General features: G+C 40.3%; 45 protein-coding genes, 1 tRNA gene and 1 pseudogene. 17 read left to right on the top strand and 30 right to left on the bottom strand.

Translation table 11 applies throughout. From position 1 onward, the window contains the following. Positions 1 to 287 precede the first annotated feature (287 nt). Positions 288 to 358, top strand: a tRNA-Gln gene (locus tag FC093_RS21500). Between the two features lie 204 nt (positions 359 to 562). Here FC093_RS21500 and FC093_RS21495 read toward each other — a convergent pair. Further along, a pseudogene (locus FC093_RS21495) lies at positions 563 to 970 on the bottom strand (chloride channel protein); the annotation flags it as partial. A 115-nt stretch (positions 971 to 1,085) separates the two neighbouring features. Between FC093_RS21495 and purE the strand changes: the two are divergent. Further along, on the top strand, positions 1,086 to 1,595 hold the full coding sequence (gene purE / locus FC093_RS21490; RefSeq protein WP_137263877.1) for a 5-(carboxyamino)imidazole ribonucleotide mutase: 510 nt from the start codon (positions 1,086 to 1,088) through the stop codon (positions 1,593 to 1,595). Here the strand turns inward: purE and bshC are convergent. From bshC to FC093_RS21470, 4 genes are all read right to left on the bottom strand, one after another. Further along, positions 1,590 to 3,182 (bottom strand): bacillithiol biosynthesis cysteine-adding enzyme BshC, encoded by a 1,593-nt coding sequence (gene bshC, locus FC093_RS21485; protein ID WP_137263876.1) that lies wholly within the window; start codon positions 3,180 to 3,182, stop codon positions 1,590 to 1,592. The two genes, purE and bshC, sit on opposite strands and share 6 nt — an antisense overlap. Positions 3,183 to 3,337: 155 nt before the next feature. Next, positions 3,338 to 4,651: a 30S ribosomal protein S12 methylthiotransferase RimO gene (gene rimO, locus FC093_RS21480; RefSeq protein WP_137263875.1), complete on the bottom strand. Its 1,314-nt coding sequence runs from the start codon at positions 4,649 to 4,651 to the stop codon at positions 3,338 to 3,340. Between the two features lie 353 nt (positions 4,652 to 5,004). After that, a complete protein-coding gene (locus FC093_RS21475) occupies positions 5,005 to 7,092 on the bottom strand; it encodes an insulinase family protein (protein WP_137263874.1) in 2,088 nt (695 codons plus the stop codon). 112 nt (positions 7,093 to 7,204) lie between these two features. Beyond that, on the bottom strand, positions 7,205 to 8,524 hold the full coding sequence (locus FC093_RS21470; protein WP_137263873.1) for a M16 family metallopeptidase: 1,320 nt from the start codon (positions 8,522 to 8,524) through the stop codon (positions 7,205 to 7,207). A gap of 168 nt (positions 8,525 to 8,692) precedes the next feature. Between FC093_RS21470 and panD the strand changes: the two genes are divergently transcribed. After that, positions 8,693 to 9,037, top strand: a complete 345-nt coding sequence (panD, locus tag FC093_RS21465) for an aspartate 1-decarboxylase (protein ID WP_137263872.1) — start codon at positions 8,693 to 8,695, stop codon at positions 9,035 to 9,037. Between the two features lie 61 nt (positions 9,038 to 9,098). Here the strand turns inward: panD and FC093_RS21460 are convergent, their stop codons facing one another. After that, positions 9,099 to 9,308 (bottom strand): hypothetical protein, encoded by a 210-nt coding sequence (locus FC093_RS21460; RefSeq protein ID WP_137263871.1) that lies wholly within the window; start codon positions 9,306 to 9,308, stop codon positions 9,099 to 9,101. 169 nt (positions 9,309 to 9,477) lie between these two features. Further along, complete coding sequence (cysM, locus tag FC093_RS21455; protein ID WP_137263870.1) at positions 9,478 to 10,359, bottom strand: cysteine synthase CysM; 882 nt, start codon at positions 10,357 to 10,359, stop codon at positions 9,478 to 9,480. A 524-nt stretch (positions 10,360 to 10,883) separates the two neighbouring features. On the opposite strand from cysM, the gene FC093_RS21450 reads away from it, so the two are divergent. From FC093_RS21450 to FC093_RS21435, 4 genes are all read left to right on the top strand, one after another. Next, positions 10,884 to 12,266, top strand: a complete 1,383-nt coding sequence (locus FC093_RS21450) for an MBOAT family O-acyltransferase (protein ID WP_240743402.1) — start codon at positions 10,884 to 10,886, stop codon at positions 12,264 to 12,266. A 117-nt stretch (positions 12,267 to 12,383) separates the two neighbouring features. After that, positions 12,384 to 13,337 (top strand): hypothetical protein, encoded by a 954-nt coding sequence (locus FC093_RS21445; protein ID WP_137263868.1) that lies wholly within the window; start codon positions 12,384 to 12,386, stop codon positions 13,335 to 13,337. Between the two features lie 502 nt (positions 13,338 to 13,839). After that, positions 13,840 to 15,255 (top strand): MBOAT family O-acyltransferase, encoded by a 1,416-nt coding sequence (locus tag FC093_RS21440; RefSeq protein WP_137263867.1) that lies wholly within the window; start codon positions 13,840 to 13,842, stop codon positions 15,253 to 15,255. Between the two features lie 4 nt (positions 15,256 to 15,259). Further along, positions 15,260 to 16,330: a hypothetical protein gene (locus tag FC093_RS21435; RefSeq protein ID WP_137263866.1), complete on the top strand. Its 1,071-nt coding sequence runs from the start codon at positions 15,260 to 15,262 to the stop codon at positions 16,328 to 16,330. Between the two features lie 275 nt (positions 16,331 to 16,605). Here the strand turns inward: FC093_RS21435 and FC093_RS21430 are convergent, their stop codons facing one another. The 5 genes from FC093_RS21430 to hemA are packed head-to-tail and all read right to left on the bottom strand — an operon-like array spanning position 16,606 to position 21,345. After that, the gene (locus tag FC093_RS21430) at positions 16,606 to 17,385 is read right to left on the bottom strand and encodes an energy transducer TonB (protein WP_137263865.1); all 780 of its coding nucleotides are present in this window, start codon (positions 17,383 to 17,385) and stop codon (positions 16,606 to 16,608) included. Positions 17,386 to 17,442: 57 nt separating this feature from the next. Further along, on the bottom strand, positions 17,443 to 18,468 hold the full coding sequence (gene hemE, locus FC093_RS21425; protein WP_137263864.1) for a uroporphyrinogen decarboxylase: 1,026 nt from the start codon (positions 18,466 to 18,468) through the stop codon (positions 17,443 to 17,445). A 15-nt stretch (positions 18,469 to 18,483) separates the two neighbouring features. Next, positions 18,484 to 19,203, bottom strand: coding sequence for a uroporphyrinogen-III synthase (locus tag FC093_RS21420; protein WP_137263863.1), 720 nt, complete (start codon positions 19,201 to 19,203; stop codon positions 18,484 to 18,486). Continuing rightward, positions 19,190 to 20,116, bottom strand: coding sequence for a hydroxymethylbilane synthase (hemC, locus tag FC093_RS21415; protein ID WP_137263862.1), 927 nt, complete (start codon positions 20,114 to 20,116; stop codon positions 19,190 to 19,192). The genes FC093_RS21420 and hemC overlap by 14 nt, the downstream gene beginning before the upstream one ends. 5 nt (positions 20,117 to 20,121) lie before the next feature. Further along, complete coding sequence (gene hemA / locus FC093_RS21410) at positions 20,122 to 21,345, bottom strand: glutamyl-tRNA reductase (protein WP_137263861.1); 1,224 nt, start codon at positions 21,343 to 21,345, stop codon at positions 20,122 to 20,124. Positions 21,346 to 22,364: 1,019 nt separating this feature from the next. On the opposite strand from hemA, the gene FC093_RS21405 reads away from it, so the two are divergent. The 5 genes from FC093_RS21405 to FC093_RS21390 all read left to right on the top strand — a co-directional run bounded on the left by FC093_RS21405 (position 22,365) and on the right by FC093_RS21390 (position 25,259). Beyond that, positions 22,365 to 23,054 (top strand): hypothetical protein, encoded by a 690-nt coding sequence (locus FC093_RS21405; RefSeq protein WP_137263860.1) that lies wholly within the window; start codon positions 22,365 to 22,367, stop codon positions 23,052 to 23,054. A gap of 464 nt (positions 23,055 to 23,518) precedes the next feature. Continuing rightward, a complete protein-coding gene (locus FC093_RS24725; RefSeq protein ID WP_137263880.1) occupies positions 23,519 to 23,851 on the top strand; it encodes a methyltransferase family protein in 333 nt (110 codons plus the stop codon). After that, on the top strand, positions 23,811 to 23,978 hold the full coding sequence (locus FC093_RS23880; RefSeq protein ID WP_170971179.1) for a hypothetical protein: 168 nt from the start codon (positions 23,811 to 23,813) through the stop codon (positions 23,976 to 23,978). Before FC093_RS24725 ends, FC093_RS23880 begins: the two co-directional genes overlap by 41 nt. A gap of 79 nt (positions 23,979 to 24,057) precedes the next feature. Further along, complete coding sequence (locus FC093_RS21395) at positions 24,058 to 24,615, top strand: GNAT family N-acetyltransferase (RefSeq protein ID WP_137263859.1); 558 nt, start codon at positions 24,058 to 24,060, stop codon at positions 24,613 to 24,615. 218 nt (positions 24,616 to 24,833) lie between these two features. After that, positions 24,834 to 25,259 carry a hypothetical protein gene (locus FC093_RS21390; RefSeq protein WP_137263858.1) on the top strand — a complete coding sequence of 142 codons (426 nt, stop codon included), beginning with the start codon at positions 24,834 to 24,836 and terminating at the stop codon, positions 25,257 to 25,259. Between the two features lie 303 nt (positions 25,260 to 25,562). On the opposite strand, the gene FC093_RS21385 is transcribed toward FC093_RS21390, so the two are convergent. Continuing rightward, entirely contained in the window at positions 25,563 to 26,207 is a 645-nt protein-coding gene (locus tag FC093_RS21385) for a 3-keto-disaccharide hydrolase (RefSeq protein WP_137263857.1), read from the bottom strand. A 229-nt stretch (positions 26,208 to 26,436) separates the two neighbouring features. Further along, entirely contained in the window at positions 26,437 to 26,619 is a 183-nt protein-coding gene (locus tag FC093_RS21380; RefSeq protein WP_137263856.1) for a hypothetical protein, read from the bottom strand. A 159-nt stretch (positions 26,620 to 26,778) separates the two neighbouring features. Between FC093_RS21380 and FC093_RS21375 the strand changes: the two genes are divergently transcribed. Next, complete coding sequence (locus FC093_RS21375; RefSeq protein ID WP_137263855.1) at positions 26,779 to 27,051, top strand: hypothetical protein; 273 nt, start codon at positions 26,779 to 26,781, stop codon at positions 27,049 to 27,051. Between the two features lie 9 nt (positions 27,052 to 27,060). On the opposite strand, the gene aroC is transcribed toward FC093_RS21375, so the two are convergent. The 13 genes from aroC to FC093_RS21310 all read right to left on the bottom strand — a co-directional run bounded on the left by aroC (position 27,061) and on the right by FC093_RS21310 (position 41,772). Beyond that, positions 27,061 to 28,092 carry a chorismate synthase gene (gene aroC / locus FC093_RS21370; RefSeq protein WP_137263854.1) on the bottom strand — a complete coding sequence of 344 codons (1,032 nt, stop codon included), beginning with the start codon at positions 28,090 to 28,092 and terminating at the stop codon, positions 27,061 to 27,063. 55 nt (positions 28,093 to 28,147) lie between these two features. Beyond that, complete coding sequence (gene aroA / locus FC093_RS21365) at positions 28,148 to 29,479, bottom strand: 3-phosphoshikimate 1-carboxyvinyltransferase (RefSeq protein ID WP_137263853.1); 1,332 nt, start codon at positions 29,477 to 29,479, stop codon at positions 28,148 to 28,150. Positions 29,480 to 29,569: 90 nt separating this feature from the next. After that, on the bottom strand, positions 29,570 to 30,589 hold the full coding sequence (gene aroB, locus FC093_RS21360; protein ID WP_137263852.1) for a 3-dehydroquinate synthase: 1,020 nt from the start codon (positions 30,587 to 30,589) through the stop codon (positions 29,570 to 29,572). Between the two features lie 19 nt (positions 30,590 to 30,608). After that, positions 30,609 to 31,952, bottom strand: a complete 1,344-nt coding sequence (locus FC093_RS21355) for a hypothetical protein (RefSeq protein ID WP_137263851.1) — start codon at positions 31,950 to 31,952, stop codon at positions 30,609 to 30,611. Positions 31,953 to 32,074: 122 nt separating this feature from the next. Further along, positions 32,075 to 33,169 carry a chorismate mutase gene (locus FC093_RS21350; RefSeq protein WP_137263850.1) on the bottom strand — a complete coding sequence of 365 codons (1,095 nt, stop codon included), beginning with the start codon at positions 33,167 to 33,169 and terminating at the stop codon, positions 32,075 to 32,077. 124 nt (positions 33,170 to 33,293) lie between these two features. Beyond that, on the bottom strand, positions 33,294 to 33,443 hold the full coding sequence (locus FC093_RS24720) for a HepT-like ribonuclease domain-containing protein (RefSeq protein ID WP_137263879.1): 150 nt from the start codon (positions 33,441 to 33,443) through the stop codon (positions 33,294 to 33,296). 29 nt (positions 33,444 to 33,472) lie between these two features. Further along, entirely contained in the window at positions 33,473 to 35,143 is a 1,671-nt protein-coding gene (locus FC093_RS21340) for a DEAD/DEAH box helicase (protein ID WP_137263849.1), read from the bottom strand. 224 nt (positions 35,144 to 35,367) lie between these two features. Continuing rightward, positions 35,368 to 36,264, bottom strand: a complete 897-nt coding sequence (locus FC093_RS21335; protein WP_137263848.1) for a prephenate dehydrogenase — start codon at positions 36,262 to 36,264, stop codon at positions 35,368 to 35,370. A 12-nt stretch (positions 36,265 to 36,276) separates the two neighbouring features. Then, a complete protein-coding gene (locus FC093_RS21330) occupies positions 36,277 to 37,482 on the bottom strand; it encodes a pyridoxal phosphate-dependent aminotransferase (protein ID WP_137263847.1) in 1,206 nt (401 codons plus the stop codon). Between the two features lie 77 nt (positions 37,483 to 37,559). Beyond that, a complete protein-coding gene (locus tag FC093_RS21325) occupies positions 37,560 to 38,399 on the bottom strand; it encodes a prephenate dehydratase (RefSeq protein ID WP_137263846.1) in 840 nt (279 codons plus the stop codon). Between the two features lie 402 nt (positions 38,400 to 38,801). After that, the gene (locus tag FC093_RS21320; protein WP_137263845.1) at positions 38,802 to 39,557 is read right to left on the bottom strand and encodes a superoxide dismutase; all 756 of its coding nucleotides are present in this window, start codon (positions 39,555 to 39,557) and stop codon (positions 38,802 to 38,804) included. 5 nt (positions 39,558 to 39,562) lie between these two features. Further along, a complete protein-coding gene (locus FC093_RS21315; protein WP_137263844.1) occupies positions 39,563 to 40,999 on the bottom strand; it encodes an LptF/LptG family permease in 1,437 nt (478 codons plus the stop codon). 392 nt (positions 41,000 to 41,391) lie between these two features. Further along, complete coding sequence (locus tag FC093_RS21310) at positions 41,392 to 41,772, bottom strand: START-like domain-containing protein (RefSeq protein ID WP_137263843.1); 381 nt, start codon at positions 41,770 to 41,772, stop codon at positions 41,392 to 41,394. 135 nt (positions 41,773 to 41,907) lie between these two features. Here FC093_RS21310 and FC093_RS21305 point away from each other — a divergent pair, with 135 nt between their 5' ends. Further along, complete coding sequence (locus tag FC093_RS21305) at positions 41,908 to 43,422, top strand: serine hydrolase (protein ID WP_137263842.1); 1,515 nt, start codon at positions 41,908 to 41,910, stop codon at positions 43,420 to 43,422. Between the two features lie 40 nt (positions 43,423 to 43,462). Here FC093_RS21305 and FC093_RS21300 read toward each other — a convergent pair whose 3' ends face one another. The 3 genes from FC093_RS21300 to FC093_RS21290 form a co-directional block, all read right to left on the bottom strand. Continuing rightward, positions 43,463 to 43,765: a hypothetical protein gene (locus tag FC093_RS21300; protein ID WP_137263841.1), complete on the bottom strand. Its 303-nt coding sequence runs from the start codon at positions 43,763 to 43,765 to the stop codon at positions 43,463 to 43,465. After that, entirely contained in the window at positions 43,762 to 44,544 is a 783-nt protein-coding gene (surE, locus tag FC093_RS21295) for a 5'/3'-nucleotidase SurE (protein WP_240743399.1), read from the bottom strand. The genes FC093_RS21300 and surE overlap by 4 nt, the downstream gene beginning before the upstream one ends. Positions 44,545 to 44,665: 121 nt before the next feature. After that, the gene (locus FC093_RS21290) at positions 44,666 to 45,136 is read right to left on the bottom strand and encodes a hypothetical protein (RefSeq protein WP_137263839.1); all 471 of its coding nucleotides are present in this window, start codon (positions 45,134 to 45,136) and stop codon (positions 44,666 to 44,668) included. Positions 45,137 to 45,580: 444 nt separating this feature from the next. On the opposite strand from FC093_RS21290, the gene FC093_RS21285 reads away from it, so the two are divergent. From FC093_RS21285 to FC093_RS21275, 3 genes are all read left to right on the top strand, one after another. After that, on the top strand, positions 45,581 to 46,564 hold the full coding sequence (locus FC093_RS21285) for an ABC transporter ATP-binding protein (RefSeq protein WP_137263838.1): 984 nt from the start codon (positions 45,581 to 45,583) through the stop codon (positions 46,562 to 46,564). Positions 46,565 to 46,757: 193 nt separating this feature from the next. After that, the gene (locus tag FC093_RS21280; protein WP_137263837.1) at positions 46,758 to 48,362 is read left to right on the top strand and encodes an amidase; all 1,605 of its coding nucleotides are present in this window, start codon (positions 46,758 to 46,760) and stop codon (positions 48,360 to 48,362) included. 145 nt (positions 48,363 to 48,507) lie between these two features. Next, entirely contained in the window at positions 48,508 to 48,759 is a 252-nt protein-coding gene (locus tag FC093_RS21275) for an RNA 2'-phosphotransferase (protein WP_137263836.1), read from the top strand. Positions 48,760 to 48,813 lie beyond the last annotated feature (54 nt).

Raw genomic sequence — 48,813 nt, 5'->3', positions numbered from 1 at the left:
CTTTTGATTGTTGTTTGAGTAATTGCTTTAATTGCTGAGGTGTTTCTTTTACCCTAATTCCTTTTGCCTTTGCCATATGGCAAAATATTATAAATTAGACTATTTATGAAATATAACCGGTATTAGTTCAAAGCCGGGGACATACTGCTTGTCGCCGAACATAAACACTTATTTAAAAATAGTATTATGTTCTTCATGCACCTTTGGGGCTCTAAAAGGCATTAGCATAATTTTTTACAATTCACCGTTTGACAATTCGCAATAGACCTTTACATTTGCGCTCCCATTGCCTGATAGTATAATGGTAGTATCTCAGATTCTGGCTCTGATGGTCTTGGTTCGAATCCAGGTCAGGCAACTTTCTCCAACCACTTATTTTACCATATCTTGTATTGTGTTCAATTACCGATTTCTTATCAGTAAAGCACCTATTTATTAAGTATTAGTATTATCTATTGTGGCTTTTGCAACAGCCGGAGACACAACAACATGCTTTTCTTCTTTCACCTCTTCGTCCAATAAATGCGTATAACTGTGTTTCAGGCGATCGTAAAAAGAATGTTTATATAAGGATAGAAACCATAATGGCAACCACGCCTGCAAACATGAAGTAGAAGATAACACTATGTTTATCAGTCATTTCCAGCACCAGTATAGCCGAAGTAAAATGTGTACGCGTAAGTCCGGTAAAAAAGCCCACTATGCCGGCGAGTATCAGCAGGTTGCTGTTGGTAGCCGATAAATGAATCCATTGCACCACTAAACCGCCAATACTAGCACCGGAACTAAGTGCGGGTGAAAATACACCGCCTGCAGCACCAGTCGTAAAATATAAAATTTGATCAAGTACACGAAGAATGGGAACGTACCAGGCCTGGTGCTTATCGGCATAAAACAATAAATTATTCATCAATTGTTTACCCGAACTTAAAATGTGCGTATCGTTTAAGGCAATAAGCACAATAATGAATGCACAGCAGAGTAAATTATTTTACAATAAATAAACAAAATATTGCAGATGCCATTCTGCACGCTACATTTGACACCCAACATTAGCCACTAACAATAATTAATCAGCAATAACTATGGTTGGTATTATCATGGGCAGCGACAGCGATTTGAAAGTAATGCAGGACGCTGCTGCTATGCTGCAATACTTCAATATTGAATTTGAACTGACAGTTGTATCAGCACACCGCACACCCCTGCGCATGGTGGAGTATGCATCTAAAGCCGCATCCCGTGGCTTAAAAGTGATTATTGCAGGTGCTGGTGGTGCAGCACATTTGCCGGGCATGGTGGCTGCTATTACTACATTGCCGGTGATTGGCGTGCCTGTAAAATCGTCCAATTCTATAGATGGCTGGGATTCAGTACTGTCTATTCTGCAAATGCCGAATGGCGTGCCGGTAGCAACTGTAGCTTTAAATGCTGCAAAGAATGCAGGTATCCTGGCTGCACAAATAATAGGCACCAGTAATACAGAAGTAGCTGATGCGCTGATACGTTATAAAGAAGAATTGAACAGCAGTGTAGAAGAAAAAATAAGAAAGCTAAGCGCTGATTTTCCGAATGGTTTCGATAAAGGTTTATAACTGTACAATAGCAAATTCCTGTTCCAGCGCAAGGGAGTATTGATAAGCTATTTTAATAAATTCATTTCCATAGCGCGCGTAAAAGAGTGAGAGATTTTCCACTCTTTCCTGCAGGCTGTTATCAGGAAAGAGTTGTGCCTTCAGCTTATTGATCTGCCGCTGTTGTGCTTCATACTTTTTCTTTTCGGCACGCAGCATTTTCTTTTCCAGTTCTATCAATCCTTTCTGCGCCTGCCTGCCAAGATTGAGCACATGCGCATGTAAAGTAATGTTTATAATATCAATAATATTGGTAAGCTTTTCCGAATATAACTTTTGCAAACAGGCTATTTCATCCGTTAGCGTTAATTGCTTGCCGGCATTACGTTTTACCAGCTCGTTTATGAGTGTTTGTGCGCTTTGAAAAAGATCCGTAACTGCAAAGCCTAACTCTTGTGTTCTGGTAGCTTGTTTTTCATTTATGAACAAAAAAGAATTACGCAAAATAAGCATTGGATAAGGCAGATGAATAGCTTTGAACACCTGCTTTAGCTCCATCCAGTAAGCCAGCTCGCCACCGCCACCAACAAAAGCAATATTGGGCAAAATGGTTTCCTGCAAAGCCCCGCGAAGAATGACGTTCGGACTAAAACGTTCCGCAGCCGTTTGAAGTTCCTGCAATAATTCTTCCTTGGTAAATGTTTTATTAATTGCCTGCACTACAAAAGCATCGCCTTCTTTTTCTATGCGTTCCCGTTTATCATCTATTAAATAAAACATATTGATTTCCCTGCCGCCAGCCTGTGCTTTGTATTGTTGTGACAATGCATCAATCGTTGCTGCTACGGCTGCATGAGAAAATTGTTCCGTTAATTCTTTTTCGATAACCGGTGCGAATAAGTTTTTTAATTGCCTGTTATCCGGTATCAGAACAATTAAACCATATTCACCAAACAACGCATTTACCAATTCCAAAGTTGCCTGCTGAATAGTGGTGTTTAGTTTATAACATTGCCTGAATAAGGCTATTATTTCTTTACCAAATTTTTCTACACTTATCTGATTGCTTAATTCATTGAGCAAAGCAATGAAAGCCTTATCTACCTTCATTCTGCCGACAGCACCAGTTTGTGTAGTATTCCACTTGTACTGTTTTCCATCTACATTAATGGTACCTAATTCGTCTAAATCTGCATCTTCGCTACCCATAAAAAAAACAGGCACAAAATGATACTCCGGTAATTGCTTATGCAGGCTTTCAGCAATTTTAATTACATGCAGAATTTTATAAACAAAATACAGCGGACCTGTAAAGATAACCGGCTGGTGCGCCGTAGTAATAGTAAAAGTGTTGGACTGTAAAAGCGATTGTATGTTTTTTTCAACTGCCGGATCTATTTCAATTCCTGCATATTGTTGTTTTAATACGTCTGCCAATACTTGCCTGTTTTGAGAAAATGCCTGCCGCTGCTGTATAGCAGTCCTTATCCCATCTAAAGAAACTTCGTGTTCGTAAAATGGTTGCAAAGCTTCATTCTGCTGCAAATAATCAGTAATCAGTTTTGAAAAATATCCAGTCTGCTGATAAGGTAAGTAAGTACAGTCCATTTCTATAAGTAAGTATTTGCGAAAATAGCACACATATAACACGGGTGTTATGCACAGATTTTTTATACACCAATAAGGCTAAATACACCAATTGCACGAATTAATTTAATCTTGCTTATCCGTGTTTCATAATTGCATTATTCGTGTGCTATAAATTAGTGTTCCAACACCTCTCCTTCCAAATCGTAGTCATAAGCCTTGGTAATTTTTACGTTCACAAAAGTACCGGGTTGCAGTCTTTTGGTGGAGTGAATTACTACTTCATTATCTACTTCCACAGAGTCAAATTCTGTTCTGCCAATGTACCTGCCGGCTTCTTTTTTATCTACTATTACCTTGTAAGTATTGCCAATTTTTTCCCTGTTTTTTTCACAGCTTATCTCCTGCTGCACTTCCATAATTTCCTGGGCACGCCGCTGCTTTTCTTCTGCAGGAATATTATCTTCCAATTCGTATGCACTGGTGCCTTCCTCGTGGCTGTAAGTAAAAATACCTACGCGGTCAAAGCGCTGCTGCTGTAAAAAATCTTTCACCGATTCCACATCTTCTTCTGTTTCACCGGGAAACCCTGCTATCAGTGTAGTACGTAGGCAAATACCTGGGTTTTTATCACGGATTGCCGCAATAGTTTCTTCAATTTCTGTACGGGTGCTTTGGCGGCGCATGGCTTTCAGCATGGCATCGCTGGCATGTTGCAAAGGCATATCTAAATAGTTACACACATTTTCTCTTTCACGCATTACATCCAGTACATCCAGCGGAAATTTATTGGGATATGCATAATGCAATCGAATCCATTCCACGCCGGGTATATCAGCAATACGATTTACCAGATCTGCAAGTGCTCTTCTTTTGTAAATATCTAACCCATAATACGTTAATTCCTGTGCTATCAGCATGATTTCTTTTACCCCTTGCTTCACCAGATTTTTTGCTTCAAACACAATTTCTTCCATTGTTTTACTCACATGCTTACCGCGCATGAGCGGGATGGCGCAAAAAGCACAGGTGCGGTTGCAGCCTTCACTTATCTTTAAATAAGCATAATGCTTTGGCGTGCTTAACAAACGTTCGCCCAGTAATTCTTTTTTATAATCTGCATTCAGTTGTTTAAGTAACAGGGGCAGTTCAAACGTACCAAACCAGGCATCCACTTCAGGTATTTCAGTTTCCAGGTCTGTTCGGTAACGCTCACTAAGGCAGCCGGTTACATATACTTTTTCCAGCATGCCGCGGCGTTTTAGTTCTACCTGGTTTAAGATGGTTTCAATACTTTCATCTTTGGCTTTATCAATAAAGCCGCAGGTATTCACCACCACAATATTATGATCCAGTTTTTTATTTTCGTGCAGCACATCAATAGCATTTGCTTTTAACTGCCCGCTCAGCACCTCACTATCCACCAGGTTTTTGCTGCAACCCAGCGTAATAATGTTGACCTTATCCTTTTTTAACGTTCTTACCTTCATAAACCGCGCAAAGGTATGCTATTCAAAAGTCTTTCTTTTTTGTTTAACGGGGTTTTAGAAAGTAGCGGCCGGGCTTTGTGGAAAATTGACAATCGTATGGCAAATTTGTATAACAATTGTATCTGATGACTTCCAAACACGTTGTTTCATGGAACAAGGTGTGGTGTTGTTGCCCTCATTCATTTCTGCTAATGGTTGAGGACCCTCAACATTCTTATTATGCTTCACCATTATCACAAATACTAACAGCGTTTAGAACCCTGTTAGTATTTTATATCCGTTTATCTTTATCAAATAAAAAAGACTGCCTAAAACAAGCAGTCTTTTTTACATGTATTCAAAACAAAACCTAATTATTCAAAATCACTTTCGCTCACACCTTCATTTATTTTATAATCTGAAAATACTACCTCGAAAGCCTGGTTCATTTCACCGGCTGCTACGCTGATGGATACTTTGTAAGGTAGCATAATATTGCCTGCTTTTTTATAATCGCTGAATTCGGTAGTGGTATTTACGGTTTGCTCCCCAGCAGTTTTTGCCGCTTCACGCTTTACCAACAGTTTACTGGCTACATCATAATACTCAGTGATATTTTTGCCTGAAGGCAGTGTTACCTGCACTTTATATGCATCGGAACCGTTTACTTTTTCGGTTCCGGCAACCTGCAGTTTAATGTCGGGATTTTTTAAGTAATCTTCCTGTTCAAAAATGGACGTCTGCAACTTACTTTCGGCAATATCTTCGGCGCTCATATTGGTTTTATTGCCCATTTGCTGCTGATAGCCTGTGGTGCCGTTAAATACATTTTTCGACACTACATTACCATTCATACTAATGGTAATCAATTGCTTGTTAGGTGCCATTTGCTTCTGGTTGTACACCAGTTGCATACCTTGTACGCTCATGTTGCCGGTGCCGTTTACGCTTTTCACCTGTGCCAGTGCATCGGCACCGCCTATTGCTTTTATATAATGCTGAATAATTGTTTTAGCATCTACATTTACAGCAGCATTATTGGCTGCACTTGCCGTTACAGGCTTTGCAAATGCATCGTATTCTTTTACCGGAAAGCCCAATTTTTCAAGTCCGCTTTTTACATCGGCAGCTTTGCTTACTACCACTATGCGGGTATCGTTATAATTAAAATATTTTTGAGCTGCGCGTTGCACGTCGGCAGGTGTTACAGCATTTATTTTTTGCAGATAGGTGCGGTAAAAATCTTTAGGCAAATTATTAATAATGATGTTTCGGGCAAAGCCTGCAATACGCGAAGGGTCTTCGAGTCCACGCGCAAAGGCACCGTTATATACAGCCTTTACAGCTTGCAACTGGACGTCTGTAACCGGCTCGGTACGAATACGGTTTAGTTCGTGCAGAAATTCGGTAACAGCACTGTCTGTCTTGGCATTGCGCACCGATGCAGAAGCCGTAAATGCCGACTGAAAACGTCCGCTGCCGATGCCGGAATAAGCACCATACGTAAAGCCATGTTTTTCGCGCAAATTCATAAATAAATAGCCGGTAGAGCCGCCGCCCAAAATTTCGTTTGCCAGCAAGGCAGCAAAATAATCGGGACTTGTTAAAGGCAATGTTACAACATTGGTAACGTGTATTTCGCTTTGCACTGCATTGGGCACATCTATCAAATCAATTTCGGTTTTGGCCGGATTTTTTGCATCCGGTGTTTTTTCCAGTGTCAAAGTATTTCCTTTCCAACGGACAAATGCTTTTTCTGCCAAAGCTTTTGCCTGCTCCGGTTTAATATCACCTACAAACGTGAGATAGCCGCGTGATGGGGTGATGTATTTTTTATAAGCCGCTTCCACATCGGCCAAAGTAAGTCCGCTTACCGTTTGCGGTGTTTCAAATTCACCTTTAGGATTATTGGTGCCATATAATAAAGCATTGGTAACGCGGGCTGCAATGGCCTTAGCACTTTTTTCCGCTGCCTTCATATCGGTTAGCTTCATTTGCTGTAGCTTATTAAAAGATTCCTGGGTAAACTTGGGCTGCTGCAATGCTTCTGCCATCAGCATAAAAGCACTATCAAAGTAGCGCGTCAATGCCGAAGCACTGCCGCCGTTGGAAGATAAGTTTACATTAGCGCCCATCCTATCTACCGCCTGATCAAAAGCAGCTTTGCTGTGTTTGGTGGTACCTTCACTCAGCATAGCGCCTGTCAATTCCAGCACACCGGCTTTATTACCTTCGGTAATAGGACCGGCGTCTATAAAATAATCAGCCGTTACTTTGGGCACTTTATGGTTTTCTACTACCAATACAGTAATACCATTTGACAGTTTATAAATTACCGGATCATCTATTTTTATAATAGGTGCAGGACCAGGTTTCGGCGGTTTGCTTCTGTCTACTGTTTGTGCATGCAACATTGATATAGTAAGCAATGCCACTGCTATAAAAAGGACTATTTTTCGCATATAAACTTTTTGAAAAGAGATTGTATTGATCACATGAATTTAAATTGCTCCTGTGAGTGGTAAATTGTGAGTCAAAATATTGTTACACTTACCATTCGCCACTCACATTACTTTATTTTGCCGGCAAATAATACAGCACTACACGCTGATTGTTGTTTAAATATTTTTTTGCTGCATCGCGTATTTCCTCGCGGGTAATAGATTTTATAATATCCAGCTCTTGGTTAATCTCATTGGCATTTTTATAAAAAGTATAGCCCTCTGCAAGATTTTCGGCTATGCCCAACATTCTGGTATTCGCATCGGCATAGTTGCTTTCGTACTGGTTTTGCAGCTTGGTATATTCTTCCTGGCTGATAAGTTCTGTTTGCAGCTTAGCTATTTCTTCATCAATATCGTGCAATAAAGTATCAAGCGGAGCGCCACCATTTGGCAAGGCGTAGGTAATATACGCGCCATAATCTTCCAAAGCATAATTGAATGCACCTACCTGCAATGCATCTTTTTTATCATCCACCATTTTCTTATACAATCTGGAGCTGGCTCCATCCGACAAAACAGAAGAAATTAAACTCATAATTTTTGCATCTCTTGTGTTCAAGCCCGGTACGCGGTAAGCGGTGATAATAGCCGGAATTTGTATATTGGCATCATACGCCGAATCTACAATTTCGTGGGCAATAGGCGCTTCTTCTGCTTTGCTGTACACTACCGGTGCACCTTTTGGTATAGGAGCAAAATAAGCATTCACCAGTTTTTTGGTACTGTCTATGTCTATATCGCCAGCTATGGACAATACGGCATTATTGGGCACATAGTATTTTTTGAAGAAAGCCTTGAATTCATCCAGCTTGGCAGAGTCGAGGTTTGCCATAGAACCAATGGTCTGCCAGCGGTATGGATGGTTGGTAAATAGCCTCCTGAATACTTCATAGGCAAAATTGCCATACGGCTGATTGTCTATGCGCAGGCGCTTTTCTTCTTTTACTACTTCGTTTTGTGTTTCTACACCAATTTCGTTAATTACGGGGTGCATCATGCGCTCACTTTCGAGCCACAAACCCAACTTTAAATCGTTGGATGGAAACACTTCGTAATAAAAAGTGCGGTCTTGCGTAGTATTGGCGTTGTTTTCACCACCATTATCCGACACAATTTTCATAAACTCACCGCGCTTGATGTTTTCGGTTCCTTCAAACAAAAGATGCTCAAAAAAATGCGCGAAGCCGGTGCGTGCAGTGTCTTCGTTTTTGGAGCCTACATGATACATTACCGATACGGCGACTACAGGCGCACTTTTGTCCTGGTGCAGAATTACATGCAAACCGTTGTCTAAGTTGTACTCTGTAAAATCAATCTTTTGAGCGATGAGCGGCATGCCGGCAAGCAACAAAGCCACAAACAAGCCCAAAAGACATTTGAATAATTGCATAAATAATTTTTACGGACAAATGTATTATGAAAAGCTTTGGAGCTATAGAGAAAATTGTTATTTATTGGATGAATGGCAATGAGTGTTGATGAATACATAGACAACACCTAACAGTTATTAGCTTTTAACGTTGTAATTAGTCATAAAAGCGCCTACCTTTGCGCCGCTATGCAAATAGAGGTATTAAAATCGAAGATTCACAGAGCCGTTATTACCGAAGCGAACCTGCAATATGTGGGAAGTCTTACATTGGATGAAGACCTGATGGATGCAGCCAACATGATTGAAGGGGAAAAAATAACCATTGTGAATGTAAATAATGGCGAACGTTTGGAAACCTATATCATTAAAGGCAAAAGAGGCAGCGGCACAGTGTGTTTGAATGGTCCGGCTGCACGCCGCGGTACGGTTGGCGATGTTATTATTATAATATCGTACGCACAAATGGATTTTGAGGAAGCGAAATCTTTTAAACCGTGGTTATGCTTTCCGAAGGAAGGAAATAAGTTGTAACAAATAAAATGCTTAAAAAATAACCGGCTATTGCTCCGTTCAATACAATAGCCGGTTATTGCTATATCCTGTCGCCCAGGTTATTTTTATCATCGCCCAGCCGTGCTGTTTCCCCTTCGTCCAAATCGTCGTTGGGGCTATGAATGCTTAAGTCGGCATCCTGCGCAATATCCTTTTCTGCCTGCTTGTGCGCCGCCTTTACACTCTCGGGCGTATCCTGCCTATTCTTTATTTGCTTTTTCGTTTCTTCTGTATTATTTATATCTGGCATAAACTGTTTTTTATTAAAAGGAAAAATTTGTGCCATTCATCAATTAAAAAATATAAAAGAGAAAACCATTTTTCTATCAATACGTTATTACCTGAATATGTTTGATATAAATAGCCACATCTTGGATGGTGTTCCCGCCTGCCGATAACTCATTTAACTGATAGCATAATCAATCAAAAATATCAGAAGATAAATAGCGGTCACCTCTATCACAAATTATACATACAATTACACCTTTATCTAGTTCTTTTGCTAGTTCAAGGCTGGCATATACGGCGCCGCCACTGCTCATACCGGCAAAAATACCTTCTTCTTTTGCCAGGCGTTTGGTTATCCTGCGCGCATCCTGTTCATCTACCGATATAATACGGTCTATGCGGCTGCGGTCGAATATTTTAGGCAAATAGGCTTCAGACCACTTGCGGATGCCGGGAATGTGCGAACCTTCGGTTGGCTGGCATCCAACGATTTGTATATCCGGATTTTTCTCTTTAAAAAATTTGGAAGCGCCCATGATGGTACCGGTAGTACCCATAGATGATACAAAATGGGTAATAGTGCCATCGGTATCGTGCCATATTTCGGGACCAGTAGTACGGTAGTGCATCATAGGGTTGTCTTCGTTGGCAAACTGGTTGAGCATGAGGTAACCGCCCTTTGCCAATTGGTCTGTAGCATAGTTGATAGCACCTTCCATAGATTGTTCTTTAGGTGTCAATATTACTTTAGCACCAAATGCCTGCATGGTTAGCACGCGTTCGCGGGTGGCGTCTTCGGGCATTACTATCTCGATAGGCACATCAAACATGCTTGCAATCATGGCTAAGGCAATGCCGGTGTTGCCGCTGGTAGCCTCAATTAACTTTGTACCGGGCTTTAGTTCGCCGCGGTCTATGGCACCTTTTATCATGCCGTAAGCAGCACGATCTTTTACACTGCCGCCGGGATTGTTGCCTTCCAGCTTTGCATAAATGGTTACCTTATCATTTTCCGGAAGTTTTTTCAGTTTTACCATTGGTGTATTACCAATCAGATCAAGAATATCGGCCATAGGTTTTCTGTTGCTTTATCGTGCAAAAGTTGCAAGTTCTGCTGAAAAGCGGAAAAAATAAAATAATGGCGGATGGAAGGAAAAGAAGGCACTGTAAGCAAGAGATTTTTTAACTTACAAACACGATGAAAAGTAATTGTAAAAAAGGTATATATGTAGCAAAATATCCCTCTTTTCAGTAAAAGATGATTGATATATATTATAATTAATCAACTTATATACTGACACAAACACCCAACTTTAATCTTCTATTAATCCAATTATGTGCATTAATAACTTATGTAATATACATTTTTATTATTTATTTAAACTTAATGTGAAAACATCCATATTTAAGGCCGTCTTTTAAGCTCACTCTCAACTTTTTTTTATAATATTGCCACTCCATACACCAAAGCAAATTGTGAATGCTGTTTAATTCTCTACATTTTGTCGCTTTTTTTATAGTGGTCACTACACTATACTTTTCTCTTCCGCATAAATTGAGGTGGGTGTTATTGCTATTAAGTAGTTTTTACTTTTACATGGCGTTTTTACCGGTGTATGTTCTTATTTTGCTGGTTACCATTGTAATAGATTATTATGCTGGTATTTACATCGCCAAATCGCATGGGCGAAAGCGCAAACTCTATCTGATAGTCAGTTTAATTGCAAATATTGGCTTTCTAAGTTTTTTTAAATATTACGACTTTCTCGTTGGCTCAATAGATGAACTGTTCAATGTGCATATTCCGTATATGCGGGATTTATGGTTGTCATCGCGCATTATTGTATGGAACAACTGGGTGAACAGTCATCTGAATCTGATAGGTACAGACCTGCCTATTCTTCAAAATATTATTTTGCCTATTGGTTTGTCTTTCCACACCTTTCAGGCAATGAGCTACACCATTGAAGTATATCGCGGTAATCAAAAACCCGAAAAAAAATTTGGCATCTACGCGCTGTATGTCATGTTTTACCCGCAGTTGGTTGCCGGACCAATAGAGCGTCCGCAAAATGTAATACACCAGTTTTACGAGAAGCACGATTTTAACTACGACCGCGCGGTAAGCGGGCTGCGGCTGATATTGTGGGGAATGGTAAAGAAGGTGGTAATCGCAGACCGGCTGGCCATTTATGATAATGCCATTTTTTCAAACCTTAGCCATCACAGTGCGCCTACGCTAATCATGGCAAGTATTTTTGGCCCCATACAGGTGTATTGCGATTTTTCGGCTTACTCAGACATTGCCATCGGAGCTGCGCGGGTGATGGGCTTTGAATTAATGACTAACTTCAGGCGACCACTATTCGCAAAGAGTTTCCAGGAGTTGTGGCAGCGCTGGCATATATCACTTACTTCATGGTTCAGAGATTACCTGTTTTTTCCATTAGGTGGCTCAAGACGCAAAGGAATGCTGCGTGGCGCCTTCAACCTCATATTTGTATTTGTAGTAAGCGGGCTGTGGCATGGTGCAAACTGGTGTTTTGTATTATGGGGTTTTACCCACGGCATACTGCTGGTAGTGGAGCGGCTGATAAAGCCTTTTACCAGTAAGTTCGTACGGTTTTTAGGCAGTGCATCCACCGCCATAACCACCGTGTTTATCTTTTTAATGTTTGGTTTTTCAAATGCCATGTTTGTAAGCAAAGACCTGCACGAAGTAGGTGGCTATTACAAAAATATATTAACCTGGAAATCGGGTGGATTATACAAAGGCGAACCACCTACCGCTATTATCTACTGCATTATTGTAGTTGCCATTTTGTTTATTGCAGAATATACCATGGAATATAAGCCCCAAATAAAATTGCTTGGGCACAAAAATGTGGTGGTACGCTATACCGGCTATGTAATGCTGCTTACGCTGCTGTTACTTATCGGTGTATTTAATGGCGGGCAGTTTGTGTATTTTCAGTTTTAAAAATGATTGCTGTTAAATTATTTGCGATATTACTTTTTATAAATAAACTGCATTAAAAAAAACAAAACAGTTCACTATCCAATTCAATAAATTATAACCCTTAACAAGCACGGATGTATGAGAAACGGCTATTTCAAATTTGCTTATAAACTGCTTATTCTTATTGCCATTATGTTTGTGGTAGATAGGGTTGGCGGCAGCATTATGGCCTATTATTTTGAGAAGGAACCACTGGGCGATGCGGCAGCTTTTGCTCATGCAATAGAAAACCCTAATGAAGACATCCTGGTATATGGAAGCTCAAGGGCTATGCACACATATGATCCGCGGGTGCTTGAAAAGCACTTAGGGTTATCCATTTTTAATTGCGGGCGCAATGCTTCTACTATTATTTACCACGCGGCTATATTGCCATCGGCACTGAACAGGAAAGGACCATTACCCAAAGCCATCATACTGGATGTTACGCCTAAAGAACTGTCGTGGCGTGGCGGCGAAGACGGAAATGCCATACTGGCAAGCATGATTTTGCCTTATGTGGATAAAAACGAGCAGTTTGAGAAAATGGCAGACGACCTTTTTCCAAAAGAACTGATGAAGGCTAAAGTCTCCAAATTATATCCGTACAACTCTATGATCCTTAATATTATCCGCAATTACTCGAAAAAGGCTAATGATAATATAGCAGGCTACGTACCCCTTTTTGGTACGAAGGCCAGCCGGGAGCCTATTACACTCAACTTTAATGCAGAGATAGATAACTATGCTAAAGAAAAGTTTGAGTTTTTTATAAAAGAAGTTACTTCCCGGCATATTCCATTATATGTTATTATTTCGCCTGCTTTTGTAAATCCGTTTCCGGACACCAAGTCGGAAATTGCAACTAAGGAAATATTGGCGCGCTACAATGTGCCACTTTGGGATTATTCGATAGATACCACTTTCCGCAAGCGGAAGTATTTTTACGATAATGTGCACCTCAACGAAAAAGGAGCTGCTATTTTTTCTGAATTTATTGCGAAGCGCATTAAAGATTCTATGGAGAAAGATAATTATGGTGTAAGGCAGTAATTGAGCAATCACTATTCTTAATAAACAACAGAATGACCTACAACTGCGAGTTAATACCACCAGTCACAACCGGAATAAGAAGAAGGATGGGCTTCCGGGTTTAAGGTAGTAACGGACGTGCTATCATTAGTAATAAATAGCCTGAGTATTATACCGTCTAAACATAAGTAAACCAACAACTTTCAATTGTCAATTAACCCAATTACTCACAGTACCTGTATAGCGTTTTAATACATTATGTGGTGAGACGTAAGAATATACATTAACAAAGCAATTAAAATGTATCTGACCAGAAAATTATTTAATTCCGCCATTGAGCAAGCCGTAATTTCCAGTAATCAGTTTGGCGCATTTCGTGATAAATATGGTAAATATATTTTCTTATAAAAACATGTTATGTTCTTACATATTTTTGGCCTTTTAAAGCAAACATCATGAATTTTGTTTCCCGTTAGTTTCATGAGTAAAAAAACTTAACAACTTCTGAAACTGTACCAATACTATGCTGTTTAATTCTTTTGATTATCTTCTGTTTCTTCCTTTAGTTTTTATTCTTTACTGGTTTGTATTTAACAAAAACCTTACGCTGCAGAATCTGTTTTTACTGATAGCCAGCTATATTTTTTATGGCTGGTGGGACTGGCGGTTTCTGCTTTTGCTCATTCTTTCAACCTGCATTGATTACAGTTTTGGACTGGTTATCCATAGATCCAAGAACCATAAAAAGCTTTACCTTATTCTAAGCATTGTAAATAACCTGATAATACTTTGCTTTTTTAAATACTACAATTTTTTTGCAGACTCGGCCCAAACCCTGTTAGATACAATTGGCTTTCATATAGAACCCTACATATTAAAAGTAGCGTTACCAGTGGGTATTTCATTTTATACCTTCCACGGCATGTCGTATGTGTTTGATATTTACCGCGGAAACACAGTACCTACTAAAAAGTTTATAGATTACTCTGTATTTGTTTGCTTTTTTCCGTTGCTGGTTGCCGGCCCTATTGAGCGGGCTACGCACCTGCTGCCGCAGGTACAACAAAAACGTACCTTTTCTTTTGAAAAAGGTAAAGAAGGGATAAAGCAAATATTATGGGGACTTTTTAAGAAAATTGTGATTGCAGATACCTGCGCCAAATTTGTAAACGAAATATTTGATAATTATCACGCTATGCCAAGCAGTATGCTGGTATTAGGCGCCGTTTATTTTGCCTTCCAGATTTACGGCGATTTTAGCGGTTATTCCGATATTGCTTTGGGATCGGCAAGGCTCCTGGGTTTTGAATTGCTTATCAATTTCCGTTATCCTTATTTTTCAAGGGATATTGCTGAGTTTTGGCGGCGCTGGCATATTTCGCTCTCAAGCTGGTTCAGAGATTACTTATACTTCCCTTTAGGCGGCAGCCGCGGCACTTTAATGCAAACAGTACGCAATACGTTTATCATTTTTCTGGTTAGTGGCTTTTGGCATGGCGCCAACTGGACGTATATTATATGGGGATTTTTACATGCTTTGTACTTTATGCCATTGCTATTAGCTAAAAAGAACCGGACCCACCTCGATACAGTAGGCAGAATACCAAAGGTTTCGGACGTAATAAGAATATTGGTAACTTTTATATTGGTAACTTTTGCCTGGATATTCTTTCGTGCGCCTACGGTTTCAGATGCTTTTGAATATATCAGCTGCATGTTTTCTTTTAAAGCCGGGGGTATTCCTGTTTATTATTTCAGCATTCTTCCTTTTATCCTTCTCATGTTCATTATTGACTGGCTGGGTAAAATGTATGATTATCCTCTACGGATGAATCATACAGCAAAACCTATACGGTATGCCTTGTACTTTATATTGACTTATTCCGTTATATCTCATATTACCAACACGCCTAATACATTCATTTATTTCCAATTCTGATGACATGAAGAAATTCTTAACCCATTTTCTGGTAGTAGCATTGTTGATTGGTGTGGGTTGTATTGCCTTGTCAGCTATTATTTATACAGCCTGTGCAGGTGACTATTATGATGAGTACGAGTTGTATGAACCCATTGTTAAACAGCACAATTTTAAAGAAGATACCGGCAGCTATAATACGCTCTTTATTGGCACCAGTAAAACATACAGGCATGTCAATCCGCTGCAGTTTGATAGTATTACCGGTACAAAATCGTACAACCTGGCTTATGCAGGCTTGTATCCATTTCGTTTGTACGATGCTTTAAACCATATCATGGAATTTAAGAAAAGCGACAGCCTGAAAAATGTGTTTATAGAGATAGCTGCATTGGATTTAATTCAGGATAATTACGATAATGACATCTATGTTTATTCTTTGGATTTTAATAAATACCAGAATGCTATAAGTACCCTATCCGGGGGCAATTTTCCTCCTAAAATCAGGGCAAAAGGATTGTTTTATTATAACCGCTTATTGCTTTATAAGTATGCAGGTTTTGGAATCATCAAATACATCAATAACTTTTTGGGCATGGATGAGCCTGCTGATTTAAATGAACCTGCTTTGCAGGATTATAAAAAAGTGACAAAAGAATACCGTGGTTACGTTAGTCTGAATATGCAGTTCGATTTATTAGGGGGAAAAGATGATGAAACCAGAAAGGCGTTTTTAGAACATGGAGCAGCTATGACTAAGCGTATGGTGGCCAATTACCCTCAGCATTGCCAGGAGGCGCAGAGTGATGAGCTTACGGAATATATTATTTCTGTTGCTAATAGCTTAAAGGAAAAAGGTATTCATGTATATTTTGTATTGCCGCCAAGAAAAATGTCTGATATGAATTACCTGCTTAACCAGCGCAATGTGCTATCTAAAAGTGGCTTTACTGTTTTTGATCTGTCAGACCCTGCAAAATATCCAGAATTTTATAAAGTGGAAAATTCTTACGACATAGCACACATGAATGCTTACGGCGCTTTTTTGTACACTAAAACCTTTGCTACTATGGTAAAGCCTTATTTAAATAAGTAGTAGCATCTGTTTTAGAAGCTGCTTAAGATGAAGGGGCAGTTGTGTACAATTAATTGGTTTTGATTAAAACAACGTAAGCCTTACTGTTATATCCAACTTTGAAGGCTGAATATTATATTCCACACAGTTGCAAGTTAAACCTGGCAAAAACCATTAAGAAACATGGAATAAGCAATTCAGGAAGCTTTTAAATTTGGGTGCGTGTTAAATAAATGAAATTAGAAGGAACAAAGGCTTTTTTGTATACACCCCGAAATTGTTTTACAAAGTTCCACTTAGTTATTGATTACCTGATAGGTTAATGATTGCTTTTGCCTGTACAATACCGGCCTGCCATCCTGCACGGCAGGCTGCCATTTAGGGCTGTCAGCTATCAGCCGTATTACTTCCGCATCGCCACTCCATTCGCAGGATTGATACAAATAAATATCATCGGTACTCCCTTGCTTATTTACTAAGAAACACACAATTACCGTATGTCTTCCTGCCTTTAAAACATTTTGCAACCTTGCCGGTGTATTAAGATTATGCTGACAATAATCTACCCAATCATCTGCTCCACCTTTATATTTTGCTGCTACTTGTGTATGCCAGCTTACTTCCCCCTTTGTAGTATCTCCGCTAAGAATGCGTTTTCCATCTTTGTCATACAAATATGTTTCCTTCTTTACCACCACCCCATTGTTGTAGGTAACCATGTCGGTTTGTGTATTGCTTCTTTTATACTCCCAACTACCATCCTTTCTTCCGTTGTTTACATATCCGGTACTATCCAGTAATCCTTTGTTGTTATACCAGCAAAAGCGCCCATTAGGAATAGTAAAATTAGAGTCTCGAAAGCTTTCCTGTCTAATCATAGGACCATAAACATTGTAATACCTGGATATATACGTAGTATCGTTTTGCATAATGATATGCATAAAATAGCTTGCACTTTTAATATCCTTTGCAGGGCTGCCATCTTTTTTGTAGAGGTAAATGGCGCCATCAGTTGTTTGACTGAGGCAAGTGCTTGCTGCAATAAGGCAGCAAAAAAACAGAACAGCAATTCTCATATGTAAGCGTTTTGGTGGCGCAAAAGTAAGGATGAGAATAGAAAAACAAAGCAGCAATTACCAATTGCTGCTTACCTCTTTTACAGTATTTACAAATGCTTTCGCATGATCTACAGGTACATTCGGTAAAATACCATGGCCGAGATTGGCAATGTGCTTTCCTTTGCCAAATGCCAGCATCATTTCCTTCACTTCTTTTTCAATAACGGGTACAGGTGAAAGCAATTTGGCAGGATCGAAATTGCCTTGTAATACTACATTATTACCTGCAAACTTCCGAGCTATTTGTGGGCTGATGCACCAATCAATTCCTAATGCCTGCGCGCCCGTAGCGGCCATGTTTTGCAAAGAATGCCAGGCGCCTTTAGCAAAAATAATGGTAGGCACTTCGTCCTTTAAAGCAGCCACAATCTGCCGGATGTATTGCAAGGAAATATGTTCAAAATCGCCCGGACTCAACAAGCCACCCCAACTATCAAAAATCTGAACCGCATCCACGCCGGCTGCCACCTGTCCTTTGAGGTAAGCAATGGTGGTATCAGTAATCATTTGCAGCAGTTGATGCGCAAGTTGCGGTTGTGTATAACAAAAGGCTTTGGCTTCATCAAATGTTTTGGAGCCTTTGCCTTGTACCATATAGCACAATATTGTCCATGGTGCACCGGCAAAACCAATAAGCGGTACGCGGTTATTCAGTTCTTTTTTGGTAAGTTGTATGGCATCAAATACATAGCTCAATGTTTCATTTACATCAGGAATATAGATGCGTTGTAAGTCCTTTTCTGTTTGTATCGGTTCGGGTAAAATCGGACCTTTATTTTCTATCAACTGTACTTCCAGCCCCATTGCCTGCGGCACTACCAAAATGTCCGAAAACAAAATAGCTGCATCCACACCCACTTGTTCCACAGGCTGTATCGTAATTTCTGTTGCCAGCTCAGGCGTTTGTACCCGCTCAAAAAAAGAATACTTTTCTTTTAGCTTCATGTAGTCGGGCAGGTAGCGGCCGGCCTGGCGCATCATCCATACAGGTGTTCTTTCGGCTTCTTCGCCGCGCAGCACTTTCAGTAAAATATCATTCATGTTGTAAGTTGAAAATTATAAAGCCTTGGCAGCTTGTTCTTCGTAATATTCAATAAGCAGGTCTATCATGCTTTCAGCGCCCGGCCATTCGCTGGTAACAATTTTATTGGCGCAATAAGACTGAATGGTAGCAGCAGTCGTTTTCCCTATAGAAAACAATACTACATTAGTTGGTATGGTGTTGAGCGAAAAAAAACTATGTACCGCACTGGGGCTAAAAAATAAAATGCCTTCATAATCTTTTTCTATAAAAACCGGTGTTTGATCTGTAGTATAAACAACTATTTCATCTACCGCTTTGCCATGCGATTGCAATAGTTCGGGCAAATCGTTGAGCCGTTGATCACCACAAAAAAAAGTAATGGAAGAAGATATATTTGCTGCTAATATTTTTTCAGCCAAAATGGTTGCATTTTTAGCTGTTGCTACTATGGCAGCTTCCCCAAAATATTTAATAACGTATTCTTTGGTAATGCCACCTGTACAAAAAATTTTCCAATGAGGCACAACCGGTAACTGCGACGCAACGGCATTCACCGCATTCATGCTGGTAAACACAGCAATAACCGGTTCATTTGCCAAAATCTGCAGGCGCTGCTGCAATGCTTCACTTTGCAAATGCTTGGTTTCGATAAACGATATGCATTCTATTTCCAGATGATTTTCAGATGCTCTCCTAACCAGCGCATCATCCAGCATACGCGTACTTAAAAGGTGAATATTACTTTGCTGCATGTTGTATAATTTCAACGATAGCGGCTCCACCGCTGGCTAATATTTGCTGCGCTAATGTAGTACCTATATTTTTATCACACGCACTTAAGTTGATACGTTTTTCAATAGCTGCTTTTTGCTTTCCATCCGGCGACAAGATATTTCCTTTAAACACTAATTCTTCACCTTCTATTTGCGCCAGCGCACCAATTGGAGTGGAGCAGCCACCCATTAAAGCCCGTAAAAAATCGCGCTCTACTTTGGTGCATACAGCCGTGTCAGTATCATTCAGCAACGCACACTGTTCTAAAACAATAGTATCTTCTTCGCGGCACACTACTACAATGGCGCCTTGTGCCGGGGCGGGCAACATCCAGTGCAGGTCTATTGCGTTTGATGGACGCAATCCAATGCGTTCAATGCCCGCAGCAGCGAAAATAGCGCCACCCCAATTGCTGTCTTTCACCTTTTGCATACGCGTATTTACATTACCGCGGAGGTTTTCTATCTTATGATTTGGATAACGGTTGAGCCATTGCGCCATACGTCGCACACTGCTCGTTGCTATTGTTGCAACGGACTGTTCATCTTCTAAAAAAAGGGGATTGTTTTTATATACCAATACATCCGTTTGCGAAGCACGCTTCAACACGGCTGCCTGAATAATGCCTTGTGCCATTTGGGTGGGCACATCTTTCATAGAATGTACGACTATATCTATACGCGCAGAGAGCAAAGCAGCATCCAGTGTTTTGGTAAAAATACCCTGTACGCCTAAAGCGTACAATGGCGTTACAAGGTCTATATCACCTTCACTTTTTATATACACCAGTTCCGAAGCAATGCCATGCTGCGCAAGGTTTTGCTGCACCAGCGTAGCCTGCCACACGGCAAGCTCACTCTCGCGCGTACCAATGCGTAATACCTTATTCATGTAAATTAATTAGTGGTACAGCCAATATAATCGTTAATGGCTTGTATATAGTTGCAGCCGGGCTGATGCGTGCAGCGCATTTTAACAGCCATGGTGTTTATTACTTTTTGGATAGCTCCATTATCTATTGGCCGAATTGTTTTTCGGCTATCGGTATGCACCGATGCGTATAAGCTGCAATCGTGCATGGCTATCAGCTTTTCTTTTACAGCTAATAATACCGGCACATACTTGCGGTTGTAATACCATTCCTTAAACTCCTGTAGGTGATGCGCAATAATGCTTTTTGCTTTTGGCACTTCAGCAAGGCGCTTCTGCAGGGTTTGATCGTTCAACCTGGATAACTGGTCAACATTTACCAGTTGTATATAAGGCAATTCTTTTACCGCAGTATCAATGTTATTGGGAATAGAAAGGTCTATTAATACTTTGTTGCTGCTATTTAATAAATGCTCTTTCAGGATGATTGGCTCACAGGCATTAGTGGCAACAATAACTACATCCGATTCGGCAATCTCTTCGTATAAATTATCGTAAGAAGCTACATTTACACATAATGATTTTGCAAGTGATTCAGCTTTTCCTTCAGTGCGATTGAGCAACGTAATATCACAATTGCCTATATAATCAACAATGTTTTTGCAGGTGCTGGCGCCTATCTTACCAGTACCAAGCAGTAATATTTTTTTGTTCTGAATATTAGGTACATGCGCCTTTAGAAACTGAATGGCAGCAAAGGAAACAGAAACAGTGCCGCTGCTTAATTGTGTACAGCTTTTAATAGCTTTAGAAGCCTGTAATGCACCATTGATCATGCGCTCCAGCAAAGTGCCGATAAAGCCATTTTCTTTGGCAAATTTCACTGCCTGCTTAAGCTGTCCTACAATTTCGTAATCACCCAAGATCTGCGAATCCAAACCGGCAGCTACATTATATAAATGCTCTATGGCAGCAGGCCCTTGCTTAACGTAAGCCAACTCATTAAATGTTTCAATAGTGCCGCTCGTTTCGCTGCAGAGCAGTGTAGTAAGTTCACATGCAGTATGCGCCAGACCATATATTTCGGTGCGGTTGCAGGTACTTAATACAAACAATTCTTTGAGGCCCGATTGTGCAGCTTTTTGTAGTAGAGAAGCATATTGGATAGGGTTAATAGCGAAACAGCCTCTTACGGAAGCATCGGTTTTTTTATAATTGATTCCAGCGCAAAAAAATTGATAAATATCCATTTAATTATTCGTTAAACTAAACCTATCTGATTGGACACAAAGGTACTTCGCACACAAGGATAAGCACTTGATAAATAGTGTTTGCATTGTCATTTCTCTGTCATGTTTAAAATTATACTTATGTAAAAATGTATTGAAAGCTGAATTCAATTAACAAGTGCAATGTTTGGTTTTTATAAATATAGTTCGTTAGGAGTTTTGTAGTTAAACTTTCTGATGGTTCTGTTATTGATGATCTGTTTTTCTTTTTTGATATCTCTTACAGTTACTTTTGTAAAGTATGTTTTCTATAGAATCTTGTGATCAAGCTGTTTCTGTTTTCAATGCTTCCCCTTATGCTGAGATATGTAAGGACGACAAAATATTTTACCCCCAGTTTTGTGGCAATATCTCCTGATGCAGACTGAATGCCTGGTCATCTTTAAAGGTTATAGCTTTAAATTATAGATGATTTTTCATTCTTTCTATGATCGCCCTTTTATTTTCGGTGGCTGTTTATTGGTTGAACTTACATAAATGATAAAAACAAAGTATGGAAAATAAAACAATAGCCAACGGTGTTTTCTATCATTGCAACCGACAATTCTGCGCTGAATATCAGAAACGCTATAAAACAATATCTTTATCCAAGCTGGCGCAACCGATTGCCGCTATAGTAGCAAGCGGATTAAAATGTTCTTTACGACAGAGAATCAATGCATGCAGCGTTTGACAAAGCTGACTTATTTGCAATTAGAGCGTTAAACAAGAACTTCCATTCTATTTAATTAAATGCACAAAATAAATAACCCTGTTTAGCGCAGGTATTAGCACAGCACAGGTGTAAATGATAAAAGCCTATTTCTGATAGGTTTCTTTTTAGTATTCAACTAAATAAATAAAGAGTGTAATTTGCTTTTCTGTATTATATATTAGATGCTGCTTCAGCATTACCTTTATACTGTTCTTTGAGGTGCGCCGGCGCTAACACCGCAAAGGGCAAAAAATAAAAACATTGCCTGCAATAAACGCATTATTCAATGGAAGTCTATAGCGAAAAAAGCTTTCTTGATTTTTTTAAGGCACTTATCAGATATTTAGCCTCTGGCTTTATATTTATCATTGTCTTTGAATATTTGCGACATGATACTTCGATATGGTCTTTTACAAAAGACAATGCAAACTGGACTTTAATTTTAGTGGCGGCTATTTGTGGCATCTTAATCTACGCTATTCATGCAGCCTTTTTAGACGATTTGTTTTACCGAGTGTCGTTATGGTGGCTGGTAAGAATAAACGGGAATAAAGACTTTTACTTACCCAATGAATTTAAAAAAACCGTCGTAATAAGAAATAAAATCAAACCTGTTCCGCTTTCGGAAGTAATGTTTAATCTCACAACATATAGATATTTGAGAGAAGGCGACAAAAAGGAGGATATGATGGGCATACAAAACAGGCTTGACCAATTACTTGCCTTATTAGTTTTTTTATATACCTCCTGCTACTCATTAATACTTCTCCCGATAGCATTTGCAGTGAAAAATTTCTATCAATCAAACTTTACTGTTTTTACGGTAGATAAGGATTTTTATCTGATTGAATTGTTAGGAATATTTCTCTTGATTTCCGGTTTTGCACTTGACTTAAAAATTACGAAGCGGGAGCTTTTTATTGTTAAAAAAATGGAGGAAGAAAATAAAACTGTGGCTAACAATACTACCCTGTAATTTATTTTTTATCTTCTGGAGTAAGTATCTGTTGCGGCTAGCAATTTCCCTATCGTTATACCATCGCAAACATTTAAACTGTTGTGTGCAACTCCAAAAGGGCTATAAAATGGAACTGTACGGGCAAAAAAGCAAAAGCATTCCCCAAAAGATTATTATTCATGCGTTAGAAATTGTATGTAGCTGGTTAAGCTATCGGATACTATTTCAGGAGGGTGGAGATTGGTGTCAAAATCATTTATATATTCCTGATATTGTCAAAGGATTGGGCGGCGGGTTATTATTTTTTCTTTCAATATTATTACTTTTTTGAGGCTTGCCTACATGATGGTCTTTCTGCTAAAAAGAAAAATTCCGTGGGAAGAAAGTATAAGCATTCCTTTTGCTTTTGCGCTGTATTTTATAAGTTATACTCTATTCGTCTTGCCTGTTAATCATCCTATTGATATGCCTGATTATTTTTTATCGCTTTATTTATTGCAGGTTGTTTCTTAAACACAGCTAACGAAGTTTTAAGAGATACATGGAAGCAACAACCCGAACATAAAGGACAGCTTTATACAGGCGGCTTTTTTAAGTATTCAAGACATATAAACTATTTTGGCGATCTGATGTGTGTGACTGCTTATGCATTAATAACGAGCAATGGGTATGCTGTTTCCATTCCCCTATTTCTCTTTTGTTTTTTCACATTCTATAATGCTCCAAAGCTTGATGAATATCTTAGCAGCAAGTACGGTGCAGCTTTTAAACACTATGCAAAAATCACTAAAATGCTTATTCCCTATGTTTATTAAAGATGGCTACAGCAAAAAAGAATTCTTTTACCAGGGCGACTTTAAAGAACCACCTTTTTCTTCACCTTCGCGGTGCGCTGTGTTAATTCCCCGAAAAATGGCAGATGATAACCGGGATATTACATGAATTTAAATAACCATTCCTTTGGTATATTTGAAGCGAATGAAAAAGCTAAGTAACAAACATTATTCTTAGCTATTCTGCTATGAAAGCATCTTATACGTACCACGACGGATTACAAACGGACAGATTAATTACCCGCTTTTTAACGCCGCAAGACATACCATTATGGGCAGCGTTTTTTAAAGACAAGGAAGCCATTGAATTTCTCTCCACGTTTGGTTTTAATTCAAACCTTAACATGTCAACATACTGGATTGAGAAACAATTATTGCGCTATAAAGAAAACAGGTATGGGTTACAGGCGCTTATCCATAAGAAAACAAAAGCGTTCATTGGTCAGTGCGGGCTTATAACACAGGAGATTGACGGGATATTGGAGGTGGAAGTAGGGTATCATATTATTAAAAAGTACTGGGGACAAGGCTATGCACCCGAAGCGGCAAGGTGCTTTATAGATTATGCTTTTACAAACAACATCGCGTCGTCTGTGATTTCCGTTATTGATATCAACAATACCAAATCGCAAAGAGTAGCTGCCAAAAACGGGCTTGTAAAAGAGAAACAAACTACATGGGCATATCACAATGTATATGTTTACCGCATAGGTAAAGAACAATGGCAGTGTAAAAAACAGCACTAACAGCAAAAGGCAGATTTCTAAACTGCTCCAACCCTGCAGGCAAAAATTTAAAAAAATTAAGCCCGAAATCAAAATAAAATTACCTTATCTTTAGAGTGCAGATTTGTTACGTAAACTGATTGTTGCCCCGCTGCACTGTTTTTTGCTCCAGAGATTGGATATACTGCTTCGCTCCGGTAGTCTGCAACGCTTAATTGTTGCTTACTAAAATCTTATATATGAATTACGATTATACGCAAAGCGATTTATCGCGTAGTATATTAGGCGGATTATTTTCGGGCATTGTAGCCACTGTCCTAAATATTATTTTTGTATATAGCTACCGTTTCTTTAGCGGCTTCGAAGACTTTCAGGGCTTCGATTTAACAGTCATTGTTTTTGGTACCCTACTATTATCATTAGCTTGCGGGGTGGTTTTTTATCTGTTTGTACATTATCTCAGGCGTGGCATTACTACCTACCGCATTGCTGTTTTAATTATCACCATTCTCATTATTTATCTTGGACTTACGCTGCGGCAATCCATTGTTGGCGAAGTGCCCATGGACTTCAGAATTATTGTTATTGCCACACAAACTGTGATTGGCGGGCTTGCAGCTTTTTTAATACCGTACCTCTTCAGGCACGACAGCCTTATTAGTTAAGGCAAGCGGCATTGTGTTTTTCACAATGTACCATACTTAAAATGCCTTATACGCTACTTTCCAAAACCACTAAGCGTATAAGGCATTTGTATGAAATAATTATTTCCAAATAAGTTATCAATACAAGCCTGTAAGCCTCAAGCTACAAGCATTGAACGGGAGATGCTATGCTGTTTAATTGAAAATGGTAGTATGTCCGCTTCAGTTAAGCAGCACACTATGTATGTATCTTGCTCACAGCCTGAATACGCCAACCTAACAGAAAGTGGTATAAAAAGAACTGTATTACCAGTTCTACAGATACTAATCTTTCAATGGCTTTACCATAATATCTTTAAAATAAACAATACTGTTAGGATCGTGTCCCTGCAGGGCAAATGTACCGCTGGAAATTACTCGTTCTTTCATGCCCTGAGGGCGCTCTATATTATCCGGCTCGGTATAGTCCACCACTGTTTTATCGTTTACCTGTATCACCACATGTTTACCTTGCACGGTTATTTTTTCGGTAAACCAAACGCTGTCTTTTGCATATTGTTCTTTTACATCTACTATCGAGTATAAACTTCCGGTGCGACGCCAATCGGTGTGCGAATTATTTACCTGCACTTCGTAGCCCTTGGCCGGCCATCCGCCCTGCTGGTATTTGGTATGAAAATAAATTCCGGAGTTAGCGCCGGGCATAGTCATCACCTGCGCTTTAAACTCAAAGTTCTTGAAATTGTGATTTTCAACCGGACCATCGTAGAATAAATGTGCAGTTTTGCCGTGCACTACTATCATTCCATCGCGTACGCTAAAGGTTTCTGCATTATCGCCCACTTTCCAGTCGTTGAGAGTTTTACCATCAAAGAGCGAAATCCAGCCTTCATCGGCTTTTTGTGCGAAAATGGAGCATGAAAAAATAAGTGCGCAGATGACAAATAAAATGTTTTTTGCAAATTGCATATTGGTGTTGTTTAGTAGATGAATAAATGCCTGTACAGCGTTTGCAGCGTTATTGCTATCACTAACCAAAAGCAATAAGACAGCAAGTGCTCATGCGTTGAAATACATGCTTAAACCTGTAATTTTTACCTGCTAAATATAGAACAATGCAATAGCATTATGCACATTAAAAAGTGCAATACCTTTAATAATTTTTAACCCTGACAAAAAGTTAAGTATTGTAACAGCTTTAATCTCTTTCCGTTTGTGCTTCTATCCCTTTTTCTACGTTGTCCAGTTGCTCCTGCGTTACTTCTACATCTTTCCCTGTAAAAGGGTTATGCACATGAATAGTTTGCTCCTGCTCGCTTGTGTTTTCTTTTGGCAAATCTGTTCCCTTTTGCGGTGTATCTTTTTTGTTATCTTCAGGCATAATCTTTTCTTTTTTGTACAGAAAAAATAGAGCCACAAATTATACGAAACCTTTTAAACAATTGATATCAGCAGCTTTATAAACTACTTTCTGCTATATTATTTTCCTGTTTATTTTTAGCCGGTGAAATTTACTTTCAAAGCAGAGGTGTACGGTTTAATGACAACATTTACAGCCGAGCGGATTTACTGCTCCAAACAGCATGAGCGTTTTCGTTTAATGCTTATAGGCAGCGATGAAAGTATTATTGTGCAAAATAACCGTCCGGCAATGGAAGCTAAAAAGCTGGACAAACCGGTGCAATGGTATGTGGTGGATGGAATAGTAAAGGATAAAGAAGCCTTGGTACCTGTGTATAAAAAAATGGAAGAAACAATAAATAATATACCCCGCGTATTGCAGGGTACATTGAACTTTATTGATAAATTGTAGCTGTTTATTTTACTGATGCGCATTAATTATTCTTGGTATTCTTTGCTCCAGCAACAACAAATCTGCAAGTACCATTGCAGTAACAGCTTCCAGCACCACTGGCACACGCAAAGCAATACACAAATCATGTCTGCCTTTTACCGAAAAACTTTCTACCTGGCCGGTTTCCCAGTTCAAGGTTTGCTGTTCTTTAGGTGTAGAAGAAGTAGGTTTTATAGCAATGCGATATACTAATTCATTACCATTCGTAATACCGCCCACAATACCGCCTGCGTGATTGGTTCTGGTTTTTCCGCTTTTATCTTCAATCGCATCGTTATGTTGTGCGCCAAACATTTTAGCTGCCGCAAAACCAGTCCCAAACTCCACACCGCGCACTGCCGGAATAGCAAAAGCTGCGTGTGCCAATAATGATTCCGCACTATCAAAAAAAGGTTCGCCCAAGCCAATAGGTAACCCATTTACCCGACATTCTACAATACCACCAATAGAATCTTTCTGATCAATAGCTTTTTGTAAACCTTTTTCCAAATCCGCTTCACCACCAATCTCCAGAATGGTTGCCCTTACCCCTATTTCCTCCTCACCTGCTGAGACGGGAATCTGAGCAAGCAACTTTTTTGCAATCACACCTACTGCCACCAGGCAAACGGTAAGTCTGCCGCTAAAATGCCCGCCACCGCGGTAATCTTCGTAACCACCAAACTTTTTACTGGCTACAAAATCCGCATGGCCGGGGCGCGGCACTGCCCTTTGTTTGGTATAATCACCACTGCGGGTATTATTGTTTTCAAATAAAATAGTGATGGGTGCACCAGTGGTTTTGTTGTTGAAAATGCCGCTTTTAAAAATAGGCAAATCGCTTTCCTGGCGCGGTGTAGTGCCTTTTTGCGTACCACCTTTGCGGCGCTCAATATCTTCTAAAAAATCTTCTACAGCTAAAGGCAAGCCGGCTGGGACGCCATCAATGTTTACGCCGGCACTTTCGCCATGCGACTCACCAAAAATATGTACACGAAATATGCGACCGAAAGAATTCATAGGAGAAGCCTCCAATCCCTGACGGGAGTAATAATTTATAATTTATTTTACTGTTTTACCCAACAACACTACAAACCGCACCTATGCTTTGTATATGCTCATAAAAGTTTGGATAGCTTTTGCTTACTGCTCCGGCTTCTTCAATTGTCGTTCCACCAGTTGCTTTTAAAGCCGCTACCGCACAAGCCATGGCTATGCGGTGGTCGTGACGCGAATGAACGGTTGCACCTTTTACGCCATTGCCTCCCTGCACAACCATAATGTTATCCTGTAAGTCAATCTGCACACCCATTTTACCAAACTCATCCTGCAAGGTAAGTGCGCGGTTACTTTCTTTATGCGTTAAGCGGTGCACGCCTTCTATCACTGTTTTGCCATTGCAATAAGATGCCAATGCCACTAACGGCGGAAACAAATCAGGGCAATCCGTTGCATCAAACTGAAAAGCTTTTAATGGAGCAGGTCCAATTTCAATTTGATCTGCTTGTATGGAAAGCTTACAGCCACACTCCACGAGTGCTCCTAAAATAGCTTTGTCTGCCTGTGTGGAATTAATATCCAAACCTTTCACTATAATGTTGCCTGCAATGGCACCAGCAACCAATAAAAATGCACCACCACTCCAGTCACCTTCTACCGTATAATTGACAGTGCTTGTGTTTGCTTCCGTTTGTGCTTTAAATTCAAATGATTCGTAGTTATTGTTTTCTGGAACATTTAAATGAAAATCCTTCATTACCTTCAAAGTCAAATCTACATACGGTTTACTTTTTAAATCAATAACATTGATGGTTGCATGTTGTGCATCTGCTGCAGCATAAGCCATTAATAAACCCGTTAAAAATTGAGAACTTAACGAGCCATCAATCGTAATATCTTTTGGCTGCAAAGGTCCTTGCAGTTGAATAGGCAATTTACCATTATTGGAGGCAATCTGTACGCCTAATTGCGGCAATACTTCATCAAAAAAATCCATTGGCCTCGTGAGCAAACTACCTTCTCCCACTATAGTCATTGGCTGCCGGCTCATAGCAACCAGTGGTGCAAACATGCGGATGCCCAGACCACTTTCGCCACAGTTTACTTTATTGGAAACGGGATTTATTCCTTTACTGGTAATTTTTAAAGCACCATCTTGTTGATTGACGGTTGCACCCAAAGCCTGTATTACGCGCAACGCTGCTTTATCATCGTTGCTAATGCCCGGATTGTGGATGATGCTTTCGCCTTTGCGCACTAATGATGCTGCACATGCACGCTGCATAGAACTCTTGGATGCGGGTGCACATATTTCGCCTGATACAGAAGATGGTTGTATAGTTACGGAGCCCCCGTTCCCTGAATATGTGTCTTGGTGCTGCGGTTGTGTATAGCTATTTGAAGTCATTTTTTGTTTACAATGAATATTTTTTGTTGTTGGGTTATCAGTTCTTTATCTCCCCCTTTGAAGTTAGAGCTTTTCTTTTCCTTTCCTTCTTCAGGGCTGGGGCATTGCTTCTTTTACTGCTTCAATGGTTAATGGCTGAACAATGGCTTTGCCAATCTTTTCTAACAACACATAATGCACTTCATTTTTAAAGCGTTTTTTGTCTGCCATCATGTTTTGCAAAGCTTTATCCATATTGAATTGCAGATAAGTAGGCAAGCCATATTTTTTTATAACACTTACTAATCTCTCTGTTGCATTAAAGCCAGTGTATTGCTCACTGATGTGTGCTGCTGCTACCATTCCGATTGTTACTGCAAAACCATGCGGCAACTGATTGTCGTTTTCTATTGCGTGACCTAAAGTATGACCATAATTGAGCAGCTTTCTTTCTCCCTTTTCAAACTCATCTTCCTGCACTACTTTGCTCTTAAGCATGGCATTGCGTTGAATAAGTTTGTTGAGTAAAATAGCATCTTTTTGAAAATCGGAAAGCTTGTGTTGCTCTAATAACTTAAACATAGCCGCATCTTTAATAGCCGCATGTTTAATAATTTCGGCAAAGCCATTTACCCATTCTTGTTTTGGTAAAGATTTCAATAGAGAATAATCGTACAATAAGAATGATGGCTGACGAATTAAACCCACCATATTTTTATACACGCCTACATCTACCCCATTTTTACCACCAATACAGGCATCTACCATAGCAAGTATAGAGGTAGGCACAAAACCAAACGGAATACCGCGCATGTACACGCCGGCAATATAGCCTGCCATATCGGTAATCACGCCACCACCTACGCCAATTAACATGGTTTTCCGGTCGGCGCCCAGGCTAATCATTTGCCCGATAACATCATCAACAGTTGCCTGATTTTTATACTGCTCGCCGGCTTTAATAACAATTGTTTTCCATCCTTTAAAACGCTTTTTGTTTTTAGCAAAAATGTTTTCATCCGTTAGAACGATAGTACTTTCTTTTGATGTAATTTTTTCTACATACTCCAACGAAGCATCAAAATAAAAGGTAGTGGAAGCGTTGGTGTAGTCAATCTTTTTTTTAGTCATGAGCAGTTTTGCAGAGTATTTACTTTTTATTTATTTCTTTACGAATTGCTTCCGACAGCTCTACCTGTACAGCAGCAACCATAAAATTAGTGACGTTAATTTCGCTGTATAAATAATAATAATAGATGGCGGACAGAAGATCATCCTTTTTAAGATGCACCATTACTTGTATCAGCCAAAAAGTAGCCAGGTCTTTATCACCGGGAAGCTCCGCTGGAGGAAACCATTTTAGAATATCTTTTTGCTCATAAATATCTTCGAAGCCAGGTTGTGGTGCAGGTTCCAGAATATTGGCAAGTGCCAGATCCAGCTTAGCCAATGGATACATTTGCAAGTCTTCTATCCTTGACCTGGCAAGGCTGATCAGTTTGCCATTTAAGCCGAATTCAATCTCAAACAGCGCAGTTGCGATAAGTAATTTATCCGCGTATCTATCCAGCAGATCACGAGTGTATTCTTCTCGTTCCCCGTTCGGCAACTCTTCTGCTACTAAAAAGTCATTCTCAAATTTTTGCAAAAACGTATCTTCCTCTTCCTCTGTTATGCCGGCAGCTATAAATTCACTGTTATCTATCTGTTCGTAATCTTCTGTATCCGTAATAGCCGGATCAAAACGATCTGGTTTTTTTTTGCGCAGTTCACGCAAGTCCTGTTCTGTTATCAGTGTTACCTTTTCAATACCGGTCCGTTCTTCTGCCTGATCAAAATCATACAGCTCATTATGGCTTAATCCGGCTGCAATCAAAGGAGTAATTCTTCCTAAATCATAATCATCTATCACATCCTCATATTCCTCGTCATTATCATCAAAATCATCGTCGGTAAGTCCGCTGATAGTGTAACGATAATTGCCTTCACCGGCATTCTTTATCAGCCTGGCAAGTGCATTGCTATGCTCTCCAGGATGATGAACAATTAAATGTGGTAAGCCATCTTCGTCGCCCACAGGAATATCTATGATAGGAATGTTGTCGTTATCTTCCTCCAAAATAAATCTGGTTACAGCAAATTCCTTAGCTGGATCTATGCCGTATTCCAGCGCAAAATCGTGCCCTGCATAAATAATGTTGTGCGCCAGTGCATATTCCACTTCATCAAACATCTCATCTATTTCCGTAGGAAGACGCTTATATATTTCCGCTTCCGGCTCGTTGAAGAAATAAAATGTATCCTTTACACCAAGACACATCAGGTCAACCAAATAAAAACCGGCTGTAACGTTGCCATTTACATGGCTACGCATCACAATCACATCGGCTTCGCCAGCCTCTTTCCAGCCTTTAGTTACAAAGCACTTATATATTGGCAAGGTACGCGCCCTTGTTTCTATATATTTTTTGGGAGAAAGCTGAGATGATGCCATGACAACTTTTTGACCTAAACCATTATTGTCAAATAAAATAAGTACCCATCATGCGCGGAGCTTGTGATTCATTGCTCACAGCCTGAAGCTCACGAACATTCAAAACAACCTATGCAAACCTGCTATTCTTCATTCATTACCTTATTCTGATGGCTAATGCTTTCCATGTGTACCGCATCAAAATATTTGGTGATGAACTCTTTGCTTAAACCCAATTTATCACCTTTGGCGGTGGCTCTTTCCAGTATTTCGTTCCAACGGTTGGTTTGCAAAATAGTGATGTTGTTTTGCTTTTTGTACAATCCAATTTTCTCAGCCACTTTCATGCGTTCGCTTAGTATTTGCATTAGTTCATCATCGAGGTGATTGATTTGCTGGCGCATTTTTTCCATAGCTGCATGATATTCTGCAGAAGGCACATCTTCTTTTCTCCAGCGAATGCTATCGAGCATTTCGGCAAGGCGTTCCGGTGTTACCTGCTGCTTTGCATCGCTCCAGGCTTTGTCCGGGTCTATGTGACTTTCTATTATCAGCCCATCATAGTCCAGGTCAATAGCTTCCTGGGCAACTTCCAGTAAAATATCGCGGCGGCCACAAATATGTGATGGGTCGTTGATCATCATCAGTTCGGGATTGCGGCGTTTCATTTCAATAGCGAGGTGCCACATAGGCGCATTGCGGTATTGCGCATTGCCGTAAGAAGAAAAACCGCGGTGGATTAAACCAATTTGTTTGATGCCGGCTTTTGCTACCCGTTCTACAGCACCAATCCACAATTCAAGATCGGGATTAATAGGGTTTTTGATTAATACCGGTACATCTACGCCACGCAAGGCATCGGCCACTTCCTGTACGCTGAACGGGTTAACGGTAGTACGTGCACCAATCCACAAAACATCTACATCAAAATGCAGTGCATCCTGCACCTGTTTTGCAGTTGCTACTTCTACAGCCACCGGAATGCCGGTGAGTTGTTTTGCTTTTTGCAGCCATGGCAATCCTTTGGTACCAATGCCTTCAAAAGAGCCGGGGCGGGTACGTGGTTTCCAAATGCCGGCACGCATCATATCTACTTTACCGGTTTTTTGCAGGCGCACGGCGGTTTCGGTTACCTGTTCTTCGGTCTCTGCACTGCACGGACCTGCAATAATCAATGGACGTTTGTTCCATTTTTCCTGCACCAATTGTTTAGCGGGTGCTGCTTGTGTCGCTTCCATGTTCGTTTTTTTATATTGGCTGTTGAATGTATATGTTGAATGGTTTTATTCATTTTGTACATTCAACAAATAACGTTTACTAATTTTTTATTTTTGGCTGATGAATAAAGTTGTTAAAACAACTTTATTCATCTATTTCATTTTCCAATATCCTGTTTACATCTATTTCTAAAACTGGAATATCTTTCGTTGCAATTTTCCAAATGAGCACATCATTAACATTATCGTGAGCATGAATAATTCTATTTCTTAATTCACTACAGCACGTGTATATGTTAACTGTATTTGTGGATTGATCTTTGGCTACCTGCTATTTGCATCGTTCATCCTTATTCTTCTGCCTTTGAAATTTTTACCATCCAGTGCACGGATCATTTGTGATGCGGCACTACGGTCCACTTCAATCCAGCTATTCATTTCTTTCATATCTACCCTGCCCAGTGCATCTTTGCGCAAGTCGCTCATATCGAGAATGAATTGTAAAAAGCTGGCTTTGTAAAAACCGTCTTTTGTGCCGAGGTTCACAAACAAACGCGCATAATCGCCATCTTTATTAAAAGTTCTGCCTTTTGTATCGCGAAAATTTCTGTCGTCATTTCTGCCACGGCTTTGATCACGTGCACCAGCCTCGCGGTTGCGGCGGTCTTCACGCACATTGAGGTCGCCGGCATTTTCATAATATTTCAAAAACCGGTCAAACTCCAATGCTGCTACGCGCTTCAATACTTCTTCCTTGGTGATGTCGGCAAATTTTTCTTCCAGCATCGGCACGTAGGTTTCATAATCGCCATGACTGATGTCGGCTTGCAGCAATCTATCCATAAAATAGAAAAACTGCTTACGGCACACATCTTTACCGCCCGGAATCTCTAACCGGTGAAAAGGTACCTGCACCATGCGTTCAATCTGACGCAGTTTGCCTATTTCGCGGCTGTGCACAATACTCATACTAATGCCTACTGCGCCGGCACGACCTGTACGACCACTACGGTGCGTATAGACTTCTACGTCATCGGGCAGTTCGTAATTAATTACGTGCGTAATGTCTTTTACATCAATACCACGTGCAGCTACATCCGTAGCAATTAAGAGTTGTAAACTTTTATCCCTGAACTGCCCCATTACTTTGTCACGCTGTGCCTGCGTTAAATCGCCATGCAAGGCATCTATATCATATCCTTCTCTGGTTAATTTTTCTGCTATTTCCTGTGCATCTGCTTTGGTGCGGGTAAAGATGATACCATAAATGCCGGGATTAAAGTCTATCAAACGCTTTAACGTTTCGTAGCGTTGATGCGCTGCCGTTACATAATACTGATGGTCAATGTTTTTGTTGCCGGTATTCGCTTTACCAATCGTGATTTCAAAGGGCTCGGTCATGTAGCGCTTGCTCACTTTGCGTATTTCGGGCGGCATGGTAGCACTAAACAGCCAGGTGCTTTCGCGCTTGGGTGTGTTTTGCAAAATAAATTCTATATCATCCTGAAAGCCCATATTCAGCATTTCATCGGCTTCATCCAGCACTACATATTCAATCTGATCGAGGTTGATAGCTTTGCGTTCAATTAAATCTATCAGGCGACCGGGTGTTGCCACCACGATTTGCACGCCGCGCTTCAAATCTCTTATTTGCATACCAATGGAAGCACCGCCATACACTGCTACCACGTGAATACCACGTATATGTTTTTTAAATTGCTCTATTTCGCTTACAATTTGCATGCACAGCTCGCGCGTGGGGCACACCACTAATGCCTGCGGATACTTTTTTTCCTCATCTATCAATTGCAGTAAAGGCAGACTGAAGGCGGCCGTTTTGCCGGTGCCGGTTTGGGCTAATCCAATTAAATCTTTTGTACCGCTCAATAATACCGGAATGGCTTTTTCCTGTATTTGGGTAGGATTTTCAAAGCCCATTTCGCTGGTAACCCTTACCAGCGGCTCTGCCAATCCCAATTCTTCAAATGTTGTCATTAATCTGTTTTAAAATTTCTGCAAAGGTAGTTTATAGCACACGGATGACATATTTTTTGCACAAGGATGATCAGATTAAACACGGATTTAAAAGGATTTTGCAATTGTTATATACGAGTTATTAAATCAATTAGACAGATTGCACGAATTTTTATTAATCCTGATTATCCGCGATTCAGCCCGTGTATTCCCCATCTGTCGACAGGCAGGCGTGTGCTATAATCCTATTTAATTATTTTTCTAATCTTATTTGCATTTTCAATCAACTCCTTCAGATAATCTGTATTCTCCTTTTCCAAACATGCTTTAAACTTGCGTAACTGCGAAATGTGCTCGTTCAATACATCCAATACATTCTCCCGGTTTTGCATAAAAATGGGTACCCACATAGCGGGATTGCTTTTGGCAAGGCGCACCGTGCTTTCAAAACCGGCACTCGCCAGTTCAAAAATGGCATCTTCTTCTTTTTCTTTTTCCAGAACTGTATTAGCCAATGCAAACGAAGTAATGTGCGAAATATGACTTACATACGCCACATGCACATCGTGGTCTTCAGCATCCATGTGCACGATGTACATGCCCAATGTTTTGTATAAATCTTCCGCCATTTGCACAGCATTTGTATCGCTTTGTGCTACATTACAAACCACTGTCGCTTTCCTGGCAAAGGCATCGCGCGTTGCTGCCTGCGGACCGCTGTATTCGGTACCCCACATTGGGTGCGTAGCTACAAAGCGCCCGCGCTTAGGATGATTTTTTACTGCATCAGTAATACCTTTTTTGGTAGAGCCGGTATCAATGACTACCTGGCTATCTATATTATCTAATATTTGCGGCAACAATTGTTCGCACACACTTACCGGCACTGCCAATACAATGATGTTGGCTTTCATAACCGCCTGGTACAGAGGTAATATTTCATCTACAATCTTTAATTCCAATGCTTTTTGTGCATTTTCTTTGTTAGCCTCTACGCCAATGATATGTTTGGCAAAACCCTTTTCTTTTAAAATCAATGCCATTGAGCCGCCTATCAATCCAACACCAATGATGGTGACGGTTAAAGCTTCTCCGTTAGAAGAAGTTTCAGCAATTTTGTTATTTACTTCACCTGCTGACATTTTTATTTTTCTTTAGATGCTTAATGATTCTTCTATGCCGCTTTTTACTCTTCTTATTGCTTCTTCGAACTTTTCTACAGAACCACACAAACTAATGCGGATATAATTGTTACCTGCACTTCCAAAAATCCCGCCGGGCGTAATGAACACATTACTATCATACAACACTTTATCACTCAGTTCATAACCATCTTTATAGGTATCGGGAATTTTTGCCCACATAAACATACCTGCCTGATCTCCGGAGTAGGAACATTGCAACACATCCAATAATTCATACACTTTGCTCCTGCGCTCTTTGTATATTTTATTAATACTTTCGTACCAGTCGTTGCCAAGACTTAAAGCTTTTGCAGCGGCGAGTTGCACGGGTAAAAACATGCCACTGTCCATATTACTTTTAAAGCGCAATACTTCATCAATTCTTTCTTTTGCGCCGCATAAAACGCCTACGCGCCAGCCAGCCATATTCTGGCTTTTGCTTAAAGAATTTAATTCTACTGCAACACCTCTTGCGCCTTCTACACTCAACAGGCTCATTGGATGATTGTTAAGTATAAAACTGTATGGATTATCGTGGCAAATGAGTATGTTGTGCTTTTTACCAAAAGCAACTAATTGCTCAAATAGTTCCCTTGTTGGCAGTTGTCCTGTAGGCATTTGCGGATAATTTACCCACATTAACTTCACGCGCGATAAATCGCTCTTTTCTAAGGCTTCCAAGTCGGGGAAATAGTTGTTTTCTTCTTTTAATTCATAATCTACACACACGCCACCAGCGAGCTTTACGGCGCTTCTGTAAGTAGGATAACCGGGGTTAGGAACCAGCGCTTCATCGCCTTCATTCAGGTAAGTCATGCAAATGTGCATAATACCTTCTTTGCTGCCAATGAGTGGTAAAATTTCAGTATCGGGATTTAGAGAAACACCATAATATTTTTGATACCATTGTGCAAATGCCTGACGTAACACAGGCGAGCCTTTATAACTTTGATAAGCATGTACATTAGGCTTTGCACTTTCTTCCTGCAACACCTTTATTACATCCGGATGCGGTGGTAAATCGGGGCTGCCAATGCCCAAATTAATAATATTTTTACCCTGCTTATTCAGATCGTCTATTTCTCTTAGTTTTTGTGAGAAATAATATTCGCCTATACCTTCTAATCGCTTTGCTGTGCCCCCCGCCCTAATGGGAGCTTTTGAACCTGATTCCATCGTTACTATGTTATTTATACTTTTTATAATCTTTTTTTCAAAAGCTCCCTTTCATACCCGGGGACTTCCGCTCCCCTTTAGGAGTTGGAGGCTGTATTTCCGTTTTTATACACACCGTAAATTTTAACTTCTTCCGTGAGCGGCTTTATCTTCTCTATTACTTCATAAAACTGCTCTATCCCATCAAACTCCATATCGGCATGAAAACTATACTTGAAATTACTGCCGGGTATGGGGAAGCTTTGCAGCTTGCTTAAATTAATACCACCTTCGGCAATGGTCGTCAGCACTTTGGCAAGGCTGCCTTTGGAATGGTCTGTATGAAAATTGACGGATGCTTTATCAGCTTTATCAACAATTGCAGCCTGCTCTTCTCTCTGTAAAATCAAAAAGCGGGTGTAGTTGTTTTTCATGGTGTGAATACTGGGTGCAATCACATGCAATCCGTACAACTCGGCAGCCAGCTTACTGGCAATGGCTGCAGTGTGCTTGCTTTTGTGCATGTGAATGTGTTTGGCACTTAAAGCTGTGTCTTCTGTTTCTACCAGCTTCCAGTTGTATTTATCTAAATATTCAAGACACTGTTGCAAAGCCATGTAATGAGAATGTACTTCGCGGATATCCTCGAGCGTAATGCCCGGGTTCACCATCAGGTTTTGCTTTATCTGCAAATACACTTCACCAATAATGCGGAGGTTGCTTTTTTGCAATAAATTATAGTTGGGTAAAATGCTTCCGGCTATGGAGTTTTCAATGGCCATAACGCCACCATCGCTTTCTTTTTTGTTTTGTGCAATTTTTACTACTTCCCTGAAAGTAGCGCAAGGCAATACCTGCACTTCTTTGCCAAAAAATTGTCGCGCCGCTTCCTGATGGAAACTGCCTTCGTAACCCTGTATCGAAACTTTAGTGCTCATACGTGATTAAAACAAAAATCCCGGCTCAGCAGAACCGGGACTCTATATTGATAAGTTTACTATACTTTTTTGCAATACAACCCGGTTCTACTTTTTAAAGTAAAAAAAGAAAAAGTAAAAAGCGTTGTATATACGTGTGTTGTTCATTGTAAAATGAGAAGACAAAAGTAGAAACAATTTGATATGCAACAAATTTTTTTAAGCACGAATAAACAAGTGTTAGTTTAATTAACCACTAAGACGCTAAGACGAAAAATTTATTCAGTAAAATCTGTTTTCTACTTCAAAAATTGTTGCTTGTCAATGAATAACAGGTAAAACAAGCAGTGCAGTTTATTTTATATATGAATAAACCTCTCTATTTAAAGCTTCGGGTCCTTATGTCTTTGCGGCAAAATCCTATTAAATCATAGCCTCGAAGCGCTGTTGAATAAAATCCCAGTTCACTGTTTTCCACCACTCCGTAATGTATTCGGGCCGGCGGTTTTGGTACTTGAGATAATATGCATGTTCCCACACATCCAACCCAAACAAAGGCATTCCGCGCAGTGGGCTTACATCCATTAAGGGATTATCCTGATCGGGCGTAGAACCAATAACCAGTTTTTTATCATTGGTCATCATCAGCCAGGCCCAGCCGCTTCCAAAGCAGTTTTTGGCTGCATTATTAAATTCATTTTGAAAAGTAGCAAACGAATTAAAATCTTTCTCAACAGCTGCCAACAATTTGCCAGATGGCATAGGCGCAGCAGATGGCGCATTCATACTTTGCCAAAACAACTCGTGGTTGTAATGACCACCGGCGTTGTTGCGCATTTTGATAGAATATTTTGAAATATTCACCAGCAACTGCTCCAGCGAAGTTTGCCGGGTATTTACATTTTCTGCCTGCATTGCTTCGCTTAAATTTTTTGCATAAGATGCGGCATGTTTGGTATAGTGCAACTCCATTGTTTGCGCATCTATCACCGGTTCCAATGCATTATATACATATGGCAGGGGCGTTTGTGTATAAGGTATGGCACGTATTGCAGTTTGTGCATGTGCCTTATGCGTACAAGACAGCGATGGTAAAATGGAGGTTGCCAGACCTGCGGCAATGCACGCTTTGCCAGTCGTCTTCATAAAATCGCGGCGGCTGGTGTTTTCGTTCGTCATAGTCGCTATTTTTTAGCTGGCAGCGAAGTAGTGAATAAATGCCGTAATTTTTTAAATAAACGGTAATAAACTTCTTTATTAAACAACTGCGAGTCGTGCATGGCTTTTACAGTCAGGAATATTCCTATAGGGATGAGCACCACAGTAGAAAGCCACATACCCGAAAACACATTGACAGCACCACTTTTAGCTGCTTTTTCGCCAAATGTATTAAGCAGGTGAAACAGTACAAAAAATATAATAGCAAACAGCAGCGGCGTGCCCAACCCACCTTTGCGGATGATAGAGCCCAGCGGTGCGCCTATCACAAATAAAACGAGGCAGGCTACAGATAAAGTAAATTTGCGGTTCCATTCAATCCAATGGCTCCGTAATGAGTTTTCCCGGTCTTTATAATCGGATGCCAACAGGCTAATATTAGATTTTGCATTGTTTACCTGGCTTAAAGCACGGTCGTAAACAACAATTTTATTAATGGTTGGTATCATTGCTTCAAACGAAGCTACGTTGCTGTCTTTGAGTGGTTTTGTTTGCCATGCACTGTCTCTATATCGCACGAAACTCAGCGCACCACGGAGCTCGCGCTCAGAGCGGGCATAAAAGAAAGAATCGACATTACCAAGCGAATCAATAGCAATATCGAGCTGCCGCACGCTCAGCATTTTTGGGCTGTAGCGAAAAAGACTATCCTCTGTTTTGTTCATTGTAAAACTGCTCAGGTCAAAGAGTTTTTTATACTCTTTAAAGCCCACGCGTATAAACTGGGTATTCGGGTCGTAGCGGTTACCCTGCTCTTCGTAGCGCCAGCCATTGCGCAGCTTAAACTCGATAAAACGCTTATCGGGCGTTACGCGCATTACGCCGCTTTGAGCAGTCATTAGGTTATCCTGCAGGCCAAAGTTGCGCTCGTAAATAATCACATCCCGAATGGTGCTATCATCTTTATCTTTTTTACCCAGTTTTATTACATATCCTTCCAGCTTGTCGTAAAACTGCCCTTCTTTTATATCAAATGCAGGCTTGGTAGCCACCATGTCCCATTTAAGCGCATCCAGTTTTAGATTGGCATAGGGAATAATATTATTTTCAAATAAAAAAGCCACGCCGCTGATAAGCACTGCTACAATAAACAGTGGCCGCATAAAACGCAGCAAAGAAATGCCGGCAGACTTAATAGCGACCAATTCAAAACTTTCGCCCAAATTACCAAAGGTCATAATGGAGGAAAGCAGGAGCGACAGCGGAAGGGCTAATGGCACAATAGTGGCAGCTACCGCGCTAACGAGGCGCATAATGGTAAAAAAATCGAATCCTTTGCCTACAATATCATCAATCCACAGCCAGAAAAACTGCATGACCAATACAAAAAGCGAAATGAGAAAGGTGGCCAAAAACGGACCAACAAACGCTTTGATGATGAGCAGATCGAGTTTCTTTATCACGCGGATATACTTGTATGGAAAAGCACAAAAATAACGTATATCAACACAGGAAAGCTGCACCGGTAAGTGCAGCAAATTATTTTAACACAAGCCTATATGCGTAAGACAATAAAGTGCCTGGAAAGAAAGGAGTATTCAATTTTTCAGTTAAGTCCAGCGTTCTAACCCTTGATATTGCTATGCGGAAGGAAGCATTTATGCTTTGTTATACATCAAAGTTTATTTACATAATAATTTGCTGCAATTTACAGTGCTTTGTGCACCCGCATGACAAAGACGTTCTTTAATAGTGGATTATAAATCCAAATAGAGTTAAGGTATCCTACAATATCATTATTGTGGCAGCAATCATGTGTAAATTATGCTATCAAAAACTTTACCTTGTTTTTAACTTAACTACCTAAACGGTGAAACAGCTCTTTCACCTGGTATTCCCAAAGCTGTGTTTGATCTTTAATTTCGCCTTTTTCGGCAAAATCTTTTATTACCAATATCGTTTGATTGGTGATTTCCGTTTTTTCAATACGAAATTCAAAATATTCGTCTTTTGGCGCCGTAAGCCAGCGATAACGTACATATTTATCCTGCTCATGCTCCAATTGCTGCGCTTTCTCTACCGATCCATTCCAGCTAAAACTGAACACGCCGTCGCGCTCATCCACTTTATCGGCAAACCATTCGCCTAAACCAGAAGGGGTAGCTAAAAATTCGTACAATATCTGGGGCGAGCAGCGCACCGGATATTCGAGGGTATATAATTGTTTTTTTGCCATTGCGGATCCATTAAAAACTTGAAGTGTGCAATAATATAAAATAATCAATGCAGTGGAAAAAATTTTTTTCTGCGCTGCATTCCAACGCCGTTTACGCCATCATTCCTTACCTTTCACATCTATTATTGCACCGTAATGAAAAAAACATTTATTCTTCTGTTTGCTACACTTATTTACAGCAGTTTCTCCTTTGCACAGCCCTCCTTTATAAAAGACAGCCTCGACAGCTACATAACGCAAGGTATGAAGGACTGGAATATACCCGGGCTCGCTATTGCTATTGTAAAAGACGGACAGGTGGTAATGATGAAAGGCTATGGCGTGAGAGACCTGGAAACGAAGGAGCCGGTGGATGAGAATACGCTATTTATGATAGCAAGCAACAGCAAACTATTTACCGGTACCGCACTCGCGCAATTAGACTACAATAAAAAATTGTCACTCGACGACAAGATCACCAAATATTTTCCGGATTACAGAGTGTATGATTCCTGCACAACGCAACTGGTAACTATCAAAGATATGCTGGGGCATCACTTGGGCACAAAAACTTTTCAGGGCGATTTTACATGGTGGAATTCCAATCTTTCGCGCAATGAGATTATGTATAAAATGCGGTATTTGAAGCCAAATCAAAATTTTCGTGCAAGTTACGGCTATTGCAATAGCTGCTTTTTAACTGCCGGAGAAATCATTCCGAAGGTAACCGGCAAGCCCTGGGAAGTGTATGTGTATGACAGTATTGTAGAACCGCTGCAAATGACGCATACGCACACGCTTGGGCAAGGCATGTCTCAAATGCCCGATGCGGCCACACCATATACCAACACTTTTTCGCAGGTATTAAAACCATTACCTTATGATAATGTAGATAATCTTGCTCCCGCCGGAAGTATGGTAAGCTGCGTAAACGACCTTAAGAACTGGCTCTTAATGCAGTTGGACAGCGGCCGGTATAATGGAAAACAAATTCTGAAATGGCCGGTACTACAAAAAACAAGAGATGCCAATACGATCATCAGCACCAGAAAAAACCTCTTTATTCCTACGCATTTTAGTGCTTATGGATTAGGTGTTTTTATAAAAGACTATAATGGAAAGGAATTGTATGAGCATACCGGTGGCGCCGATGGCTTTGTAACCAGTGTGTGTTTTGTGCCCGAAGAAAAATTAGGTATTACTATTTTGACGAATAATGATAACCAGAGCTTTTTTGAGTTGCTGCGGTACCAAATACTGGATGCATACCTTGGTGTGCCTTATACAAACAGAAGTAAAGTAGTATTAAAAATATTTAACGAAGAACGGCAAAAAAACCTGGACAGCATTAATGCCTTGAAAGCCCGTGTAAATGGCAACAGGCCGCCCTTGCCTTTAAGCGCGTACACCGGCAATTACGAGAATCAGTTATTCGGGAAAATTAAGATTACTATCGATAAAGATAACTTGAAAATAACTTTTCCGGATCACCGCAACCTGGCTGCTACCCTGCAATATATGGATAATGGCCAGTGGCTAATGACCTATAATCATCCTGCTTTTGGTATTTTTCCATTAACATTTAAAACAGAAGGTAATAAAGTGGTTGCTACCGATGTAAAGGTGAACGACTTTTTGGAATACGATCCTTATACGTTTGTAAAAGAATAAAAATGTTTAAAGTGAAAGTATTAAGCCTGGAACTTCTTTCCTATCGCAAAAACATTTTTAAAACAAAGGCAGCTACAGCATAAATGCAGGTAATGATAAAAATACCTTTGGCAGTGCGGTCTCGGCGGGTATTGATATATAGCGTAAATACAACCGCATTTGCTAACAATGAAAAAGAGATGAGTGCTGTAATAAGCGTTTTTTGTACAACTAAAACATGCAAAAAATCGCCTATGGAAAAGGTAGGAAAGAACTTCCAGAAATAGTAAATGACCATGCCAAACAGTGGTGCAATAACGCCTACAACGAGGCCAAGGCGTAAATTATCTTTTTGAAGTATCAATGTTTAAGACTTTTTTCGAGTTTTTCTTTTAATTGATAATGCGTCAGGTCAAATTGTACCGGTACTACGCTTACATAGTTGTGCTCCAATGCCCATACATCAGTATCCTGACCTTTATCAAAGTTCACAAATTCTCCGGTAAGCCAATAATAATTTTTACCAGTGGGGTCTTTACGTTCTGCAAATTCTTCCTGGTATTTGGCATACGCCTGCTTGCACACTTTAAAGCCTTGCAGCAGTTCGGCCGGTACAGCAGGTATATTTACGTTAAGGCATAAATGTTTATCAAAATGCTTGTGCAATACCTGCTCTGCCAGCAAAGCCGCATACTGCTGGGCACCCGAAAAATCAGCCTCTACGCTATAATCCAGCAGGCTTAAGCCTATGCTGGGAATACCCTCAATAGCTGCTTCCAGGGCTGCCGACATGGTGCCGGAGTAAATAACATTAATCGAGTGGTTTGGTCCATGATTAATACCGCTAAGGCACATATCCGGCTTGCGGTGCAGTACCTTATCAACAGCTAGTTTTACACAGTCAACCGGCGTACCGGTACACTGCCATGCTTCTATATCACCAAACAACTTTGACGGATGCAGCCTTAGCGGCTGCCCTATTGTAATGGCGTGACCCATACCACTTTGCGGCCGGTCTGGTGCCACCACTACTACTTTTCCCAAATGCTTTACGGATTCTACCAACGCAGCAATACCGGGCGAGGTAATGCCATCATCATTGGTGATTAAAATAATCTTTTCGTCGCCAGCTTCTTTTGCCATTGCCATCGTTGCAAGATAAGAATAAATTCAGATGACAGTTGATAGTTATAAGTGGACAGATACTAATTACCATCTTCTGCAAGTAAATTTAAGACTACTATTGTTGCTGTTGTTTATACAATTAAAAAGTATAGCGGATACCAATACCGCCATACGCCGGCGTAAATCCTGATGAACCTACCAGATCTACTGCCGGCTGCCAGTCCACACTTACATTAATGGGGTAATCTGCCAGTTTATAATCCAATCCTAAAACACCATCGATACCAAAACCGGCACTGCTTATATTTTTGCGTTGCTGATAATCGTGGTTCCAAAAACCTATATGTGCACCCGGGCCCACATACCAGCGTAAGCCATCAACGCCTTCAATATCAAAATTAAATTCGTATAAACCCACCGCACGAAAGCCACTTGACCAAAACATAGCTTCGCCTTCTACATTATTTCTATCGGTCACAAACTGCTTGTATGTAATGGCAAAACCGGCGGGAAATTTCACACCAATTGCCCGGTTGTATGTTTGTGATTCTTGTGCAGAAGCGGTATAAATAATAAATAAAAAGACAAATGCGGCCAGGTACTTTTTCATAAATTTTGGTTTGGTATCATTAACATTTAAAACGTTTTGCGGACTCATTTGTTTACAAACAAACTGTTAAAGCAAAGCAGTACAAAATGAAACACATTGCTTTAGCATAAGGGAAACAATGAATCATTCATCGTACATCCATTCATATTATTAAAGTATTTTATTCTAAAATCAATGCTTTTTACAGATGACTGTAGCAGGGTTCATAAGTATTGCTTCGCTTCATTTTATATAAAACTGTAAGTACATTCAACGCTGTTAACATGCACAAAAAAGGGCGCGAATATAAACAGGAGTTGCTGCATACAAAAGTGGTATGCAAAGCAGTTGCTGTATAATAATATTTTCGGGAATATTTTATTTCCAAATACGCTTATCTTTTGCGCTCTATTTTGGAGCAGGCAGATAAATAATTTTAGGAAAGAAAACAAGTGGTGTTATCCTATGAGTTTATTACATGTATCAGAGGTTTACAGGAAGGAGGGAAATAATTTTGTGGTGAAGAATATCAGCTTTACACAAAACCAGTTTCAGAAAATAGCTGTTGCCGGCGAAACCGGCTCAGGCAAAAGCACGTTGTTAAAAATGATAGCAGGGCTGGTACAACCCACCAGCGGAGCCATTTATTTTGAAAACAAAAGAGTGTTAGGTCCTGAAGAAAAGTTATTACCCGGCCACCAGGCTATTGCCTATCTGTCGCAGCACTTTGAACTGCGCAGCAATTACAAAGTGCGTGAATTGCTGCTAATGGCAAATAAAATAACCGATGAAGAAGCCAATATTATCTACAATATATGCCGGATAAGTCATTTGCTCAACAGGAAAACCGACCAGCTTTCGGGCGGCGAAAAACAACGCATAGCAATGGCGAGTTTGCTTACAGCTGCGCCTAAATTGTTGCTGCTGGATGAACCCTTCTCAAACCTTGATACCCCTCACAAAAACATGATGAAAGCAGTAGTGCGTGATATCAGTGACATATTAAATATCACCTGTTTACTCGTCTCGCACGATCCCGTGGATATTCTTTCGTGGGCAGATGAAATTATGGTGATGAAAGATGGACAAATCATTCAAAAAGGCACGCCGCAGCAGGTGTATAAACAGCCGGTGAATGAATATACAGCCGCCCTTTTTGGCACTTACAACCTGATTAGTGTATCACTCCTCAATGAATTTGCAACGTTGTTCGATATATCAATTAACGGCAGAGATATATGTGTACGTCCTGAAAATTTTACCATTGTCAGCTACAGCGAAGGCGCATTAAAAGGCAAAGTAAACAAGGTGCTTTTCTGTGGCAGTTATTACGAACTGGAAGTACAGGTACATAGGGATGTACTAACTGTAAAAACACACCTGCGCGATATAAAAGAAGGCGATAGCATTTACCTTTATTTATCGCCTGAAGATGTAGGTTATGTATAATTTATATGCTTTAACACTACCAAAGAACTTTGTAAAATGATGTGCATTTAATAACTGCGATGACTCATTATTTCACGAGAAATGCACTTGTTGCTTCAACTATGTTTTATATTAATTTGGTATAAGCAATCTTTCCTGTTCAGCAAAGCATTAAATTGCATACTACCATCACTAACCATACAAACATGCATACATGAACAGAAGATATTTTCTTAAAAATACATCATTGGCAGGTTTTACTATTTCATCGCTGGTTACAGCCACCCCGGCAAATGCACAGCCGGATAATAATACAGAAGATATAAAAGCTATTGATATTGCAGAAGCAACAATAGACGATTTGCAGCAGCGTATGAAAAGCAACCAGCTTACCTCAAAAGCGCTCACTGCGATGTACCTGAAAAGAATTCAATCAATAGACAAAAACGGACCAGCCATCAACAGCGTAATTGAAGTAAACCCCGATGCACTTTCTATTGCAGAAGCACTTGATAAGGAACGCAAAACGGGCAAGATACGCGGACCATTACATGGCATTCCGGTATTAATAAAAGACAATATTGACAGCGGTGATAAAATGATGACAACTGCCGGCTCGCTAGCATTGGTTGGCAACAAAGCCGCAAAAGATGCTTTTATTGTAAAGCTGTTGCGCGATGCCGGTGCAGTATTATTGGGCAAGACCAACCTGAGTGAATTTGCCAATTTTCGCTCATCGCATTCCACCAGCGGATGGAGCAGCCGCGGCGGGCAAACCAAATGTCCTTATGTGCTTAACCGCAATCCATCCGGCTCCAGTGCTGGCACCGGCTCGGCGGTAGCAGCCAGTCTTTGCACCATTGGTATTGGCACCGAAACAGATGGCTCTATCGTAAGTCCTTCATCGGTAAACGGATTGGTTGGCATTAAGCCAACGGTTGGTTTGTGGAGCCGCTCGGGTATTATACCTATTTCTGCAACACAGGATACAGCAGGGCCAATGGCACGCACCGTAAAAGATGCAGCGATATTGTTGGGCGCATTAGCAGGTGCTGATAGTGCGGATGCCATAACAGCGCAAAGCAATGGCAAAGTACAAAAAGATTATACTACCTTCTTAGATGCCACCGCACTAAGCGGAAAGCGCCTGGGCTTTGATAAATCTACTTTACGTGGTAACCCCGATATAGTAGCGCTCATTAATAAAACATTGGAATTGCTGAAAGCACACGATGCAACGATTGTAGAAATTGATTTATTAAAGCCTGTTTATGCATTGGGAGATGCAGAGTTTGAAGTACTGAAGTATGAATTCAAAGATGGATTGAATAAATATCTGGCGGGTGCCAATGCGCCTGTAAAATCTCTGAAAGAGGTGATTAATTTTAATAACCAGCACGAGGCAACTGCTATGCCTTTCTTTAAGCAAGAATTACTAATAGATAGCGAAGAGAAGGGCGATCTGAACAGCAAAGAATATACCGAAGCCTTGGCAAAATCCACTGCTGCACGAAAGGTGATAGATGACTTGCTGCAAAGCAATAATTTAGATGCAATTTGTGGACCTACCAATGGTCCTGCCTGCTGCATAGATCTGGTAAATGGCGATTACGACAATGGCGTTTCGTTGTCTTCGCCCGCTGCAATGGCTGGCTACCCGCACATCACCGTACCTATGGGTTTTGTGCATCAGTTACCAGTTGGCTTTTCTTTCTTCTCCACAGCTTATGAGGAGCCAAAAATTATTGCATTGGCCTATGCTTTTGAGCAGGCAACAAAGCAAAGGAAAGCCCCTGAATACCTGGCAAATATCAGGTAAGATTATGCACCAGATGGCGGTTTTGTTTGCTTATATAATGTTTTCTCACACCGCGGAGAACAGGAGTCAATGGGAGTTTACGCGGAGAATACGCAACTCTGCGAAACCGCTTATCATTCCTGTTCTCCGTGGTAAAAGTCTTAGTATGCTTAATGAAAAAGAGATAACCAGCATTAGTAAGTTTTTGAGCCTTGTATTACGGCACAAACCAGAAACAATTGGGTTGCAGCTAAGCGAAAACGGCTGGGCGGATGTGGAAGAACTGATTGCTAAAATAAATGCACATACTTTTAAAATTACAAAAGCTATTTTAAACGAAGTTGTAGTTTCTAATCTCTTGGGGTTAGTTCCGCGAAGCTCTGCTTTGCCTTTGGTATTATCTTTATGTAGTGAGTGAATATATCCATAAGAGTCATAATGTATCAGTTTTATTGTATCATTATGTATGTCC

The sequence above is a fragment of the Ilyomonas limi genome (assembly GCF_005233845.1).
In the GTDB taxonomy this organism is placed as follows: Bacteria; Bacteroidota; Bacteroidia; order Chitinophagales; family Chitinophagaceae; genus Ilyomonas; species Ilyomonas limi.
This window is presented reverse-complemented; position numbering and strand designations above follow the sequence as displayed.

Excerpts from the sequence above, each read along its gene's own strand:
- FC093_RS21305 (WP_137263842.1), top strand. The coding sequence starts at position 41,908 with ATGAAAAAAACATTTATTCTTCTGTTTGCTACACTTATTTACAGCAGT.
- aroB (WP_137263852.1), bottom strand. The coding sequence starts at position 30,589 with ATGACTAAAAAAAAGATTGACTACACCAACGCTTCCACTACCTTTTAT.
- hemE (WP_137263864.1), bottom strand. The coding sequence starts at position 18,468 with ATGAATGATATTTTACTGAAAGTGCTGCGCGGCGAAGAAGCCGAAAGA.
- surE (WP_240743399.1), bottom strand. The coding sequence starts at position 44,544 with ATGGCAAAAGAAGCTGGCGACGAAAAGATTATTTTAATCACCAATGAT.
- FC093_RS21325 (WP_137263846.1), bottom strand. The coding sequence starts at position 38,399 with ATGAGCACTAAAGTTTCGATACAGGGTTACGAAGGCAGTTTCCATCAG.
- FC093_RS21405 (WP_137263860.1), top strand. The coding sequence starts at position 22,365 with ATGGAAGTCTATAGCGAAAAAAGCTTTCTTGATTTTTTTAAGGCACTT.
- aroC (WP_137263854.1), bottom strand. The coding sequence starts at position 28,092 with ATGAATTCTTTCGGTCGCATATTTCGTGTACATATTTTTGGTGAGTCG.
- FC093_RS21285 (WP_137263838.1), top strand. The coding sequence starts at position 45,581 with ATGAGTTTATTACATGTATCAGAGGTTTACAGGAAGGAGGGAAATAAT.
- FC093_RS21275 (WP_137263836.1), top strand. The coding sequence starts at position 48,508 with ATGCTTAATGAAAAAGAGATAACCAGCATTAGTAAGTTTTTGAGCCTT.
- panD (WP_137263872.1), top strand. The coding sequence starts at position 8,693 with ATGCAAATAGAGGTATTAAAATCGAAGATTCACAGAGCCGTTATTACC.
- FC093_RS21280 (WP_137263837.1), top strand. The coding sequence starts at position 46,758 with ATGAACAGAAGATATTTTCTTAAAAATACATCATTGGCAGGTTTTACT.
- hemA (WP_137263861.1), bottom strand. The coding sequence starts at position 21,345 with ATGGATATTTATCAATTTTTTTGCGCTGGAATCAATTATAAAAAAACC.
- FC093_RS21435 (WP_137263866.1), top strand. The coding sequence starts at position 15,260 with ATGAAGAAATTCTTAACCCATTTTCTGGTAGTAGCATTGTTGATTGGT.
- FC093_RS21460 (WP_137263871.1), bottom strand. The coding sequence starts at position 9,308 with ATGCCAGATATAAATAATACAGAAGAAACGAAAAAGCAAATAAAGAAT.
- FC093_RS21320 (WP_137263845.1), bottom strand. The coding sequence starts at position 39,557 with ATGACGAACGAAAACACCAGCCGCCGCGATTTTATGAAGACGACTGGC.
- FC093_RS21390 (WP_137263858.1), top strand. The coding sequence starts at position 24,834 with ATGAATTACGATTATACGCAAAGCGATTTATCGCGTAGTATATTAGGC.
- aroA (WP_137263853.1), bottom strand. The coding sequence starts at position 29,479 with ATGACTTCAAATAGCTATACACAACCGCAGCACCAAGACACATATTCA.
- FC093_RS21470 (WP_137263873.1), bottom strand. The coding sequence starts at position 8,524 with ATGCAATTATTCAAATGTCTTTTGGGCTTGTTTGTGGCTTTGTTGCTT.
- FC093_RS21395 (WP_137263859.1), top strand. The coding sequence starts at position 24,058 with ATGAAAGCATCTTATACGTACCACGACGGATTACAAACGGACAGATTA.
- FC093_RS21440 (WP_137263867.1), top strand. The coding sequence starts at position 13,840 with ATGCTGTTTAATTCTTTTGATTATCTTCTGTTTCTTCCTTTAGTTTTT.
- FC093_RS21330 (WP_137263847.1), bottom strand. The coding sequence starts at position 37,482 with ATGGAATCAGGTTCAAAAGCTCCCATTAGGGCGGGGGGCACAGCAAAG.
- FC093_RS21385 (WP_137263857.1), bottom strand. The coding sequence starts at position 26,207 with ATGCAATTTGCAAAAAACATTTTATTTGTCATCTGCGCACTTATTTTT.
- FC093_RS21420 (WP_137263863.1), bottom strand. The coding sequence starts at position 19,203 with ATGCAGCAAAGTAATATTCACCTTTTAAGTACGCGTATGCTGGATGAT.
- FC093_RS21310 (WP_137263843.1), bottom strand. The coding sequence starts at position 41,772 with ATGGCAAAAAAACAATTATATACCCTCGAATATCCGGTGCGCTGCTCG.
- bshC (WP_137263876.1), bottom strand. The coding sequence starts at position 3,182 with ATGGACTGTACTTACTTACCTTATCAGCAGACTGGATATTTTTCAAAA.
- rimO (WP_137263875.1), bottom strand. The coding sequence starts at position 4,651 with ATGAAGGTAAGAACGTTAAAAAAGGATAAGGTCAACATTATTACGCTG.
- FC093_RS21350 (WP_137263850.1), bottom strand. The coding sequence starts at position 33,169 with ATGGAAGCGACACAAGCAGCACCCGCTAAACAATTGGTGCAGGAAAAA.
- FC093_RS21355 (WP_137263851.1), bottom strand. The coding sequence starts at position 31,952 with ATGGCATCATCTCAGCTTTCTCCCAAAAAATATATAGAAACAAGGGCG.
- FC093_RS21290 (WP_137263839.1), bottom strand. The coding sequence starts at position 45,136 with ATGAAAAAGTACCTGGCCGCATTTGTCTTTTTATTTATTATTTATACC.
- FC093_RS21375 (WP_137263855.1), top strand. The coding sequence starts at position 26,779 with ATGACAACATTTACAGCCGAGCGGATTTACTGCTCCAAACAGCATGAG.
- purE (WP_137263877.1), top strand. The coding sequence starts at position 1,086 with ATGGTTGGTATTATCATGGGCAGCGACAGCGATTTGAAAGTAATGCAG.
- FC093_RS21380 (WP_137263856.1), bottom strand. The coding sequence starts at position 26,619 with ATGCCTGAAGATAACAAAAAAGATACACCGCAAAAGGGAACAGATTTG.
- cysM (WP_137263870.1), bottom strand. The coding sequence starts at position 10,359 with ATGGCCGATATTCTTGATCTGATTGGTAATACACCAATGGTAAAACTG.
- FC093_RS21475 (WP_137263874.1), bottom strand. The coding sequence starts at position 7,092 with ATGCGAAAAATAGTCCTTTTTATAGCAGTGGCATTGCTTACTATATCA.
- FC093_RS21445 (WP_137263868.1), top strand. The coding sequence starts at position 12,384 with ATGAGAAACGGCTATTTCAAATTTGCTTATAAACTGCTTATTCTTATT.
- FC093_RS21450 (WP_240743402.1), top strand. The coding sequence starts at position 10,884 with ATGGCGTTTTTACCGGTGTATGTTCTTATTTTGCTGGTTACCATTGTA.
- hemC (WP_137263862.1), bottom strand. The coding sequence starts at position 20,116 with ATGAATAAGGTATTACGCATTGGTACGCGCGAGAGTGAGCTTGCCGTG.
- FC093_RS21340 (WP_137263849.1), bottom strand. The coding sequence starts at position 35,143 with ATGACAACATTTGAAGAATTGGGATTGGCAGAGCCGCTGGTAAGGGTT.
- FC093_RS21335 (WP_137263848.1), bottom strand. The coding sequence starts at position 36,264 with ATGTCAGCAGGTGAAGTAAATAACAAAATTGCTGAAACTTCTTCTAAC.
- FC093_RS21430 (WP_137263865.1), bottom strand. The coding sequence starts at position 17,385 with ATGAGAATTGCTGTTCTGTTTTTTTGCTGCCTTATTGCAGCAAGCACT.
- FC093_RS23880 (WP_170971179.1), top strand. The coding sequence starts at position 23,811 with ATGCAAAAATCACTAAAATGCTTATTCCCTATGTTTATTAAAGATGGC.